Origin of the sequence: Micromonospora sp. NPDC049257 (assembly GCF_040678915.1) — a bacterium.
Lineage (GTDB): Bacteria > Actinomycetota > Actinomycetes > Mycobacteriales > Micromonosporaceae > Micromonospora > Micromonospora antibiotica.
In genome coordinates, this window is sequence record NZ_JBFAQU010000001.1 from 342,752 (window position 1) to 400,422 (window position 57,671).

Genomic DNA, 57,671 nt, shown 5'->3' on the forward strand with positions numbered 1-57,671 from the left:
CAGGCTGCGGTCGGCGGTGATCTTGACCAAGCCGTGGCGCTGTACGAGTGGAACGCCACCGTGAGCGGCGCTTTCTGGATCACGCTGGGCCACGTCGAGGTGCTGATCCGCAATGCCATGCACCAACAGTTGACCGACTGGTCCACCCGGGTCTACCGGGAGCCCCGCTGGTACCTCGATCCTGGTCGAGTCCTGGACGAGCGCCGCCATCAGCAGATCGCCAAGGCCCGCGAGCAGGCCACCCGCGACAGCCGGCAGGAAACCCCTGGACGGGTCGTCGCGGAACTCACCTTCGGGTTCTGGCCCTTCCTGCTCACCCGCACCTACGACCGGTCCCTCTGGCCGCACCTACGCGACGCCTGGCCGAGCCGACGGCTGCGTCGAGACGTCCACGGTCCCTTGGCCGACCTGCACGAGCTGCGCAACCGGATCGGGCATCACGAACCGATCTTCAACCGACCGCTGAAGGAGCTGCACGCCAGGGCGCTCGACCTGGCCTGCTGGACGTGTCCCGCCACCGGGGCCTGGATCGGATCGCGGTGCCAGGTGCTCAACGTCCTACAGACCCGGCCCTGGACCGTGCGTGCCACCCCCGCGCCGCCGCAACGGCGTGGGCAGCACCGCCCGGCCCGACGCTGACCCCACCGTTCACCGCCCCGCCACGAGCGGTGGGCAAAGGCACGCTGCAGGTGCCGCGACAGCGCGGCCGGCCAGCGACAATGGTGCGCCGGCAGCGGTGCAGAGCGGGTTAACGACACCGGCACGGCCGGTCAACGAGGCCGGCGGGGTCGGCGACGACGGCGGCGCAGCACTCCCGGCTCGGTCACGGCCGGCCATCCGTCCAGGTCGGACGGTGGTACACCGCGCCGGAGCAGGTCGTCGAGGATCTGGGCGAGGGTGTAGTCGGGGCGGAGGCTCAGCGCCCGTTCCAGCGCCACGGCGGCGAGCGCGCCCTGGCCGGCCCGCCAGGCGGCGAAGGCGAGCAGGCAGGCCGGGGCGGGGACCAACTCCTCCTCGGTGCGGCGCAGCACCTCGCTCCAGAAGGCGATGTCCTCCTCGCGCCCGTCGGTGCGTTCCCACGCGTGGTCGCGTACCGGCAGGTGGGTCAGGAGCAGGGTCAGCCAGGCCAGCTCGTCGTCGGTGAGCCGGTCGCCGCGCCGGTGCCGACGTTGGGCCTGCCGTACCGCTGCCACGCCGGCCCTGCGGATGGCCCGTTCGCCGAACTCGTCGGTGGCGGGGGCCGCCTCCAGCAGGCCCAGCAGGCGTCGTTCGGCGCGGTCTCCGGCTCGGCGCAGGGCGACCCGGTCGACGCCCTCGGCGGGGGCCACCTGCGCGGTGAGCGCCGCCCGGTCGGGGAGGGCCACCTGACCGGCGTAGACCGCGGCGGCGGCGACCTGGCTGGCCTCCGGGTCGTACGGGGTGCCGTCGGGTGGGCAGCAGTCCGGCGCCTCGCAGAGGTACGACCAGTAGCGGCGGTCGGTCACCCGCAGCGCGTCGAGCACGGGCAGCCCGATGTCGTCCAGCGCCGACCGAACGGCGTCCACCGCCGGGGTGACCCGTTCGGGCGGGCCGAAACCGATGACCGTGGTGGATTCGGCGTCCTGCCGGCCGATCACGTCGCCGAGATGTCGCGCCGGCAGGGCCGGGTCGGTGCCCGACTCGGGCAGGTCGGCGCGGGCGGCGAAGACGATCCGTCGGCCCCGCATCGCCACCACCACGATGCTGTCGACGGGGTGGAAGCCGATCAGGTAGGGCACGGCGGTGATCAGGTCGGCGGGCGAGCGGACGGTGAGCCGGGGGCGGTCGGTCGCGTTCATGTCCGGCAGCCTGCGGCGGGCGGGAACATCCTCGACAGGCCCTGTGGACGACACGCGGGTTATCCACAGATACGGACGGTAGTCGTGCAGGTCACCGCGATCCGGGAGGCGACGCGGCCCACCGGGGTCGGTCCGAGCGGCTACCTTGCGCTCATGGACCTGGCGTACCTACGGGCGCACCCGGAGCACCTGCCCACCTTCCTGACCCACCAGCGCATCCGGGAGACCCCGGTGGCCGGCGGGGACAGCTGCGCGGCCTCGCGGTTGACCCTGGACGACGGCCACTCGGTCTTCGCCAAGACCTGGCCGGAGCGGGCCGGTCGACCGGTGCCGGAAGGCTTCTTCGACACCGAGGCCGCCGGGTTGCGCTGGCTGCGCGAGGCCGGCGCGGTGGCCGTACCGGAGGTGGTGGTGGCGCTGCCGGAGCTGTTGGCGCTCGACTGGGTCGACCCCGGCGAGCCGACACCCGACGCGGCCGAGCGGTTCGGTCGGGAGCTGGCCGGCACGCACCGGGCCGGCGCCGACCGGTTCGGGGCGGCGTGGCCCGGGTTCATCGGCACCCTCGGGCAGGACAACACCCCTGACGACGGGCCGTGGCCGGACTGGTTCGCCCGGCGGCGGCTCCTGCCGTACCTGCGGATGTCGGTCGACGGCGGTGCGCTCGACGGCCCGGACGCCGCGCTGGTCGAGCAGGTGGTGGCGCGGGTCGGCGAGTTCGGCGGCGACGAGCCGCCGGCCCGGCTGCACGGCGACCTGTGGCCGGGCAACCTGCTCTGGGGCGCGGACGACCGGGTGTGGCTGGTCGACCCGGCGGCGCACGGCGGTAACCGGGAGACGGACCTGGCCCAGCTGGCGCTCTTCGGTGGTCCGCCGCACCTCGACCGGATCATGGCCGGCTACCGGGAGGCGTGGCCGCTGGCCGACGGGTGGCGGGAACGGGTGCCGCTGCACCAACTGCACCTGCTGCTCGTGCACACCGCGTTGTTCGGCGGGGCGTACCGCGATGCGGTCGTCGGTGCCGCCCGAGCGGCGCTGCGGGGCGTCGGCCGCGCTACGGTCGACGGGTGACCGCCGCCCCGACGACCGCCGGCGTCCTCGTCGACCGGTACGGCCGGATCGCCCGGGACCTGCGCGTGTCGCTGACCGACAAGTGCAACCTGCGCTGCACCTACTGCATGCCGGCCGAAGGGCTGCCCTGGCTGGCCGGGCCGCAGCTGCTCACCGACGCGGAGATCGTGCGGCTGGTCGGGGTCGCGGTGCAGCGGCTCGGGGTGACCGAGGTGCGGTTCACCGGGGGCGAGCCGCTGATCCGGCCGGGGCTGGTCGGCATCGTCGCCGCCGTGGCCGCGCTCACCCCCCGCCCCCGGATCTCGTTGACCACCAACGGTCTCGGCCTGGACCGGCTCGCCCCGGCGCTGCGCGACGCCGGGCTGGACCGGGTGAACGTGTCGTTGGACACCCTGGACGCGGCCCGGTTCGCCGCGTTGACCCGGCGGGACCGGCTGGCCGACGTGCTCGCCGGGCTGGCCGGGGCCGCCGCCGCCGGGCTCACCCCGGTGAAGATCAACGCGGTGCTGATGCGCGGGGTCAACGACGACGAGGCACCGGCGCTGCTGCGGTTCGCCCTCGACCACGGCTACGAGCTGCGGTTCATCGAGCAGATGCCGCTGGACGCCCAGCACGGCTGGGACCGGGCCACGATGGTCACCGCCGACGAGATCCTGGCGTCGCTGGCCGCCGACTTCGCCCTCACCCCCGACCCGGCGCACCGGGGCGCCGCCCCGGCCGAGACCTGGCTGGTCGGCGGCGGACCGGCCCGGGTCGGGGTGATCGGCACGGTGACCCGGCCGTTCTGCGGCGACTGCGACCGCACCCGGCTCACCGCCGACGGCCAGCTCCGCAACTGCCTGTTCGCCACCGAGGAGTCCGACCTGCGGGGCGCGCTGCGGGCCGGCGCGGACGACGCCGACCTCGCCCGCCGCTGGCAGGCCGCCACGGTGGTCAAGCGGGCCGGGCACGGCATCGACGACCCGACCTTCCTGCAACCCGTCCGGCCCATGTCGGCGATCGGAGGCTGAGGTGGACCTCACCGTCCGGTACTTCGCCGGGGCGCGGGCCGCCGCCGGCCGCAGCGAGGAGACCGCCTCCGCCGGCCGGCCGCTGGACGAACTCCTCGGTGAACTCGCCCACCGGCACGGCCCCCGGCTGGCCGCGGTGCTCCAGGTGGCGAGTTTCCTGGTCGACGGCGTCGCCTGCCATGATCGGCAGACGCCGTTGCCGGCCGGGGCCACGATCGACGTGCTGCCTCCCTTCGCGGGCGGCTGAGGAAGGGCTGCCGTGTTGGCGATTCTGGGGTTCGTGGGCACGCTCGCCCTGGTCACCGGCCTGATCCACTTCTACCTGTGGAAACGGCTGGTCAAGGACACCACCGGACCGGGCCGGTGGCGCCGGGTCGGCACGGTCGTCGCCCTACTCCTGGCGGTGCTCGTCCCGGCAACCATGGCCGGCACCCAGATCGCCGGGGCGTTCTGGCTGGCCTGGCCCGGTTACCTCTGGCTCGCGGTGATGTTCTACCTGCTGATCGTGCTGGTGGTGCTGGAAGTGCCGATGGCGGTGACCCGGCTGGTGCTGCGACGGCGCAGCACCGCCGCCGAGGCCACCACCGCCGCCCCGGAACCGGCGCTGGTCGGTGCGGCCGGCAGCGCCGACCCGCCGGCCGCCGAGGCCGTGGACCGGCCCGACCACGACGAGTCCCGCCGGTTGCTGCTCGCCCGGGGGGCCGCCATCTTCGCCGGGCTCACCGCCGCCGGCATCACCGGGTACGGGGTCCGCACCGCGCTGGGACCGCCACAGCTCGACCGGGTACGCATCCCGCTGGCGAAGCTCCCCCGCAGCATGGACGGGCTGCGCATCGCCACCGTGTCGGACATCCACCTCGGTCCGCTACGCGGTCGGGTGCACACCGAGCGGATCGTCGAGATGATCAACCGGTTGGACGCCGACCTGGTCGCGGTCGTCGGTGACCTGGTCGACGGCTCGGTCGCCGAGCTGGGCGAGGCCGCCGAGCCACTGCGTGACCTGCGTTCCCGCTACGGCAGTTTCTTCGTCACCGGCAACCACGAGTACTACTCCGGGGTCGAGGAATGGGTGGCCGAGGTCGACCGGCTCGGCCTGCGGGTGCTCCAGAACGAGCGACAGGAGATCCAGGCCCGGGGCGGGGTGCTCGACCTGGCCGGGATCAACGACGTCACCGCCGACGGCACCGGCGTCGCCGGCCCTGCCGACTTCACCGCCGCGCTCGGCGGCCGGGACGTCAACCGCCCCGTGGTGCTGCTCGCCCACCAGCCGATCGCCGTGCACGAGGCGGCGAAGTTCGGCGTCGACCTGCAACTGTCCGGGCACACCCACGGCGGTCAACTCGCCCCGTTCAACCTGGCCGTCAAGCTCCAACAGCCGGTGGTCTCCGGGCTCGGTGAAATCGACGGCACCAAGGTCTACGTCACCAACGGGGCCGGTTTCTGGGGTCCCCCGGTCCGGGTCGGCGCACCGCCGCAGGTGACCCTGGTCGAACTGCGCGCCCCGTGACCTGCCCGGATGGACGGAGAGCCCGGCTCATACCGCGTCCGGCCGCGGTAGTCCAGCACCGGATTGCCCTCCTCACGCGTACGCGTGGCGGCAGGCGGGTAGTGGACCGGCCGTGACAGGATGCGGCGTGCCTCCGTTCAGCGCCGCTCCCCCTGGTGGCGTCCCGCCGTTCGTCGCGGACCTGCACATCCACTCGAAGTACTCCCGCGCGTGCAGCCGCGATCTCACCCTGCCCAACCTCGGTTGGTGGGCCCGACGCAAGGGCATCGGGGTGCTCGGCACCGGCGACTTCACCCACCCCGCCTGGTACGACCACCTGCGGGAAACCCTGCAACCGGCCGAGCCTGGCCTGTACCGGCTCGGCCCGGAGGCCGAGGCGGACATCGCCCGGCGGCTGCCACCCCGGCTGGCCGACTCGGCGGAGGCCGACCCGGTCCGGTTCATGCTGAGCGTGGAGATCTCCACCATCTACAAGCGGGACGACCGGACCCGCAAGGTGCACCACCTGATCTACCTGCCCGACCTGGACGCGGTGGCCCGGTTCAACACGGCGCTGGGCCGGATCGGCAACCTCGGCTCGGACGGCCGGCCGATCCTCGGCCTGGACTCCCGGGACCTGCTGGAGATCACCCTCGACGCCAGTGAAGACGGCTACCTGGTGCCGGCGCACATCTGGACACCGTGGTTCTCCGCGCTCGGCTCGAAGTCCGGCTTCGACGCGATCGCCGACTGCTACGCCGACCTGGCCGAGCACGTCTTCGCGGTGGAGACCGGGCTCTCCTCCGACCCGGCGATGAACTGGCGGGTCGGCAGCCTGGACCGTTACCGGCTGGTCTCCAACTCCGACGCGCACTCCCCGCCCGCCCTGGCCCGGGAGGCCACCGTCTTCTCGTCGGCCCGCGACTACTTCGCCATCCGGGACGCGCTGCGGACCGGTGACGGGCTGGCCGGGACGATCGAGTTCTTCCCCGAGGAGGGCAAGTACCACGCCGACGGGCACCGGCTCTGCGGCGTCAACTGGTCGCCGGAGCGGACCAGGGCGGCCGGCGGGCGCTGCCCGGAGTGCGGCAAGCCGTTGACCGTGGGGGTGCTCAGCCGGATCGAGGAGCTGGCCGACCGGCCGGACGGGCACCGCCCCGAGCACGCCCGCGAAGTGACCCACCTGGTGCCGCTGGCCGAGATCCTCGGTGAGATCAACAAGGTGGGGCCCCGGTCCAAGAAGGTCGAAGGCAAGCTCAACGAGCTGGTCGCCGCGCTCGGCCCGGAGTTGGAGATCCTCACCCGTACCCCGGTCGACGAGATCGGCCGGGTCGGCGGGGAGTTGCTCGCCGAGGGCATCGGCCGGTTGCGTCGGGGCGACGTGCGCCGGGTCCCCGGCTACGACGGCGAGTACGGCGTGATCACCCTCTTCGACCCGGCCGAGTTGGGCGGGGCCGCCGGTTCGGGGCAGGAGACGCTCTTCGACGTACCGGTGCCGGCGCAGCGCAGGCCGACGGAGCCGGCGGCGAAACCGAAGGCCAAGCGGCCGACGGCGGCGAAGGCCGAGCCGAAGCCGAAGCCCGCGCCGACCCCGCCACCGCCACCGATCGCCTCGACACCCTCGCCGCACGAGCCGTTCGAGCCGATGCTCGCCGGGATGGAGGAGGTCGGTACCGGCCTGCTCGACCGGTTGGACGCGATGCAGCGGGTGGCCGCCTCCGCGCCCGGCGGCCCGCTGCTGATCGTGGCCGGGCCGGGCACCGGCAAGACCCGCACGCTGACCCACCGGATCGCCTACCTCTGCGCCGAGCTGAACGTCTTCCCCGAGCAGTGCCTGGCGATCACCTTCACCCGGCGGGCCGCCGAGGAGCTGCGGCACCGGCTCGACGGGCTGCTCGGCCCGGTCGCCGAGGACGTCACCGTCGGCACCTTCCACTCGCTCGGGCTGGCCATCCTGCGGGAGAACGCCGCCGCGGCCGGCCTGCCGGAGGGGTTCCGGATCGCCGACGACGCCGAGCGGTCGGCCGCCCGGACGGAGGCCGGCGACGACCCGGCCCGTTACACGGCGTTGCTGCGTAAGCAGGACCTGGTCGACCTGGACGAGTTGCTGACCCTGCCGGTCGCACTGCTCAAGGGCGACAAGAAGCTGGTCCGGGAATACCGGGAACGCTGGCGGTGGATCTTCGTCGACGAGTACCAGGACGTCGACCCCGTCCAGTACGACCTGCTGCGCCTGCTCAGCCCCGCCGACGGCAACATCTGCGCGATCGGCGACCCGGACCAGGCTATCTACTCGTTCCGGGGTGCCGACGTCGGCTACTTCCTGCGGTTCTCCGAGGACTTCACCGACGCCCGGCTGGTCCGGCTCAACCGCAACTACCGCTCGTCCGCGCCGATCCTCGCCGCCGCCGTCCAGGCCATCGCCCCGTCGTCGCTGGTCCGGGGCCGCCGGCTCGACCCGGCCCGGCTCGACCCGGAGGCCCCGCTGGTCGGCCGCTACCCGGCGGCGTCCGTCGCCGACGAGGCCGATTTCGTGGTACGCACCGTCGACGACCTGGTCGGCGGCCTCTCCCACCGGTCGTTGGACTCGGGGCGCATCGACGGCCGGTCCACCAGCCTGTCCTTCTCCGACATTGCGGTGCTCTACCGCACCGACGCGCAGGCCGCCCCGATCGTGGACGCGCTGGCCAGGGCCAACATCCCGGTGCAGAAGCGGTCCCACGACCGGCTCCGGGACCGGCCCGGTGTCCTCGCGATCGCCCGGGAACTGCGGCACGCCGACGGTCCCGCCGCCGGGCTGCCCGCCCGGGTCCGGCTCGCCGGCCAGGTGCTCGCCGAACGGTTCGCCGCCCCCACCCTGGACGCCGCCGGCACCGTCCGCCCCGAGGACGTCCGGACCGCCGTCGACCTGCTCACCCCGCTGGCCCGACGCTGCGGCGACGACCTGGAACTCTTCCTCTCCCAGCTCGCCACCGGGGCCGAGGTGGACGCACTGGACCCGCGCGCCGAAGCGGTCACCCTGCTCACCCTGCACGCCGCGAAGGGGCTGGAGTTCCCGGTGGTCTTCCTGGTCGGCGTGGAGGACGGTCTGCTGCCGCTGCGCTGGCCCGGCTCGACACCGGACGACGACGCGATCGCCGAGGAACGTCGGCTGTTCTTCGTCGGGTTGACCCGCGCCCAGGACCGGCTCTACGTCAGCCACGCCGCCCGCCGGGTCCGGCACGGCACCGAACGCGACTGCCGACCGTCGCCGTTCCTGGACGTCGTCGACCCGGGGCTGTTCGAACGGTTCGGCGAGGCCGAGCCACGCCGACCCAAGGACCGGCAGCTCCGCCTGATCTGACTGTCCGTCGACCGACCTACGGGGTCGCCGCAGCGGTATCCGCCCGCGCTGATACCGCTTGATGCGTGACGTTGCTGCCCGCCCGCCCCAGCCGGCCCGACAGGCCGGTCAGGCGAGCAGGACGGCCAGCCAGGCACCGGTGAGCAGGGCCGGGCCGAACGGCAGGGCGGTGTCCCGGCGTACCCGGCGGGCGGCCAGCAGCGCCAGCACCAGCAGCCCCTGGAGCAGGTGCGGCAGGAGCAGGCCGAGCCAGAGGGTAGGCCAGCCCAGCCAGCCCAGCGGCAGCCCGAGCACCGCCGCCAGCTTCACGTCACCGAAGCCGAGCCGGGAGCGGGGCAGCAGCGCCAGCACGACGTACAGCAGGAGGGAGAGGGCGGCCCCGGCGAGCGCGAGCGCCAGACGACCGGGCGTGCCGGTGACGACGGCCGCGACGGTCAACGCGGTGCCGCCGCCGAGCGCGGCCGCGCCGACCAGCGGGTCGGGCAGGCGGAGGCTGGTCAGGTCCGCCACCGCCAGCACCAGACCCACGGCGGCGACCAGCAGGAACGCCGGCAGTGCCGGCTCCGGCCACCGTGCGGCGGCCAACCCACCGAGGACCACCGCCCCCACCACCGCGATCCCCACCGGCGCTGGAACCGAGGCCACGGCCGGCGCTGGAGCCGGCGCGCAGTCGGGCGCTGGAGCCGGCGCCCCGACCGGCGCTGGAACCGAGGCCACGGCCGGCGCTGGAGTCGGGTGCATGGCCGGCGGGGTGCGGGGTGGGAAGGAGCGGGCGATCCGAGGTGCGGCGAGGCCGGCCAGGACGCCGAGCATCGCGGTTACGGTCACCGGGCCGACGGGCACGGCCCTCGACGTTACCGCCGGGACGGTACGGCGGCTGCCCCGTCACCCGCCGGCCGGCGGGCCCGCTCCGTGGTCACCACCAGCGCCACGCCGGCCACGATCACCGCACCGCCGAGCAGCACCTGACCGGTGATCGGCTCAGCCACCAGCAACGCGCCGAGCGCCACCGCCACCACCGGGTTCACGTAGGCGTAGGTGGAGACCAGCGAGATGGGCGCATGGGCCAGCAACCAGACGTACGCGGTGAAGGCGACCAACGACCCGGCCACCAGCAGGTACGCCAGGGCGAACCAGGAACGGGTCGTCACCTGCGCCGGGGAGAACCCGCGCAGTTCACCCCGGGTCACGGACAGCACGACGAGCGCCACCGCCCCGGCGACCATCTCGTAGACGGTGGCGACGAACGGGTCAGCGGGCATCCGCAACCGGTTGGACAGGAACGACCCCACCGACCAGCAGGTGGCCGCCGCGACCACGGTCAACGCACCGACCAGCGGCACCGTCCCCGTCCCGCCCCGGGGGAGCACCAGCAGCACCAGCCCGAGAAAGCCCACCGTCACCCCGGCGAACGTCCACCCCGGCGGGCGGTCCCCGGTGACCGTACGCAGCAGCACCACCAGCAGCGGGACGGTGGCCACCAGCAGCGCGGCGATGCCCGACGGCACCGCCACGCCGGCCGGGCCCGACTCGGCGAGCACCACCAGGCCGTTGCCGCCGGCCAGCAGCAGCACCCCGACCAGCGCGGCCGAGCCGAGTTGCCGCCGGTCGACCCGCAACGCACCCGCGCCCCGCCGCAGCCGCAGGACCACCGCCAGCACCAACGCGGCACCACCGAAGCGGGCGGCAGCCGAGCCGAGCGGCGGCATCGACTCCACCACGACCCGGATACCGAGGTAGGTGGAACCCCACAGCACGTAGACCAGGATGAGTGCGGTCCAGATCAGCGCTGGTCGGGCGGGTGTCGCGGCCGAGGAAGGTGAGGTCATCGCGGGACCACGCTACGGTGACCACGTCGGTGGCGTCCTTCCGGACGACCGGCATCTCGGCACGCGGGAGGGCGGGCATGGCGAACTACGGACCACCGGGCGGTTCCCCGGACCCGTGGGGTGGGCGACGCCCGGACGACCGTTGGGGCCAGCCCGCCCCGGAACAGCCCCACCCCGCAACCGTGCCGACCCAGCCGACGGGTGGACAGCAGCCCCACCATCCGGCGTACGACCAGTTCCAGTCGGAGGCGTACGGGCCGGCAGGGCAGTTTCCGGCGGGCGGACCGGTGGCCTACCCGGGCAACCCCGGGTCGGGGCGCGGCCGGGGTCCGCTGATCGCGGTGCTGGTTGTGCTCGCCGTGCTGACCGTCAGCGGTGGCACCCTGTGGTACCTGCTGAGCGACGACGAGCCGACGAACACCGGTGCGGCGCTGCCGACGGCACCGGTGGTGCCGGACGCGGCCACTGCCGAACCGGGCGGGTCGACCACCGCCACCCCCGCACCCGCCGCCTCGGCCGACCCGCGCTTCGTCAAGGCTGGGCAGTGCGTCCGCAACGAGGGTCCGGCCGGCGGCAAGCCCAAGCTACTGATCACCGAGTGCGCCCCGAGAACGTACGAGGTCTTACGTCGTTTCGACGGGGCGACCAGTGGTGAAAGGGACGCCGAGGCGAAGTGCGGCAAGGTGGAGGGCTACACCAACTGGTACTTCTTCGACAGCGAGCTGGACACCCTCGACTTCGTCCTCTGCCTGAAGCAGCGCTGAGCCCACCCCTGGGGGAGAGATTGTCAACCTTCGGCCCACCCGACTCCGGCCGCCCCGACGAGGAACAACGTCCCTCGAACAGCGACCCGGAGCCACCCACCGCGCCCCTCGCGCACCCCGACCCCGAACCAGCGACGAAGCCCATCTTCCGCGCCGAGCCGGAGCCACCCACCGTGAGAATTCCGTCGGAGGCGGAACCACCGACGGCACCGATCCCGGGCGGATCGGACGAGCAGCCGACGGCACCCCTCACCCGCAACCAGGACGAGCAGCCGACGGCACCGATCTCCCCGGCGGCTCCACACGCCGCCGAGGAACCGGTGACCGCCGTCAACTCGCCGGCTGCCCCGCATCCGGCTGACGAGACGCCGACCGCGCCGATCTCCGCGCCTGCCCCGGGCGCTGCCGAGGAACCGGTGACCGCACCCCTCCGGGGTGACGCGGACGACCAACCGACCGCCCCGCTCTCCGCCGGGCCGACCGGACCCGATACCGGCCCGGACGAGCCGCCGACCACACCGATCCGCCCGGAGGACGTCGAGCCACCGACCACACCGATCCGCCGGGAGGACGTCGAGCCACCGACCGTGCCGGTGTCACGGGAGGCGGGCGAGCCGGCCACGGCACCCATTCCGAGTGCGGAAGAACCGCCCACCGCACCAATGGCCGCGTCCTCGCCGGAGCCGCCGACGGCACCGATCTCGGCCGCCGCGCCGGAACCGCCGACCACACGACTCTCAGCCACCACGCCCGAACCCCCGACCACACCACTCTCGACCACCACGCCCGAACCGCCGACCGCACCACTCTCGGCCACCACGCCGGAACCGCCGACCGCACCCTTCGCCGCCGAACCGCCGACCGCCCCGATCTCCACGCCACCTGAGCCGCCGACCACCCGGCTGCCGGTGTCGGGAGCCGGGCAGCCGGCCACCACGCCGATGCCCGCAGCGGGCGGCGGATACTCGCCGACCACCCAGATGCCCGCAGCGGGCGGGTACTCGCCGACCACCCAGATGCCGGCAGCGGGGGCTGACTACCCGACGCCGTCTTCCGGAGCGGGCTACCCACCTCCGTCCTCGGGGGCGGGTTATCCTCCGCCGGACACCTATCTCCCGCCGACCGGCACGCCGGTGCCGTCCTCGGGGGCCGGCTACCCGCCGCCGGGGCCCTTCCCGCCCGCCGGGCCGACCGCCGCACCGGCGGCCGGCGCGTTCAGCGCACCGGCGTCACCACCACCGGCCAGCTACCCCGCCCAGTCCCCACCGCCCCCGGCACCCAGCTACCCGGGGCCGGCCGCACCGTCATCCGGCTTCCCGGGGGCAGCCGCACCATCGTCCGGCTTCCCAGGACCGGCCGCACCATCGTCCGGCTTCCCAGGACCGGCCGCACCATCGTCCGGCTTCCCAGGACCGGCCGCACCGCCGCCCGGCTTCCCGGGGCAGCCCACGCCACCGGGATATCCGGGGCAGGGTTTCCCGCCTCCGGCGGCACCGCCGGCAAAGGGTCGGGGCGGTCGGATCGCGCTCATCATCGGGCTGGTGGTGGTCCTGCTGCTGTGCCCGTGCCTCGTGGTGGGTGGCTGGTTCCTCCTGGCGTCGGGTGACAGCGACGATCCGGCTCCGGAGGCGGTCGCGTCCGCCTCGCCGACGGAGAACGGGCCGACCGGGAACGCACCGACGGAGCCGACCGTCGAGCCGACCACGGCCGAGCCGACCCCGACGCCGACCCGGGCGGAGCAGATCGTCCGGGGCGACTGCGTGGTCAACGACGGTACGGCCAGTGACGCCGACCTGCGCAAGGTGCCGTGCGGTCCGAACACCTACGAGGTGCTGCTGCGGATTCCGGCGTCCACCAACGGGGACCGGTGTAAGTCGCTGGCCCCGGAGTCGAACGCCAACTACGTGCACGACAACTCGGTGGACCTCTTCGATTATGTACTCTGCCTGCGCAAACGCAGCTGAACAGGGAAATATGGGGCTGTCTAGCATCAACGCTAGACAGCCCCATATTCGTGTCGAGAGGGTCGCCGGCACCCCCGTCGCCTCCACCACGGGACCTGCCCGGACCCGGTGGGCGACACGCCGGTAGCCCCGTCTACGCATCTCTAGTCCGCAGGCTAGACCGCCCGATACTGTGCGATGCGTGGATCCGGTCCGCAACCCGTACGCCCCGGGCGCCGGTCAGCGCCCGCCCGAGCTCGCCGGGCGGGGGCGGGAGCTGGACGTCTTCGACGTGGTGCTGGAACGGATCGCCCGGGGACGCCCCGAGCGCAGCCTGATGCTCACCGGCCTGCGCGGCGTCGGCAAGACCGTCCTGCTCAACACCCTGCGCTCCCAGGCGATCAACCAGCTCTGGGGCACCGGCAAGATCGAGGCCCGACCGGAGCAGTCGCTGCGTCGACCGATCGCCGCCGCGCTGCACATGGCGGTCCGCGAACTCGCCCCCCGGCACCGGGCACCGGAGCGGATCGACGCCTTCCTCGGCGTACTCAAGGCGTTTGCGCAGCGCAGCGCACCGACCACCGGGCGGGCCGGTGCGGCCCCCCGGTTGCGTGACCGGTGGCAGCCCGGCATCGACGTGCCGGCCAGCAGCGGCCGGGCCGACTCCGGGGACATCGAGATCGACCTGGTGGAGTTGCTCACCGACGCGGCGGCGGTCGCCGGGGACGTGGGCACCGGTATCGCCGTCTTCATCGACGAGATGCAGGATCTCGGTGCGGAGGACGTGTCGGCGCTCTGTGCGGCCTGCCACGAGTTGTCCCAGCTCGGCGCACCCTTGATCGTGGTCGGCGCGGGCCTGCCGCACCTGCCGGCGGTGCTCAGCGCCGCCAAGTCGTACTCGGAGCGGCTCTTCCGTTACCTGCGGATCGACCGGCTGGACCGGATCGCCGCCGACCAGGCACTGTGCGCGCCGGCCGGGCGGGAACAGGTGGAGTACGAGCAGAAGGCCCTCGACCTGCTCTACGAGTCGTCCGGCGGCTACCCGTACTTCGTCCAGGCGTACGGGAAGGCGACCTGGGACCATGCGCCCCGCTCCCCGATCACCGACGCGGACGTCCGGGTCGCCGCCCCGGAGGCGGAGGCGGAGCTGGCGGTCGGTTTCTTCGGTTCCCGGTTCGAGCGGGCCACCCCTGCCGAACGCGAGTACATGCGGGCGATGGCGACCCTGTCCCAGGTGGCGGGCGAGGCTGACGGCGGTGGTCGGGACGACATGGACGCCGCCGTGCCGACCGCCGAGATCGCCCGTGCGCTGGGCCGCAAGCCGGCGAGCCTCTCCCCGGCCCGGGACGCGCTGATCAAGAAGGGTCTGATCTATTCGGGGGAACGCGGCACGGTCGCCTTCACCGTCCCGCACTTCGGCCGCTACCTGCGTACCCAGCCGGCCTGATCGGCACCGGCCACGGGGCGACCGGACCCGCCGGACGGCCGGCACCGGCCACGGGGTCAGACCCGGGACCAGGGGGGTGGGAAGACCACCTCGCCGCGCGGGGGTGGTGGCGCGTCGCTGGTCTCCGGCGGCAGCACCAGCGCCTGCCACGGCTCTCCCAGCCCCGACCAGGGGCTGACCAGCCCCATCCGGTCGGCCCGGGTGAAGCCGAACCGCCGGTAGTACGCCGGGTCGCCGAGGACCACCACCAGCCGCTCGCCCAGCTCGGTGGCGGCCTCCAGCGCGGCCTGCACCACCGCCGTGCCGTGCCCGACCCGTTGCCGGTGCGGGGCCACCGCCACCGGCCCGAGTACCAGCGCCGGGGCGCGTTCCCGGTCGGCCTCGACCCGGACCCGGGTGAGCAGCGCGTACCCGACCACCTCGCCGCCGTACTCGGCGACCATCGCCAGTTCCGGCAGCCACGCCGCACTGCCGCGCAGCTCGTCGACGAGCGCGACCTCACCGGGGGTGGTGCGGTCGGGGCGGGCGAAGGCGGCAGCCAGCACCCGACGGATCGGGCCGGCGTCGGCCGGGCCCTCGGGACGCAACCGCAGGGTCGTCACCGGCGCGACGTTACCGGTCGTGGCAGGTCCATCAGCGACGGTCGCCCAGTTCGGCGTGGCGTGTCATCGCGCCGACCGGCACGGCGCGGTCCCGGGAGCAGCGGCGCGACCCGCTTCGGGCGACGGCACGCAGAGCGCTCCGGATCGGCCGTTGCCCGGATAGCAGGGGTCCAAACGGGGTATGACTGAGCAATGAAACCCGTGCGCTCCCTCGCCCGTGTCATGTTGAGCGGCATCTTCGTGGTCAGCGGCGCCCGCAACTTCCAACACCCCCAGCGGCTCGTGACGGCTGCCCGGCCGGTCACCGACCGGGTCGCTCCGCTGATCCAGCGGGCCGCGCCGCAGTTCCCCACGGACCCCGAGACGCTGATCCGCGCCAACGCCGCCGTGCAGCTCGCCGCCGGCCTGATGCTGGCCACCGGGAAGTTCACCCGGCCGGCCGCACTGGTCCTGGCCGGCACCCTGGTGCCCACCACCGCCGCCGGTCACCCGTTCTGGGACAACGACGATCCGACGACGCGGAGCAACAACCAGGTGCACTTCCTGAAGAACCTCGGGCTCTTCGGTGGTCTGCTGCTCGCCGCAGCCGACACCGAGGGCAGGCCGGGCCTGCGCTGGCGGGCCGGTCACCGCATCGGCCACTCTCGACGGTCGGTCGGTCGTGCGGTGCGCACCGCCCGGCGGGAGGCCCGGATCGCCGTCCGGTCGGCCGCCGCCGCCCGCCGGCTTCCCGGCTGACCTGCATCGATTCGGCCACCACCCCCCGTAAGGCCGCGAATTACCTGAACCACCCGACACCCGTTAACGCGGTGGAAATGTCAAAAACTGGTGTGGGATCGGACACGGTCGGATAACGCGGGAGGCAGCAACGTGAGGCGCCGTTCTAGGCTCCCTACCGGACCTGGACGGGTAGGACGACCTTGGTATGGGGGTGGCCACGCCATGCCGACGACCGTCGGTAGACGGGCGGACCGCCTCGCCCCAGTCCGTCGCGCAACGCGTGGGATCGATCGTAGGACAGTCGTACGGGTCGGCATCGTGGCCGCCGTCGCCTATGCCGCATGGCTCGCCATCGGTGCTTTCGGGCGGCCGTACAACTTCTTCGACATGAAGATCTACCACGGCGCGGTGGTGTGGTGGGCGAGCGGGCACGAGTTGTACGAGTTCATCGCGCCCACCACCACGCTGGGTTTCACCTACCCGCCCTTCGCCGCGCTGGCCATGCTGCCGATGGCGATGCTGCCGATCGAGGCGGCCGGCTGGATCAACGCGGCCGGCAGCATCGCCGCGCTGGCGGTGATCCTCGCCGCGCTGCTGCGCCCGATCGTCGACCGGCTCGGCTGGCCGCTCTGGTACTCCGTGGCCATCGCCACCCCGATGGCCACCGCCCTCGAACCGGTCCGGGAGACCCTGGGGTACGGGCAGGTCAACCTGCTCCTGTTCGCGTTGATCATGGCGGACCTGGTGGGTCTGCGCTGGCGTTCCCGACGGGGCACCCACGGACGCGGCACCGACGGCCCGTTCCTGCGGCTGCTCTACAGCGGGTCCTGGGCGGGCATGGGCATCGGCCTGGCCACCGCCGTCAAGCTCACCCCGGCGCTGTTCATCGTCTACCTGCTGGTCACCCGGCAGTGGCGGGTCGCCGCCACCGCCGTCGGCACCATCATCGGCGTCACCCTGGGCAGCTTCGCGCTGGTCGGCACCGAGTCGCGGGCCTACTTCGGCGGGGTGCTGTGGCAGACCGAGCGGGTCGGGGCCGCCGACATGACGCCCAACCAGTCGCTGGCCGGCCTGCTGGCCCGGCTCTACGACTCGATCGAGACGCCCGGTCTGCTCTGGTTGGCGTTCTCGGTGCTGATCCTGGCCGTCGGGTTGTCCCGGGCCGCCAACGCCCGCGCCGACGGCGACGAGCTGACCGCGTTCACCCTGGTCGGGCTGACCGCCAACGTGATCAGCCCGATCTCCTGGTCGCACCACCTGGTCTGGGTCATCCCGGCGATCGTCGTGCTCGCCGACGCCGCCGTACGCCGCCGTGAGGCGAGTCGGGGGCTGTCGGTGCGTACCGGCCCGCAGTCGTTCGGCGGGCCACCCGGGGTGAGTGGGCTGCGCCCGCCGATCTGGTACCCGACGCTGACCGGGTTGCGGCACGGGGTCGCGGCGCTCGGGTTGTACCTGCTCTTCGTGATCTCGCCGATCTGGCCGTACGAGCACAAGCTGCCCGAGGTGTCCCACTACCAGAACGGCCTGTTCGGCGCGCTTATGGAGAACTCGCTCGCGTTGGCGCTGATCGTGCTGGTCGCCGCCCTGCCGTGGCGGCCCGGTGCCGAGCCCGCTTTCTATCCCGACCGGTCGGCCCGTGTCACCACGGCCGGTCGCCGCTGACCCCGCCCGGCCCGCGCCACCACGGTCGGCCGACCCTGGCCGGCCCGGTGGGGCACGACGCCACGGTCAGGGGCAGTTGACCCACTCCTCGGTGCCGTCGGCGAAGACCTGCCGTTTCCAGATCGGCAGCCGCGCCTTCACCTCGTCGACCAGCCGGGCGCAGGCCGCGAAGGCCGCCGCCCGGTGTGCCGTGCTGACCGCCGCCACCAGCGCCACGTCCCCGATGTCGAGCCGACCGATGCGGTGCGACACGGCCACCGCGTAGACGTCGGGGTCGGCGGCGATCTCGGCGGCCACCGCGCGCAGCGTATCGACGGCGCTCGGGTGGCCCTCGTACTCCAGCAGGGTGACCGGTCGGCCGTGGTCGTGGTCGCGGACCACGCCCTGGAAGGAGACGACCGCGCCGGCCCGGCGGTCGGCGACCGCCGCCTCGTGCGCGGCCAGGTCCAGCGGCTGGTCGGTGACCGCGAGCAGGGCCGTGGTGGGGTCGGCCGTCACCACGTGCGCTCCCCGGGCAGCAACGGCAGCGGTACGACGGGCACCCGGGCCCCGACCTCGCCGGAGGTGCCCGGCCGGATCACCGCGAACCCGTCCGCGCCGGCCAGCCCTCGCAGCATCGCCGAGCCGACGTGCCGGACCGGGTGGGCGGTGCCGGCGGCCCGGTCCAGCCGGACCAGGGCCAGGTGGGTGTAGTCGCCCCGGCCGGGCACCGGCCCGGCGAGGGTGGCGTACGGCAGTGCCGGCAGCACCCGGCCCTGGAGCCCGGCGAGCAGCGGCGCGACCAGCGACACCAGGGCGACGATCGCGGACTGCGGATTGCCGGGCAACCCGGCCACGAAACGGACCCGTCCGTCGTCGTCGACCAGCCGGGCCAGCAGCATCGGGAAGCCGGGCCGGACGGCGACGGTGTTGACCACGTGGTCGGCGCCGAGCGCCTCCAACGTGGGGTGCAGGTGGTCGACCGGGCCGTGCATGGTGCCGCCGGTGGTGCAGACCAGGTCGGCCACGGCCAGCGCCCCGCGCAGGGCGGCCACGTGGGCGGGCAGGGTGTCCGCCACCGGACCGACCACGTCGGAGGGCCGCACCTGGCAGCCGTAGCGGCGCAACCAGGACGGCACGGCGGGACCGAGCGCGTCGCGGACCCGGCCCGACCCGGGCGGGCCGGCGGTGAGCAGTTCGTCGCCGAAGACGAGCAGCGCGGCCCGGGGCTGACGGCGGACCCGGAGCTGGTCGTGCCCGCAGGAGGCGGCCAGCCCGATCAGCGCGGGGTCGACCGGGGTGCCGGCCGGCAGCAGCTCCTCACCGGCCACCGCCTCCTCGCCCGGCTCCCGCCACTCCGGGTTCGGGCGCGGCGTGCCGGTCACCCGCCCGTCCGGGGTACGACCCGAGTCCTCGATGCGCAGGATGGCGGTCGTGCCGGCGGGGACCATCGCGCCGGTGGCGATCTCGACGGTGGTGCCGTCGGCGGTCAACCCGGCCGGGGTGTGTCCGGCGAGTACCCGCCCCACGACGTCCCACGGGCCGGTGCCGCGCACCGCCCAGCCGTCGACGCTGGAGGTGGGGAAGGCCGGCAGGTCGGTCCGGGTGGTCAACGGTTCGGCCAGGGTGTGCCCGTCGGCGTCGGCCAGCGCCCGGTTGACGGCGGGCAGGGCGGCGGCCAGGCCGACCGCGTAGACCCGGGAGCGGGCCTCCTCCCATCCGGCCGGCGGCGGCGCGGCGACCTGGGCCGCGGTGGCGGCGGTTTCCGTGCTCACCGGGGGCCTCCGTTCGGACGGGACGCGGGGCTCCGCGTTCACCCCCGCGAGCCTATCGCCGCCGGGGCGGCCGTGCGGTCAGTGGTCGCCGCCGCGCAACTGGTCGACCGCGTGGGCGAGGATCGGGCCCAGCACGGCCAGACCGTCCTTCGCACCGCCCCGCGAGCCGGGCAGGTTGACCACCAGCATCCGGCCCAGCACCCCGGCCAACCCCCGGGACAGCGCCGAGGTGGGCACCCGGTCCCGGCTGTACGCGCGGATCGCCTCGGCGATGCCGGGGATCTCGTGGTCGAGCAGCGCCCGGGTCACCTCCGGGGTCCGGTCGGTGGGGGTGATGCCGGTGCCGCCGCTGGTCAGCACCACGTCGATCCCGTCGGTGTGGGCGGCGCGCAGTGCCTCGCCGACCGGTTCACCGTCGGGCACCACCACCGGTTCGTCGACCTGGCAGCCCAGCTCGCGCAGGCCGGTGACGAGCAGCGGGCCGCTGGTGTCGGCGTACACCCCGGCGGCGGCCCGGTTGGACGCCACGATCACCCGGGCCCGGATCACGGCCGGTCCTGGGGGCGGACCCACTCGCCGGTCTTGCCGCCGGTCTTGCGCAGCACCCGGACGGCGTCCACGGTGGCGGCCGGGTCGACCGCCTTGACCATGTCGATCAGGGCCAGCCCGGCGACGGCGACCGCGGTCAGCGCCTCCATCTCCACCCCGGTCCGGTCGGCGGTGCGGGCGGTGGCGGTGATCTCGACGGTGTCGTCGGTGAGGCGCAGGTCGACGTCGACGCCGTGCAGGGCGATCGGGTGGCAGAGCGGGATCAGGTCGGGGGTGCGTTTGGCGCCCATGATGCCGGCGAGCCGGCCGACGGCCAGCGCGTCACCCTTGGGCAGCCCGTCGCGGCGCAGCAGGTCCACCACCTCGGCGGTGGTGTGCAGCCGGCCGGCGGCCACGGCGACCCGGCCGGACACCGGCTTGGCGGAGACGTCGACCATGCGGGCCGCGCCCGCGGCGTCGACGTGGCTGAGCTGCGCGGGATCGGTCACGTCCGCGAGCCTAGCGGCCGGGTCCGACCGGGGGGTACGTCCCATTCACCCCGGGCGGTGGGGATCAAGCGGGTCGACGCCGTACGGGATGATTCGTGATCGATAGTTCACCGTCGATTTCATCGGTCGCCACTAATACGTTCTCGGGTCGGCGGGAGAGCGGGAAACGTCATCGCCCGAGAGATCGGACACCTCGTCGTCACGGACGAGAAACCCAACGTCGCGTCGCGACCGCGAATCGCCACCGGGCCACTTCGTCGGCACTGGCACCAGCGCGCCCACACGACTACGCTGCGTTCCGCAATCGGGTGATCCGTCGCACTCACCCGCCGGTCACCGCACAGTTGCTCCAACCAGCGACCCTCACCCGATGTCGCAAACCCCGCCGCTGCACCATTATCTAGCGTTAACGAGAACGGTCGGGAGCACTCAGCACTCCGTTTCCCCGTGGAAACGGAAAGTCACCAACCTGCACTCAATTCTCACCTATCGCTCATAGTTACATTTATACCTCCAAAATCGTCCTAACCGCCCTTAGGCTGTCCCCTGTCAGATCCCGACCGGAAGGTCGGACACGGCGACCAGGGGAGGCGAAAGCGATGTCCGCACACGAGTGGCTCTGAACGATTGTGGTGGCGGCGTGACCCCACGTAGCCTTGGCCTCTGCTCAGCGACACGGAGTGGTTGTCGAGGACACGATGGCACGACCGGACGAAGGCAAGACGGAGGCCGAGCGGCAGCTGACGCTGCACGTCGGCCTCGTCTGCGTGGTGGCCACCGCAGCAGCGGCCGTCGCCCTGTACCAACTGGCCCACCTGCACCTCACCGGCGGCGACCTCACCCGATCCATCGCCCTGGCCTTCATGGCCGCACTCGGCGTCCGGATCAACTGGCGAATTCGAATTCGGGCAACGGTCCACGCAATATCGTGGAGCGAGACCGCGATCGTCCTCGGCCTGGCCGTCGCCCCCGCACCCCTGGTCGTGCTGACCACCGGCACGGGCGTCGCGATCGCCCTGCTCTCCATGAAGCCCTCACCCCTCAAGACCGCCTTCGGCATCGCCAAGAGCATGCTGCTGGCGGCCGGCGGTGGCATCGCCCTGCACACCCTCGGCTGGTCACCACAGGACACCGACCTCCGACACGTCATCGGCATGATCGGGCTCGCCTACCTCGTCGCGGTCGTCCTCGACGAACTGCTCACCCTGCCGGTCATCGCGATGGCCACCGGCACCGCGCTACGCAGACTGTTCTGGGACGACCTCGGGCTCCGCCTGACCAGCGTGCTGGCCCGGTTCGTCCTCATCGCCGTCACCCTGGTCATCCTCCAGGCCGACCCCCGGCTCCTGCTGGCCGTGCCGCCCCTGGTGCTCAGCCTCCACCTGCTCTACTCCAACCAGGTCAAGTCCCGCACCGAGCAGCAGGCCTGGCAGCGCCTCGCCCGCACCACCGACGCGCTCAACGTGGTCGACCTGGACAAGGTCCTCACCACCGCCGTCACCCAGGCCACCGAGCTCTTCTCCGCCGACGAGGTCGAGATCGAGCTGCGCGACGCCGGCCGCACCGTACGGGGGGCCAGCGGCACCATCACCTACGACGGCCCCGCCGGCACCCCCAGCGACATCGAGGGCACCGTCCTGCCCGCCCGGCTCGAAGGCCACGACCGGACGGCCGACGTCGGGATGCTCCGACTCCGGTTCCGTGGCCCGGTACGCCTCAACGAACGCGAGCAGTACACCCTGCGCACCTTCGCCTCCGCCCTGTGCACCGCCGTCCGCAACGCCCAGGCGTACGCCGAACTGGCCCGGGTCGCCGCCGAACACGCCCACGCCGCCAGCCACGACGCGCTCACCGGCCTGGCCAACCGCCGGCAACTGCTCGACCGGGGCACCGAGCAGCTCGGCACCCGGCACGCCGAGGGGGTGACCGCCCTCGTCCTGATCGACCTCAACCACTTCAAGGAGGTCAACGACACCCTCGGCCACGCCGCCGGTGACCAGGTGCTGATGCAGGTCGCCGACCGGCTGCGCGCCGCCGCCCGCGACGAGGACCTGGTCGCCCGCCTCGGTGGGGACGAGTTCGCCGTGCTGATGCGCAACCTGCCCGCCCCCGCCATCGCCGCCCACCGGGCCGAGACCCTGCTCGGTGCCCTGCACGAACCGCTCGACGTGGACGGCATGCGGATCAGCGTGGAGGCCAGCGGCGGCATCGCGGCGGCCCCCGCCACCGGCGGCATGCCGGAGCTGCTGCGCCGCGCCGACGTCGCCATGTACCAGGCCAAACGTGCCGGCCAGCGGATCGCCACGTACGCCCCGACCCGGGACACCGCCGACCTGCGCCGGCTCACCCTCGGCGGTGAACTGCCCCGCGCGGTGGCCGACCACGAGTTCACCGTCAACTTCCAACCGCTCGTCGACCTCGGCACCGGCGAGGTGACCGGAGCCGAGGCCCTCGCCCGCTGGCACCACCCCCGGCACGGGGTGATCGATCCGCTGCGCTTCATCGAGGCGGTGGAACGCTCCGGCATGCTCCCCGCGTTCGCCGAGGCCATCCTCGACCAGGCACTCGTCGCCGCCGTCACCTGGCGTACGGCCGGCTTCGACCTCCCGGTCTCGGTCAACGTCTCCCCCCGCAGCCTGCTCGACGCCCGATTCCCCAGCGCGGTGCTGGCCCGCCTCCAGGCCCACGACTTCCCCCCCGACCGGTTGGTCCTGGAGCTGACCGAGACGCTCACCCTCAGCCAACTCGACGTGGTCGACCGGGTGCTGAGCCGGCTGCGCGACTCCGGCATCCGGCTCGCCCTGGACGACTTCGGCACCGGTTACTCCTCCCTCTCCCTGCTCTCCCGCATCCCGGTCCACGAGCTGAAGATCGACCGCAGCTTCGTCACCGCGATGGAGAGTTCCGCGGAGGCGGCGGCCGTCATCCGCTCCACCCTCGACCTCGGCCGCAGCCTCGACCTCGCGGTCGTCGCCGAGGGCGTGGAGAGCGAACCGCAACGCCGCGCCCTGTGGTCACTCGGCTGCGCCGCCGGCCAGGGGCACCTGTTCGCCCGCCCACTGCCGGCCGGCGCGCTCCTCGCCGCCCTCCAACGCGGCTCCGGCGGCCGGCCCGGCACCCTCGCCACCCCGCTGCACGACACCGGCGCGGTCATCCGCCTCAGCACCCCCGGCCGCCGCCAGCCCGCCCGGAACCGCGCGACCGGTCTGCCACACTTGCCGGCGTGACCGTCGCCGACCGCGCCGCCCGCCGCTGGCGGACCGTCGACACCGCAGCCGACGGACTCGCCCTCGACCTCGGCCTCTACACCGTCTCCGCAGCCTTTGCCGCCGTCACCGCCGCCACCTCCACCCTGGCACCGCACCGGGCCTGGGGGAGCGTCGCCGCCGTCGGCTACCTCGCCGCGACCCTCCTGGTCGCCGCCCAGGTCCTGCTGCGACGCCACCGCCCCGGGCTGGCCGGCACCACCGCCCGCGCGATCGTCACCGGCCTCGCCTGGGTCGGCACCGCCCTGCTCCCGCTGCTCGTGCAGGCCGGGCAGCGGGCCGCCGGGCGGACCGACCGGGCCCAGGAGGAGGTGGTGGTCGTCGAACAGGCCGGCATCCGGCTCGCCGAGCACGGCACCCCCTACCTCGGGCCGGACGCCATCGCCGCGTTGCCCGCCGACGAACGGCTGCTCGGCTACACCCCGTACCAGCCGGGGATGGCGTTGTTCGGGCTGCCCCGGGCCGCAGCCGACGCCTGGTGGACCGACTCCCGCGTCTGGTTCGCGCTGGTCACCGCCGCCGCACTGGCGCTTGCCGTGGTCGCCCTGCGACGGTCCGCCAGACCCGGCGGAGGCTGGGCCGGCGGAGGCTGGGCCGGCGGAGGCTGGGCCGGCGGAGGCTGGGCCGGCGGAGGCTGGGCCGGGGCGGCGGCGGTGCTGCGCGGCGTGCAGGCGGCGACCGTCCTGCCGATCTGCGCGCTCACCCTGGCCACCGGCGGCGACGACCTGCCCGTACTCGCGCTCTGCCTGCTGGCCCTGGCCCTCGCCGCCGCCGGACGGCCCGGCGGGGCCGGAGTGGCGGTCGGGCTGGCCGGCGCATTGAAACTCTTCGCCTGGCCGGTCGCGCTGGTCCTGATCTTCTGGGGGACCACCCGGCGGGCCGGGCTGCGGGTCGCCGTCGGTGCGCTCGGCCTACCCGCCCTCGCCCTGCTCCCCGCCCTGCTGGTCGACCGGGACGCGCTGGTGGAGAACGTGTTCCGCTTCCCGCTGGGCCACGGCCAGGTCACCAGCCCCGCCCAGTCCCCCTTCCCCGGCCACTTGATCGCCACCGCCCTGCCCGGTGGTCGGCTCGTCGCCGCCGCGCTGCTCGTCGCCGCCGGTGCCGCCATCGCCGTCCGGCTCGTCCGCCGCCCACCGCGCAGCGCCGCCACCACCACGCTGATCTGCGGGTACGGCCTGCTCGCCGCCATCCTGCTGATGCCCACCACCCGCTTCGGCTACCTGCTCTACCCCATCGCCCTGCTGAGCTGGGCACCCGCCCTGACCACCCACCGGACCCCGGTTCCGCCGAGTCCCCGGCACGCCCCGCCCACAGGGCGTAAACCTGAGCACATGAGCAGCTACCACGATCGGGACGACGCCGGTCGGCAACTCGCCGCCCGACTCACCGCACTGGCCGGTCGACCCGACGTCGTCGTGCTGGGCCTGGTCCGCGGCGGGGTGCCGGTCGCCAGGGTGGTCGCCGACCGGCTCGGCGTACCGCTCGACGTGCTGGTGGTCCGCAAGCTCGGCCTGCCCTGGGCCCCCGAGGTGGCCTTCGGCGCGCTCGGCCCCGGTGGCGTGCGGGTCCTCAACGACCAGGTCGCCGCCCAACTCGATCCGACCGACAGCGCCGACGTGCAACGCCGCGAGCAGGCCGAACTCGACCGCCGGGAGGCCCGCTACCGGTCCGGTCGCCCACCGCTGGACCTGACCGGACGCACCGCCCTGATCGTCGACGACGGCCTGGCCACCGGTGCGACCGCCCGCGCCGCCGTACAGGTCGCCCGGCGACTCGGTGCCCACCGGGTCGTCGTCGCCGTGCCGGTCGGCGCGCAGCAGGCGTACGAGATGCTCACCGCCGAAGCGGACGAGGTGGTCTGCGCCCGGCGTCCCGCCGACTTCGGCGCGGTCAGTGCCTACTACGACGACTTCCACGAGGTCGACGACGACGAGGTGACCGGGGCGCTGATCGCCACCGCCTGAATACTGCGCCGACCGGGTACCGTCGAGCGATGCAGCTCACCTGTCCCAAGTGTCGCGGAGAAATGCGCCAGTACGAGCGCAGCGGAGTCGTCATCGACCAGTGCGGCGAGTGCCGGGGGATCTTCCTGGACCGTGGCGAACTCGAAAAGCTGTTCGAGGCCGAGGCGAACTGGAACCAGCAGCGCGGTGCGCCCGCGCCCGGTCAGCCGGGGCCCGTCCCCGGTCAGCAGCACGTCCAGACGCCCGGCGGATACCCACCGCCGCCTCCGCCACCGCCCGCCCCGAGCCACCAGCCGGGCTACGGTGCCGTGCCGCCGCCCCCGCCCCCGCCGGGCTACCCGCCGCAGCCCGCGTACGGCACCCACGGTGGTTACGGTCACCCGCAGCAGCACGGCTACCACGGCCACTACAAGCGCAAGAAGCACAAGGGTTTCCTCGACGAGATGTTCGGCTGAGCGATCCCGTCGACGACCGGGCCGGGACCTTCCGTGCCCGGCCCGGTCCCGCCGGGCGGCACTGCCGGGTGGCCACGGTAGGTGGCCCGTCAACCGTCGTGCCGGGGCACGCCGCTCGTGCGACGCTGCACGGCATGACGTTCGTCCGGCAGCACACCGCGTTGGCGCAGGTCTACGACGGGATCACCCGGGTGGTCACCGACCTCGACGACGCGGCGCTGCAACGATCCACCCGGTGTCGCGGCTGGGTCGTCGCCGACCTGCTCTTCCACCTGCTCGGCGACGCCCAACGCGCCCTGGTCGCCCTGGCCAGCCCCGCCGACGGGCCGGCAGACACCGACGACGTCAGCTACTGGCGGTCCTTCCCGGCGGGTGACGACCCCGACGCCGCAGCCCGGCACGCGTGGTGGGTCCGCCGCTCGGCCGCCGCCTTCGACCGGCCCACCGGTGTGGTCCGGATCTGGGCGGACACCGCACCGGCTGCCGTCCGCGCGGCGGGTGCCGCCGACCCGCAGGGGCACGTCACCACCCAGGGGCACGTGCTGCGGGTGCCCGACTTCCTGGCCACGCTGACCACCGAGGCCGTCGTACACCACCTCGATCTGGTGCACCACCTGCCCGAGGGGCCGCCGCCCGGTCCGCTGGCCGTCGAGGTCGCGGTCACCACCATGGACGGCCTGCTCAGCGACGACGCCGTCCGGCCCGCCGACTGGGACGACCTGACCTACCTGGGCAAGGCCACCGGTCGGGAGCCGTTGACCGACCGGGACCGGGTGGCGCTGGGCGAGGCAGCCGGCTGGTTTCCGCTGCTCGGCTGATCTCGACGGGCACGGAACTGATGTGCTACCGCTGGCGGACGATCATCTGTGCGGCAATCTCCGCCTTCCGGGCCAGCGCCGGTTCGGCATTGAGGTAGAGGAGGGAGGCTATCCTCTCGGCCGGCCCACAGGTGGTTCCGACAGTGCAGATACTCTTGTGTGGACGCACCGACAGACCACTGATGCCGCTACTTTCGAGGAAAGAAACGAATGCGGTCATGACATGTCGTCTTCCGACCACTCTGAACTGAGCAAAGGTTCGACCGCTCGGGGCTGCCCTCTTGTAGATCCCCAGCGAGCCGTCACCATCGACGACACCACGCCAGAAGTCGCGCGAGACGACCAACCGCTCGTCGATGGAATCATCGTATCTGCCCAATTCGATGAGCCGGTCCGCCAAGCTCCGCGAACGCACGGAGAACTGACACGATCCTTGGGTCGGATTTGTTTGGGAGATGCTGTTACCACAGCCCAGATAATCCCGCAGCGCGACCAACTGGCCTCGGTCTCGCTCAGCCAGCCCTATCGATATCTGCGGCAGGTGACCTGGCCGGTAGCTGACACATCCGTCAGCGAACAGGAACCCGATCCAGTAGCAGGCATCAGGCGTCAGACTGTCGAAGGCATCATGCCGCAAACCCTCCGAGACTGATGGGATATTGATTCCTCGGCGGGAGATCAGGCCGCGAACAGACGGAACCGTGACGCTGAACTCGGTGGCGATCTGCCCGAGGCTCACTCCGTTGAGAAATCGATTTATCACTTCCTCCCGCTGCGCATCCGTCAGCCTCCCGGTCCGACGCGCAGGTACGCCACAACGACGGAGCATCCCTCGGATCGCCTGCCTTGTCACCCCGTAACGCAGGGCGATACTCGTGATGCTCTCCCCGCTCTCCGCACGTACGACCACGTCTCGTCGCCGCTCACCGGCGAGTTACCTCCCGGCCCCGGTCATCCGATAGCCATATCGACGAATCGAGAGAGATGAAGCTGGGCCGCGACCGTTATACTATCGGTCGGACCATTCCTGTGCTTGGCGATTATGAAATCCGCCTCTCCGGCGCGCGGCGACTCCTTGTCGTAGTAGTCGTCGCGGTGCAACAGGATGACGACGTCAGCATCTTGTTCGATCGAGCCAGATTCGCGCAAATCGGACAATTGGGGTCGCTTGTCGGTGCGTTGCTCGGGGCCACGGTTGAGCTGGCTGACCGCGATCACCGGGCACTCGACCTCCTTGGCCAGCAGCTTGAGGCCACGGGACAGGTCCGCGACCTCCTGCTGACGGCTCTCGGTGCGCTTCGGTGAGGTCATCAGCTGGAGATAATCGACGACGATCATCTTGAGATCGTGCTTCTGCTTGAGCCGCCGCGCCTTCGCCCGGATCTCCATCAGGTTCATGCTCGGCGTGTCGTCCACGAACAGCGGCGCCTCGCTGATCTCACCCATGCAGCGGGCCAGCTTGGTCCAGTCGTCGTCGGAGAGCTGCCCGCTGCGCAGCACGTGCAGCGGGACCCGCGCCTCGGCCGAGAGCAGCCGCATGACGATCTCGACCTTGCTCATTTCCAGCGAGAAGATGGCGGCGGCCTGGTTGGCCCGGATCGCCGCGTTGCGGGCGAAGTCCATGCTGGCCGTGCTGTTGTGGGTGGGGATCATCGACCGGCCGGCCAGGTAGAGATGGTCCGGGTTGTCGACGGTCACGCACCGCACCGGCACGCTGGCCACCGGCCGCACGTCCACCACGTACCGGACACCCGGGTCGGTGCGTGGGCGGACGGCCTCGGCGGACGCCCTGGGCTCGCGGCGGAAGACGGCGTCCTGGGTGGCGAAGGCGACCGTGTACGTCGTCCCGGTCCGACCGGGTGCCGGCCGCTCGGTGACCGTGCAGCGGTACCCGAGACCCACCACGAGTTCCCGCACGTCACCGGTCAGCCGACGCGAGATCGAGGTGTACCGGAGGTCGCCGGTCGGGGTGAGGGTGCCGGCGGTGTCCATCAACCCGGCGAGCAGCGCCCGACGTTGCGCCTCGGAGCCGCGCAGGTAGTCCCGGGGGATGTGCTTGTCCGCGAGGACGCCGATCTCCCGCAGCGTCGCCAGGAAGGACCCGGCGAGATGACCCGGGTCGGCCCGGCCGTCGCCGAGCCAGCCACCCAGGCCGTACGGAGGGATGGGCACCGCCCGCTCGGGCAGTTGCAGGGGGGCGCAGGTGGCGACGGCGTGGCGGGGGCTTCCCTCCGGGCCGGTACGCAGCGTCGCCGCGATCTGCGCCGTGGTGACTACGCCGTAGCCGGCCTCGGCGGGGCCCTGAGCTGCGTCTGCCGGTATGCCGCCTGCCGGCGCGAGGGCCCACGTCCGGGTGCTGGTCTGCCACAGGTGCTCGGCGTCGGCGACGATCACGCTGCCGTCGGAGAACTCGACCTCGTAGCAGGGACGCCCGTGCATCACGGCGAACGCGGCGGTGACCGTGGTCGGCGTACCGTCGGCGGCGAGCAACCGGTCGCCGACCTCGACCTCACCCATCGTGGTCCAGCCGTCGGGGGTGGGCAGCGGCGTGTCCAGGGCGAGCGCCTTGCCGAGACCGGGCCGGCCGGCCACGATGATGAGCTGCCCCGGGTGCAGGCCGTTGAGCAGCCGGTCCAGGTCGGTGAAGCCGGTCGGCACCCCGGTCATCACGCCGCCCTGCGCGCCGACCGCCTCGATCTCGTCGAGGGTGGGCTGGAGCATGTCGGCGAGGATCGCGAAGTCCTCGCTGACCCGCCGTTCGGTGATCTCGTAGACCGCCTGCTGGGCCAGGTCGACGACGTCGTCGACGTCGCGGCTGCCCCCGGCGGCGGTGCCGTAGCCGAGCTGCACGATCCGGGTGCCCGCCTCGACCAGCCGGCGCAGCACCGCGCGTTCGCCGACGATCCGGGCGTAGTAGGAGGCGTTCGCCGCCGTCGGGACGGCCGCCATGCAGGTGTGCAGGTAGGGGGCGCCGCCGACCCGGGCGAGGTCCCCCGAGTCGGCGAGGGCCGCCGCGACGGTGATGCCGTCGGCCGGCTCACCGCGCCCGTAGATGTCGAGGATCGCGTCGAAGATGGTGGCGTGGACGGGCCGGTAGAAGTCGGTCGACTTGAGGATCTCGACGACGTCGGCGATCGCGTCCTTGGAGAGCAGCATGCCGCCGAGGACGCACTGCTCGGCGGCCACGTCCTGGGGTGGGGTCTTGTCGAACTGGCCGTCGCGGGGCGGCGGGGCGGACGACTGCCCCGCTGCCCGGGGCTCCGCCCGCATGTCGTCGGTGACCGACACGGTTCCCCCTCCACAGCGTCGAGCTGGCCCCAGCGGTACGCCGGTGGTGTGCCACCTGCCGGTCGGGTCGATCGGGGGGCCATCGCGCGACCGGTCGGTGCCCCACGATACGGACCCCGAGGTCAGACCCTCAACCGGCGCGGTGGATGAGCCTCGGGACAACCTGTGGACGCGAGTGGACAACCATGTGCGCAGCGTGTGCACAGCCTGTGGAAAACTGTGGAGGAAATCCGGGCTCCACGGCTCTGACCTGGTGTTTCTTTGTCCCCACCCTGTGGACGAATAATTTCTGGTAAGGCTCTTGGGTCGGTCTTCCCGTACTATCTCTGCGAAACGGCTACACCTGGACAGCGGATTGCACTTTCGGTTGAGAAGGGTCACGCTCCGGCCGTGAGTTACCGGGACTGGGAGCGCGGGGAGGGCAACCCGCGCGAGCGTCAGCCGATCGCCCCGTGGGACGACCTCGGCGACCCGGTCCTGTCAGCTTCACACTCCTCGACGGACCGCTACCGCACGCCGAGCCGCCGCCGGGCGGTCGAGCGTGGCCAGGAGGAGCCCGTCGACGCCTACCTGCCCCGGTGGGCGGTCGAGTCGGGGATCGCCCACGCCGACGGCCGTGGCCGGCATGCCGCCCCGGACGACGAGGACGACGACGCCCCTCCGGTCTCCGGGGTGGGTCGTCGTGCCGCCAGACGGCGGCGGGAGAGCGAACGGCGGGAAACCCGCGCCATCGCCGCCGCCCCCGAGTCCGACCACACCCGGGAGTGGACTTTCGACCGCCCGCAGGATCAGGGGTACGTCGGCAGCCGGCGGGCGGACACCGATGAGGGTGCGCCGGTCTCCGGGGCCGCCCCGACGGCTCGCCCGCGGCGGTCGCCGTCCCGCCGGCCCGAGGTGATCTGGTCCGGCGGTGACGACTCCGACCTGCCGGTGGAGGCCGTACCTGAGCAACCGCCCCGGCGACGGCGGCGCAACACCGACGATTCGTGGGCCCGGCCGTTGACCGACCCGGGAAGCCGTCCGGCGAGCGACCCGTGGAGCCGTTCCGCCGAGCCGGAGCCGGAGTACCGGCCTGCGGTGGACCCGTGGGACGCGTCCGGCGTGCACAGCTGGCAGAGTCCGGTGGCTGACGACCGCTGGGAGCGTCCCGGCGGGGCGTCGCGGTGGGAGCAGAGCGACGACACCGGCCAGTGGGACCGGTTCACCGACACCGCGCAGTGGGACCGGACGGACGTCGGCCGGTGGGGGTCGGTGACCGCAGATCGTGACGAGGTCGGCCGCCGGGACACGGGCGGTGTCGGCCGGTGGGGGTCGGTGACCGCGGATCGTGACGAGGTCGACCGCCGGGACACGGGCGGGATCGGCCGCCGGGACACCGGCGGTGACGGCCGCTGGGGCCGGGACGACGCCGACCGGTGGGACGCCGACGGTGACGGCCGCCGGGCCCGGGACGACGCCGACCGGTGGGAACGGTCGGTGCCTCCCCGGTCCTCGCAGCCGGTGACGGGTGGCGAGGGCTGGCCGTGGGGTGAGCAGCCGGAGGGGTTCTGGTCGGGCACCCGGCTGGCCGGCGACGATCCCCGGTGGATGGACCCACCGACCTCGGCACCCCGCTCTCCGGTGGTGGGTTACACGGCACCGAGGCCCCGGCCGGTGCCCCGGCGTCGGGCCGAGCCGGCGTCGGGCCGGTCGGTGGCGACGGCCGCACTGCGGGACCGGATCGGATCGGTGGGTGCCGGTTCGTGGAGCCGCCGCCTGGAGGACGACCTGCTCGACCCGGACCCGGGTGGCCCGCTGCGCCCGCTGGTCTACACCGCCGCCTGCTACCTGGTGCCGGCGGTGCTGGTGTTTCTGTGGCTGTTGACCCTGGACGGTCAGCCACCGGCCGGCTGTGTCACGGACATCAGCGGCGGCGGGTGTGAACCGCCCCGGGCGCACGCCTTCGGTTCCCTGGTCGCGGGGGCACCCCGGTTCGGGCTGTCGCTGCTGAGCAGTCTGGTGGTGGCGGTCCTGCTGCGCCGGGTGGGGACGACCTGGCGGCCGGCGACGGTGGCGTTGGCGGCGGCGGTGGTGGGTGGTGGCCTGTCCACCGTGTTGATCAGCGCGATCACCGGTCAGCCGATCGGCTGACCTGCGCGGAGCTTCCGGCGTCGGTGGCGCCGCGCGGTGCCGCCGAGCCTGGCTTGGGGTGGTGTGCGGTCGACAGTCCCAGGGGTGAAGGGACGCCGCCGCAGAGCCCCGGGCCGTCGGTGGACATGACTTGGCCCGCACCGGGTGCCGGTGCGGGCCATGTCGGGTGATGCTGTGCGGTGAGGTCAGCCCTGGACGACGTTGAGGTCGAACTTGGCGGACACCTCGGGGTGCAGCTTGACCCGCACCGGGTAGGCGCCGGTCGACTTGATGTGACCGGGCATCTCCAGCCGACGACGGTCGAGGACCGGGCCGCCGGCCGCCTTGACGGCGTCGACGACCTCGGCCGGGGTGACCGAGCCGAAGAGCCGGCCACCGTCGCCGGCGCGGACCTTCAGGTTGACCTTCAGGCCCTCAAGCTGGTCCTTGACCTCGGTGGCGTGGCCCAGGTCGCGGATCTCCCGGGCCGAGCGGGCCCGCTTGATGACCGTGACCTGTTTCTCCGCACCCTTGGTCCAGCTGATCGCGAAGCCCTGCGGCAGCAGGTAGTTACGGCCGTAGCCGTTCTTGACCTCGACGATGTCGCCGGGGGCACCGAGACCGGAAACTTCCTGGGTCAGGATGATCTTCATGTCGGTGCCTCCTCTCAGCGGGCCGTGGCGGTGTACGGCAGGAGCGCCATCTCACGGGCGTTCTTGACCGCACGGGCGATCTGCCGCTGCTGCTGGGAGGTGACCCCGGTCACCCGCCGAGCGCGGATCTTGCCGCGGTCGGAGATGAACTTACGCAGCAGCGCGGTGTCCTTGTAATCGATATAGGTGATCCCGTCCTTGTCGAGCGGGTTCACCTTCTTCTTCGGCTTGCGAAGTGCCGCAGCCTTGGCCATTGCACGTGCTCCTGGTTTACGATCGCGGGCGCTCGGCGCCATTAGAACGGTGGCTCCTCATCAAAATTGGCGCCCGAACCACCGCGCGAGGAGGGAGCCGGAGCAGCAGAGGCCCAGGGGTCGTCGAAGTTGCCTCCGCCGCCGCCCTGATTGCCACCGCCACCGGAACCGAAGCCACCGCCGCCACCACCGGAACGCGACATCTTCTGCACCTTCGCCGTGGCGTAGCGCAGCGACGGGCCGATCTCGTCGACCTCGAGCTCGATGACGGTGCGCTTCTCACCCTCGCGGGTCTCGTACGACCGCTGACGCAGCCGACCCGAGACGATCACGCGGGCGCCCCGCTGGAGCGACTCGGCGACGTGTTCCGCCGCCTGCCGCCACACGGTGCAGGCCAGGAAGAGCGGCTCGCCGTCCTTCCATTCGTTGGTGGTCTTGTCCATGAACCGGGGCGTCGAAGCGACCCGGAACTTGGCGACCGCCGCACCCGACGGGGTGAACCGCAACTCGGGGTCATCGGTCAGATTGCCGATGACCGTGATGGTGGTGTCTCCTGCCATGACCAACTCCTCGCGCACTCATCGTTGCGTCGTACAGACTCGCAGAGCCGTACGACATCACCGACGAGGCTGATCCGGGCGAACCGGGGTTGAATGCTTAGCGCATCTCCGGCCGGATGACCTTGGTGCGCAGCACGGACTCGTTGAGCCGCAGCTGGCGGTCGAGTTCGGCCACCGCCTCCGGCGTCGCCTGAAGGTCGATGACGGCGTAGATGCCCTCGGCCTTCTTGTTGATCTCGTACGCGAGGCGCCGGCGGCCCCACACGTCGGTCTTCTCGACCGAGCCACCCGCGGTCCGGATCACGTTCAGGTACGTGTCGAGCGAGGGTGCGACGGTGCGTTCCTCGAGGCTGGAGTCGAGGATCACCATTACTTCGTAATGACGCAAGACGTGCTCACCTCCTGTGGGCTAGGCGGCCACGGTCCTTCCGTGGCAGGAGGTCGTGCGTCGTGCCCGTCCCGGAGCGGGGGAACCCGACCGGACGCGGACAACCGGACCAGAATACCCGGCCCCGACGATCATGCCCGGGCAGGTCGACCCGACGGGGTGACCCGGCCGGGCAGGAAGGGCGACAGGGGCCCACCGCGACACCCGAAGGCCGGCGGTGGACCCCTGTCCACGGGGCCGCGGGGCGTCCCGTCCGCATTCCTTGGGTGGGACCTGGGGAGGAACGACCACACCGATGAGGTTGGATCGAGGACACCCCGCGGAGCTTCATCCTGTTGTTATCTGACGGTACAACGGCAATCGTCACGTGATAGCCGAATTGCAACTATTCGTCCCACTGCCCTACCTCGGTCAACGATCGCCGCGGTCACCGGGTGACGCCACGCACCCTGCGACGCGGCGGACCGGGGCGGCGGGACGGCGCGACTTGCCCGCGACCGTCACCAGCCGGCGTCGGGGACGGGACGTAGGCTCGCCTGCATGCGTATCGGAGCCCACGTCGACCAGGCCGACCCGCTGGCGGAGGCGGCCACCCGTACCGCCGAGGCGGTGCAGTTCTTCCTCTCCGACCCGCAGGGTTGGAAGGCCCCGAAACCCCGGGAGGACGCCGACCGGCTGCGCGCCGCCGACGTGGACCTCTGGGTGCACGCCCCGTACGTCATCAACGTGGCCACCCTCAACAACCGCATCCGCATCCCCAGCCGCAAGCTCCTGCTGGCCCACGCCACTGCGGCGGCGCAGCTCGACGCCCGGGGGCTGATCGTGCACGGCGGCCACGTCAATGCCGGTGACGACCTCGCCGTCGGCTTCGACAACTGGCGCAAGACCTTCGCCTACGCGGCCGACTCCGGTGGCTTCCCCGTGCCGGTCCTGATCGAGAACACCGCCGGCGGCGACAACGCCTGCGCCAGGCGGCTCGACGCGCTGGCCCGGCTCTGGGACGCCCTCGGTGACTACGAGGTGGGCTTCTGCCTCGACACCTGCCACGCGTACGCCGGTGGCGAGGAGCTACTCGACCTGGTCGACCGGGTGAAGGCGATCACCGGCCGGATCGACCTGGTGCACGCGAACAACTCCAAGGGCGGGTTCAACTCCGGGCAGGACCGGCACGACAACCTCGACGGCGGCACCATCGACCCGGAGCTGCTGGTGGCGGTGATCCGGGCGGCGGACGCCCCGGTCATCGTGGAGACCCCCGGCGGGGCGACCGGTCAGGGTGCCGACATCGCCTTCCTCCGTGGGCAGCTCGGCACGGGGGCCTGAGCGCCGATGACCACCAACGCGACGGGCGGCAGCCCACCCCCACGGCAGACCGGCGGCACGGACCCCACCCCCGGGTCGCCGCAGGACCGGCCGGCACCCGACGCGCGGGACAGCTCGGAGCCGGGCAGGAACGACCCGCCCCCGGCCACCGGACCCGACCCGCAGCCAGCCGGGTCGGGCGGTGAGCCGGCCGGGTCGGGCGGTGAGCCGGGCGGACCCGACTTGCAGGCCGACGGAGCCGGCGTGGAGCCCGCCGAGGGCGGCCCGGTAGCCGACGAGAGCCGGGCCGAGGGTGGGAGGGCCGGCGGCGGGAAGGCCGGGGCCGACCCCGGGCCGACCGGGGCGAAGGCCCAGCCGGCCGGGACGACCACGGAGAAGGCCGCAGCGCCGACCACGGTGGCGACCGACCGGGCCGGCACACCGACCGCAGTGGCAGCCGACCAGGGCGCGACGATCGCGGTGGCAGCCGACCAGGCCGGCACGACGATCGACCCGGCTGCGAAGCCCAGGACCTGGAAAGACCGGCTCAGGAGAAGCAGGGCCGGGAAAGACGAAGCCGGGAAGAGCCGGGGTGACGGGCCGGCCGGGGGCGAAGCGGAGCAGCAGGAGCCGGCGGCCGAGGCCGATCCGTGGACCTCGTTCGCGCCCGCGCCCGAACCGGTGCCCGGCCGCCCCGTCCGGGCAGCCCACGCCACCGGCCGGTTCCTGGTGCACGAGTGGACGCTCGCCGTCCTCGGCTCGCTCACGCTGGCCGTGGGGATGACCTGGCCGACCCTGCGCTACCCGCTCTACACGCTCCCCCAGGACTACTGGGACCCGAGCCTCCAGGCCTGGCAGATGGCCTGGTCCGGGCATGCCCTGCGGACCGACCCGGGGCAGCTGTTCCAGTCCAACACGTTCTTCCCGGAGCCGTGGAGCTTCGCCTTCTCCGACATGCTGCTCGGGTACGCCCCGGTCGGTCTGCTCGGCACCGGCCCGGACGCCGCCGTGCTCCGCTACAACATCATGTTCGTGCTGGCGCACGCGATGGCCACCTTCGGGGCGTACGTGCTGGCCCGGCAGTTGGGCGCGGGACGGATCGGGTCGGCCGTCGCCGGGGTCAGCTACACGTACGCGCCGTGGCTGCTCGCCCAGGCCGGTCACCTGCACATCGTCTCCAACGGCGGTATCCCGTTGGCGCTGGCCATGCTGGCCCGGGGGCACGGCTGGTCGCTGCGGCACGGCTACCGCCCCGAACGCCGCCGGGTCGGCTGGGCGTACGCCGGGTGGGCGGTCGCGGCCTGGCAGCTCAGCCTGGGCTTCGGCATCGGCCTGGTCTTCGCGTACGTCCTCGCGGTCATCCTGCTGGTCTCGGCGGTGGTGTGGTTCTGGCGGCGGCGGCAGGGGCGGCGGCCCTTCGGGCGGCGGCTGTTCGTGGCCGACCTGGTCGGCGGGCTCCTCTTCGCCGCCGTCGGCGCGCTGCTGGCGGTGCCGTACTTCAAGGTCGCCGAGCTGCACCCCAACGCGGAACGGACGATCGGCGACATCGGTGTCTACTCACCACCGGCGAGCGGCTTCTTCACCGCGCCCGGCGAGTCGTGGATCTGGGGTGGGTTGCACGAGGGGGCGCGGGCGGCGCTGCCCTGGCATCCGGAGATGACCCTGCTGCCGGGCTTCGTGCTGTACGCGCTGGCGGCCGGCGGGCTGTTCCTCTCGGTGTGGCGGCTGCGGCACCGGCTGTTCATGCTGGCCGGGGTGCTGGTCACCATGGTGCTGGCGATGGGCACCCGGTTCTTCGACGGCACCTTCACCTATGCGCCGCTCTTCGACCACCTGCCGGGCTTCAACGGTCTGCGTACGCCCGGTCGGATGATGCTCTGGACGACGCTGCTGCTCGGCCTGCTGGCCGCCGGTGCGGTGAGCGCCTTCGCCCAGCGGGTCCGCGAGCTGAGCACCGAGCGGGTGCCCTCCCGGCCGTCACCGTGGCTGCGCGTGGCCACCCTGCTGCCGCTGCTGCTGGTGGTCGTGGAGGGGTTGAACACCACACCGCACCCGGTGGTGCCGGAGCAGCCGGCGGCGATGCGCACGGTGGACGGTCCGCTGCTGGTGCTGCCCAGCAGCCAGAACCAGGACCAGCCGGTGATGCTCTGGTCGACCAGCCGCTTCCAGCAGGTGGTCAACGGCGGCAGCGGCTTCACCCCGAAGCAGCTCGACGACGTCCGTCGGGTGACGGCGGCCTTCCCCGACCAGACCAGCGTCGACTACCTGCGCACCCTCGGCGTACGCAACGTGGTGGTGCTGCGGGACCAGATCGTCGGTACGCCGTGGGAGGTGACGGTGGATGCGCCGGTCGAGCAGTTGGGCATCACCCGTCAGCAGGTCGGCAACGCCGTCGTGTTCCGTCTCTGAGCACCTGCTCCCGTCGGCACGGCACAGCGGAGGCTTCTAATCAGTGAGCTTCACGATTCGGCGGTCGGACCCGTCGGGGATCCCGGGGCAGGCGGTATCGGTCATCGTCACCTGAGGGTCCTTCTCGGCGACGCCGGCCAACCGCACACAGAGCCGGACGTGAACCTCGGCGGCGACGAATCCACCGCCGTTGGCGGTCCCGTCGTAGTAGACGTCCACTTCCAGCCGCTCATCAGGGGAGGACCGGCTGGCGAAGACCGTGCCGAAACGTTCTGTGGTGCCCACCGACCCGGCCAGAGCGGCCAGCTGGCCTGCCGGGTCACGCTCGGCAGTGTGCGGGTCGGCGAGGACTGCGACAGCGGTACGCCGGGCCAGTTCGGCGCGGGACCGCACCGAGTCGGTCGCCGTGTCGACCGCCCGCGCCTCGGAGTCGAGACCACAGCTGGTGAGGCAGAGCAGGGCGGTGCCGGCGAGGAGGAGCATCCTCCCCACCGGCACCGCTCGGAAAGCTCTGATCACAGGCCCATGAAATCGACGACGACGTGATTCATCACCGAAGCATAGCGGTTAGAGCCGCCTAGGTTGGGATGGAATGATTGCTGCGAAATGCCGTACTTGTTCCAGCTTTCCGGCAGCTCGTCCAGTAACTCCCCATTCTCGCCCGGAGTCAGGGTGTAAACCACCCTGTGGATTTCCTCCGTCTGAGCACAGACACCATGACCGGAGAACGCAAAGGTGGGATCACCGAAATAAGTGGGGATGCCCTCCGAGCTGGCTTCAGTCGTGGCGAGGCCCATTACCGAAGCCAGCAGCATGGCCGTGTTATTCAACCACTTCCGCTCCCCGTCGCTGATCTCGGGCATGCAGAGTGGCCCGGTGTCCTCGAACAGCTTCGGATAGCCCATTAGCATGATCTGCGCACTTGGCGCCTTCTTGTGGATCTCTCGTAATACTGTTTTGATGGACTGCTTCACTGGCCCCTCGATGTCTGCCTTGACCTGCGCAGCAAGCGGCTTGGTGTCACCGGGATAGGTGTCGGTGTCGCAGTTAAAGCTGTTCAGGAAACAGAACTGGAGCACATTGGCGAAGCGGGCATCATTACCGCCGATCGACAGTGTCACCAACGTGGTGTTCTCGTCCAGAAAACCTCGGTCGAGCTGCGACATCTCACCTGAATGGTATTCGGCCGCCTCGCCCCACGCATTCGTCGGCAACGGCTGCCCGGCTGGGACGGTGTAGCCGGGAAGCAGCTGCTCCGTCTGAGCACCGGAACAGGCGAGGAACTGATAATCCAGGTTCGGATCCCAACCGTCCGAACGGGAGCCGATGCTTGACGTACTGTCGGAGAATTTCGCCAACCGGGACCAGGCGGACCGGGACCGGTGGCAGACGTCCTGATAGCGAACCTCGTCGTTGACGATCTGCTTGTAGTCGGTCTCCCGGTAATAGTCGGACCCGTTCGAGCTTGAGACCCCCTCACCCGACGAGTACGAATCACCCAGAGAAACGACCTGGTGGCGGGGCTTGGCTGTCAACTTCTGGATCGCGATGGCATCCCACGCCACATCCTCGTCCCCGGTTCCGTCATACGCGTCGTTGGTCAGCCGCACCTTCGGCGTTCCGGTGAACTTGAACACCCCGAGCGACACCCATTGATTGCTCTGCACCCGTTGCAGGACGACCCGCTTCTTACCAGCCCCGAATCCCTGCCCGAGGTCGATCTCGTAGGTGGCTTGCCGGGTGTGCGCGCCGTGATCCGGAATATGCACCATCACCCGCGCCCAACCGGTGACCGCCTGGTTGAGGGTCCAGGTGCCAGCGACCTTCATCTTGCCGCCCAGATCACCTGGAGCCCAGGTATGGGCGAACCAGAAGTGTCCACCGAAGCCACCACCGATCTGATGGAAGTCGACCTTGGAGGGCAGATTTCCCACGGAGTCGGTAGCGAAGCTCAGCCCGAAGGTGCCGGAATTGGTCCAACTGTTCGTACAACCCGCACGGACGGGTGGAGTACCCCCGGGCACATCGTCGATCACCAGGCTGCCCGTCGGCAGGCCGGTCAGATCACACTTCGGCAGATAGGTTGTCGCGTCGTCCTGGTATGCGTAGCCGGGATCGAAGCGCAGCACCTCATTGCCGAGCTGACTGCTCCCCTTCCAGTTGACCGATTTGTGGAACCAGCACACCAGGTCGTACTTGCCTGCCGCGTTGCGATGCGCACACGGCCCGGCCGGCTCACCCACCACGTCCGGATCGTCCGGGGTGTGCAGCTCCCCAGGATGACAGTCGTTGGACGCGTCACAGAACAAGTTCACCGGCGGCTTGACCTTCTCCCGGTCCTCGACGGTGCTCCACCAGGCAGCCCGGAAGCCGGCCACGAAGGTATCCGGCCCCTCCAGCAGGTTCGGCGGATGCCCGGCGAATCCCAGCACCTTCTCCTGATAGGGCCAGAACTGCGGCTTGGCCGCGTCGGCGTAGCTGTCTTCAAGGAACGGTCGGCGGTCCGGCCGGTACCGCGGGTTCGCCGGATTGTTGCCCCAGCCGAGACCCCATGGCTCGCCGGTGCCGAGGTTGGGATGCAGGCCCGAGTTGTACGCCCAGAGGGCGTAGAACCAGTTCTCCAAGCCGGCGGGGTTCCCGTCGTTGATGATCAACGAGGCGCTCCGGGTCTGGTTCCACTTGTCCTGAAGCACACGCAGGCCCGCCGCTACATTCGCGGCGAAGTCGAGCGCCACCGCCCGCTGGGCATGTCCGGGAACTCCGCTAACAATGCCCTGATCTGCGGCTCGACGGCATCCACGATCGAGCCCTTCGCCGCCCGCCGATACCGCGGCGGCCCATCACTGGCCAGGGCCTTTCTTCACGGTGTTGCGAGACATCCTCAACCGCCGTGCGATGGCCTGGATCGCCATGCCCTCCGACCGCCGCAGCCGCCGGATCTCCGCCCAGTCCTCCACGTTCAGCACCTCCCGATGCTTCAGGAGGTGGTCCCGATTCAGCCGGAACCACGTGGTCAGTTTTCAGGCGGAGCCGACACTCGGACGCCGGAATGCAGATCGTTGGTCGTAAGCGCGGCATCATCGGGCGAAGGAATCACAGCGGATGCGGAGGCGGCGGAACCAGTGCAACAGTGCGGTGGCCTACTCGACGACTCATCGTCGTGCGCCGAGGCCGCAGCCGTGGCCGACGCGGCGTCGGGCGATGGCAGGTGGGAGATCCAGGCCGCCATCCACAAAGCCCTCCTCACGCTCGCCTGCGAGAAGCGTCTCTCAGGTAGGACACCGCTCCACTACCGATCCTGCACGACAGCCCGGAGTTCGGTTCTTCCCCGGAGCTTGGCCAGCCAGGGAGCGTCGGGGGCACCGTCGAACACGCCGCCGTCCGGGTCGTCGAGGTAGGTCTGGCGCACCGCATCCCGCTCCGGGTGCAGGATGTCCTTGACGATCAGGACGCAGAGCACCACCACCGTGCCGAGCCGCAGCGACGAGGCGAGCACGAAGACGCCCTCGGGGAAGACCGGCCGACTGGTGGCCGAGCCGAGCAGTTCGCCGTAGAAGGCGACGAAGTAGCACACCTCGGCGAACTGCCAGGCGAGGAAGGCCCCCCAGCGGGGTCGGGCGAGCACCGCCAGCGGCAGCAGCCAGAGCACGAACTGCTGCGACCAGACCTTGCTGAAGATCAGGAAGGCAGCCACCACGAGGAAGGCGAGCTGGGCCAGCCGGGGCCGGCGGGGTGCCCGCAGGGTCAGCACGGCCACGCCGATGCAGGCCAGCCCGAACAGGGCGTACGACAGGTTGTTGAGGGTGGGGATGTTGCCGTTCAGCCACTGGAACGGGCCCTGGTCGCCGGGAGCGCCGGTGTTCACCTTGCCGTCGAGGTACCGCCCGATGTACCACAGCGTGCCCCAGTCGATGGGCCGTGTGGTGTTCAGGTCGAAGAACCGCCCCCAGTTGTCCGGGTAGCGGATCGCCGTCGGCAGGTTCACCGCGACCAGCGCGACCAGGCCGGTGGCGACGGCGGTGAACGCGGCCCGCAGCCGATTCGCGCGCAGGCCGAGGATCAGGATCGGGCCGAGCAGGAACAGCGGCCACATCTTCGCCGCACCGCCCAGTCCGAGCAGGATGCCGGCCAGTACGGGTTGTCGTTTCGCCCAGGCGGCCAGCCCGAGAGCGGCCAGCCCGATGGCGAGGAAGTCCCAGTTGACGGTGGCGGTGAGGAACAGCGCCGGGGCCAGCGCGAAGAGTGCCGCGTCCCAGGGTCGTCGGCGGCGCAGGGCGAGGATCACCGCGGCGGTGGCGACAGCGAGCGCGCTGAGGGCCAACGCGTTGGCGTTGTAGAACCACCGGCCCTGGTTGATCGTCGGGTCGTCGACCCCGACGGCGTGCACCGGCAGGCCGAGGGCGCCCATCATGTAGCCGGTGAGCACCGGGTATTCCACCGGGTGGTCCCGGTAGGGGACCTTGCCCTCGTGCAGGCCCTCGGCGTAATAGAGGGCCAGCACGTCGGTGTAGCACATCCGGGTGTACTGGATGTTGTTCTGCCAGGCGCCGTTCTGGCAGGGCGCCTTCTGCACCCAGTGCAGGGCCAGGGTCAGGCAGGCCAGGGCCAGCACGATCCGGGCCGCCGTCCAGAACCGGCTCTCCCGACCGGCGGGCCGGTCGACGGCGACGGCGTGGTCGCCGAGCGGCCCGCCGATCGCCTCGGAGACGCCCCGGACGAAGCCGTCCGATCGGGACGGGTGGTCGCTGCTCCCGGCGTCGTCGATGCCGGTCGTCGGCTGGGTGCTCATGAGAATGCATCCTGCCCTATGAATGGCTCTCGGACGAGCAGCATGTTCCGCCGGCGGCCCGCTTAACCCCGCGCGGACCGCCCCGGTGGGGGCCTGCCGAAAGACGCCGCTGCCGGCGATCCGCAGGTCTGCGGGTCGCCGGCAGCGGCATAGACGCTCGTCGGTGTGCTGGTCAGCTCAGTCCCGGGTACGCGGGGTGGGCAGCAGTCCGCCGCCGTTCCCGCCGTTCTGGCCGGGGAGGTTCTGGTTGGGTGGGGTCGGCGGATCGCCGCCCTGGTTCCCTCCCTGGTTCCCTCCCTGGTTCCCGCCTTGGTTCCCGCCCTGGTTGTTGCCGCCCGGGTTGTTGCCGTTCTGGTTACCACCGCCGAGGAGGCACTGCAGGTCGGTCGGTGCGCAGTTCTGGCCGTTCGGGTTCGGCGGCGGCGGCGGGGGCGGGGGCGGGGTGCCGTTGCCGGACTCCGGGTCGCCGACCTTCGCCGCCGGTGGGAAGTCCAGCTTCTCCTCGCCCTTGAGGGCGCCGTTCATGACCCGTTCCCAGATCTCGCCGGGCATGGAGGAACCGGTCATGTTGGCGCCGTTGTTCAGCTTGATCGCTTCCCGCTTGCCCTTGTTGCCCACCCAGACGGCGGTGGCGAGCTGCGGGGTGTAGCCGACGGTCCAGGCGTCACCGTTCTGGGTGGTGCCCTCCTTGAGCTCCCAGGTGCCGGTCTTGGCGGTCGACTTCCGGCCATCGGCCAAGGTGTGGTTGATCCGGCCCGGGTAGGCCTCCAACACGTCGGTCACGTCGGCGACCACGTCCGGGTTGATCCGCTTCTGCGGCTTGAGCTGCTCGCCGCCGAGCTTCTCCCACTTGCCGGTCTCCTTGTTCTGCTTCTCGGCGGAGATCAGGAAGTGGGCCTTGTTGTAGATGCCCTTGTTGGCGAAGGTGGCGATGCCGTTGGCGTGGTCGAGCACGGTGATCGGGTACTGACCGTAGGCGACCACGTGGTAGAAGGGGTCGGGCGCAAGGTCGGCGGCCTTCTCCTTGGTCAGGTCGTGCCCCTTGGGCGGGCTCACGTTCGTCTGCCACATCATGCTGACGCCGGCCTTGGCCGCCATGTCAACGATCTTGTCAGGCCCGATATCGAGGCTGACGTGGTAGAACGGCACGTTCAACGACTGCAGCGTGGACTCCCGCAGCGTGCAGGAGTCCCCGCACTTGGGGTTGTCGGTGCCGGCGTTGCTGACCCGGAACTCCACGCCCTCCGGGGTGAACGCCCGGCCCTTCCAGCGCGAGTCGACGGACTTGCCCGCCTCCAGCGCCGCCGCCAGCGTGTAGATCTTGAAACTGGAGCCGGGCGAGTGCCCGCCGGTGATGTTGCCGTTGGTGTCGGTGTTCGTGCCGGCGTAGTCGGTGCCGGTGCCGTCGTCCCCGCCGTAGTAGCCGAGCACCCGGCCGTTACGCGGGTCGATGGAGACCACAGCGGCCATCAGGTTCTTGCGCGCGCCGTCCAACTCGGAGCCCTTGGTGCCGCGCTGGGCGGCGCTGGTGACGGCCTTCTGCACCTTGTTGTCGATGGTGGTCCGGATCCGGTAACCACCCTCGCGGAGCATCGCCGAGCAGCGCGGCTTGCGCTCGGTCACCTCGGCGTCGTTGTCGGTGCAGAGCTTCTTCTCCCGCATCTCCGCCGAGACGTAGTTGATGACGTTGCCGATCGGGGTGTTGACGCCGAACTTGACGCCCGACCGGGACTCCTTGGGGGTCTGCAGCGTCTTCGTCGGGTACTCCGTCGGATGCGCCGGCCGGCCGGGGGCATCGACCCAGCGCATCTCGATCATGTTCTTGATGACGTAGTCCCAGCGGTCCTTGGCCTCGGCGGGGTTGAGCGCCGGGTCGAAACCCTTGTGGGTGGCGCTCGGTTCCGGCTGCTTGATCAGGGCGGCGAGCACGGCGGCCTCGGCCACGTCGATCTTCGAGACCGACTTGCCGAAGTAGGTCTGCGCCGCCGCCTCGATGCCGTACGCGTTGCGGCCGAAGTAGATGGTGTTGAGGTAGTGCTCCATGATCTGTTCCTTGGTGAACTGATCGTTGAGCTTGGAGGCGACGATCGCCTCCTTCACCTTTCGCGCGTACGAGTCGTCCTGGAGGTTCTCGTAGGCGTTGCGGGCGTACTGCTGGGTGATCGTCGAGGCGCCCTGCTTGTCGCCGTTGGAGAGGTTGTTCCAGGCGGCGCGGGCGATGCCCTTGTAGTCGACACCGGCGTGCTCGTAGAAGTTCTTGTCCTCCGCCGCCGCCACCGCGTCGCGCATGTGCTGCGGGATCTGGTTGATCGAGACGAAGGTGCGGTTCTGCTCGCCCACCTTGGCGATGACCGTCTTGTTGTCGCTGGCGTAGATGGTCGTGGCGAGCGGCAGCTTGATCTGGTTGGGCAGCACCACGGTGGTGGAGTAGTAGGTGAAGCCGACCACGCCGAGGCCGGCGAGCATGATGAAGACCGCGAAGCCGGCGATCAGCAGGTTGATCCGCTTGCGCCGCTTGGCCTTCGCCATCGCGTCCGGGTCACCCGGGCCGCGTCCACGCCCACCGCCGGCACCACCTCCGTAGCCGCGACCCGGCCCGTTCGGGCCGCCCGGCCCACCCGGCCCGCCGCCGCCGACCGGCGCGACGCCGGCCCGCGCCACCGAGGCGCGACCCGCGGAGCCGACCGAGGCCGCGCCGACGCTGGCCCGGCCGGCGGAAGCCGTCCCGACGCTGGCCCGCCCGGCCGGTCCGCCCGCCGGGGAGACCGGCACCGAGGCCCGACCCCCGCCACCCCATCCCGGCGAGGCCGGGGAGACCGGCACGGAGGCCCGACCCGGCCCGGCCGGGGAGACCGGCACCGAGGCCCGGCCCGGGGTAGCCCGGCCGACCGGGGCCGCGCCACCTGTCGCGCGCGGCGGGGGCACCGCCGCCGAAGCCCGCCCGGTGGGCGCGGCACCGCCGACCGAGGCCCGGCCGGCCGGGGCGGCACCCCGGTCGTCACCGCCCCATCGGGGGTACGCGTCGTCCGCCCCCGGTCCGGGGCCGCCGTTCGAACCCGGTACCTGGGCCCGCGCGCGCGGGGAACTGGGATCGCCGTACGAGTTCATTCCTCACACCCTGCCGGTCGCGGTGGGACGCGGGGGCGCCACCACCGGGTTGCCGTGAGCTGACACACGCGCCATGAGGCCGGCGATGAGCCGGGTGCGCGCTGCAAATTCCACATCATTCGGGCCAATCGGGCCGATGGGCCGCCGGTCGCGGTGTCTGTGTCGTACGACACCCGAGTCGACCGGATCAGCCAGGTTCACCGTTGCGCCTCTCGCCTTCGCTCCTGCCGGGCGGCGGCGGCGGACTCCGCAGCGCCCTGTTCCGGACCGCCGTCGGCCAGCCCGTCCCCGCCGAGCAGGAACTGCTCGACGAGGTGGTTCCAGTCACAGCCGAGGCACACCTCCACCACGAAGACCTGAAACTCACGCAGCGTCATCGCCAGCGCGGGCAACTCGGCCAGCGTGCGCGCCTGGCCGGCGGACTGCCTGAGTTCGTCCCCGTAAATGTAGTGGACGTGGGTGAGGTTCTCGCTCCGACAGATCGGGCACCGCTGTTCGGTCGGTTCCCCGTGGAACCGGGCCGCGTTCTTCAGGTAGGGCGAGGCGTCGCACACGTCGTACGTGCCGATCCGCCCGGCGAGCACGTCACGCAGCACTGCTCGCTTCTGCAGCGAGTAGTCGACCACCTGACGAGACGTGCGCATGCGGCAAAGGGTACGCGTTCCGATCGGGTGGGGCGACCACCGTCACGATCCGTGCACGGGCTGGCGCAGAACGGGGGTTTGCCCTGACAGCGGGGGAGGTACTAACGTGCGATGTATCGGTCCGATACATCGAGGCGGTTAATCAGCCGCTCCGAGGGTAAGGAAAGGGTGGCCCGTGCTCGAGCTCGCCATCCTCGGCCTCCTGCAGGAGGCCCCGATGCACGGCTACGAACTCCGCAAGGAGCTCACCGCCAAGCTCGGCGCCATCCGGGCGGCGATCAGCTACGGCTCGCTCTACCCGACCCTGCGCAGGTTGCAGGCGGCGGGTTGGATCACCGAGGCCGCCGACGCACCGGCCACCGCCGAGGAGGTTCCCGCACTGACCAGCCGACGAGGTCGGGTGGTCTACAAGATCACTGCGGAGGGCAAGGAACGCTTCGCCCAACTGATCGCGCAGGCCGGGCCCGAGACGTACGACGACACGGGCTTCGGTGTGCACTTCGCGTTCTTCGCCCGCACCGACCAGGCGACCCGGCTGCGCATCCTGGAGGGTCGCCGCCGCACGATCGAGGAGCGTCGCGAAGGACTTCGGGACGTGCTGGGCCGGGCGGCCGAGCGTCTCGACGCGTACACCCTGGAACTGCAACGCCACGGCCTCGACGCCTGCGAGCGCGAGGTCCGCTGGCTGGAGGAGCTCATCGCCAACGAGCGCTCCGGCCGTGCCCCGACAGTCCCGCGACCCGGGACGGCCGGCGGTCCACGAGACAACAACAGCCCGCCTCCGCCTGGAGAGTCCAGGAATGAGCGGCCGTCATGAAGAAGGAGGCAGACGCTATGGGCTCCGTCCGCGTCGCCATCGTCGGTGTGGGTAACTGCGCCTCGTCCCTCGTGCAGGGCGTGGAGTACTACCGCAACGCCGACCCGAACGACCGCGTCCCGGGTCTCATGCACGTCACCTTCGGCGACTACCACGTATCGGACGTGGACTTTGTCGCGGCGTTCGACGTGGACGCCAAGAAGGTCGGCATGGACCTCGCGGAGGCGATCGTCGCCAGCGAGAACAACACCATCAAGCTCTGCGACGTGCCGCCCACCGGCGTCAGCGTCCAGCGCGGCCCGACCTTCGACGGCCTGGGCCAGTACTACCGCGAGATCATCGAGGAGTCCGACGCCGCGCCGGTCGACGTGACCAAGGCGCTGCGCGACGCCCAGGTCGACGTGGTCGTCTGCTACCTGCCGGTCGGCTCCGAGCAGGCCGCCAAGTTCTACGCCCAGGCCGCGATCGACGCCGGCTGCGCCTTCGTCAACGCGCTGCCGGTCTTCATCGCCTCCGACCCGGAGTGGGCGCAGAAGTTCACCGACGCCGGCCTGCCGATCGTCGGTGACGACATCAAGAGCCAGGTCGGCGCCACCATCGTGCACCGCGCGCTGGCGAAGCTGTTCGAGGACCGGGGCGTCGAGCTGCTGCGCACCTACCAGCTCAACTTCGGCGGCAACATGGACTTCATGAACATGCTGGAGCGCACCCGGCTGGTCTCGAAGAAGATCTCGAAGACCCAGTCGGTCACGTCCCAGATCCCGCACGAGATGGTCAAGAGCGACGTGCACATCGGCCCGTCGGACCACGTGCCGTGGCTGGACGACCGCAAGTGGGCGTACATCCGCCTGGAGGGCCGTTCCTTCGGTGACACCCCGCTCAACGCCGAGCTGAAGCTCGAGGTGTGGGACTCGCCGAACTCCGCCGGTGTCATCATCGACGCCGTCCGGGCCGCCAAGATCGCCCTGGACCGCAAGGTCGGTGGCCCGATCCTCTCGGCCTCCTCCTACTTCATGAAGTCCCCGCCGGAGCAGTACGCCGACCACGACGCGCACGCCGCCGTCGAGTCCTTCATCAAGGGCGACATCGAGCGCTGACGCGCCGACCACCGCACCGTCGAGGGCCGGGTCCGTGCGGACCCGGCCCTCACGCGTTCGGTCCACCATTTCCAGGTACGGCGACAGCCGCCGGCAGAAAGGTCCGCCCGGCAAGGTCGCGCCGGTTCCAGGATCGACCCGAAGGGCTGTCCGTGTTCAACAGGCCCGGTAGACCTTGTCCGCCCTGTTCTGCTTCGGATAGACATCGCTGATGGATCTCTTCGAGACGCTCACCGTGAAAAGCGGAGTTCCGTTGCTCTCGTAGAACGTCACCGAACCGCTTTTCAGGTTGTAGTAGACCGCTTCCGTGCGGTTCTGCCAGCCCCAGGTGGCCAGGTTCTGCCAGCCGCAGTCGGACAGCTTCCCGTAGGGGGTGCCGAATCGCACGTCGTCGTAGAAGCAGAACCACCCGTCCGGGCAACTGGGGGCGGCGAGCACACCTGGCGAGGTTCCCGATGCCGCAGCCGCAGGGGTCGCGGCCGAGAAGCTGCCGAATATGATCAGTAAATTGATCATCACGCCGGCCAACAGGCGGCGAACGGCACGGATCATGGTGGCTTCCCTCCCTCGGTCGAGCGACAGCAGGGCAGGCCAGGAGCAATCGATGAACGCTCTGAGATCGAGCGGCGACGCTCAGTGACGCCCGTTGGCTCAGGGTAGAGTCGCGCCACGAATGATCGCCAGACCGGAAGGGAATTCTGATCGGCCGTAGGACGGCTGCGATCATCGATTTCCGCTAAACTGTTTGCCGCCCCGGATCGGGCGGATCAGTTCCGTCGCCGGCGATCAAGGGCATGACCATGTGGGATCGACCCGTGGGCAGCAGATCATCGGCACCATCCGTGCCGGAAACCGTCACCGTCGGCGTCATTCTTCACATGGCGCATTCCCGGTTCGCCTTTTCGGGCCGCGTTTCTGACACCTCGGCTCGACGGTACTGCCGCCCGGGGGGGGTTCGCAGAAGACCCACCCTCCCCGGGCGGTTGCTCAGTCGCGCCCCTTCCTCAGCTCGCAGTCCACGAACGTGGTTCCGGATTCGACCACCGGCACCGGCGACTCGGGACGTACGGTCTGCTCGTGGAACAGAAGCGCACCGCGAGCAGGGTCGATGACGAGCGTGTCCCGGGTGCCCACAGCATTCTTCGCGGCTTCGCCGTCGATGCTGAACGCCAGTCCCTGCCGACCTGTCGCGTCTATCAACCAGTCACGGAACACCAGACCAGGCAGACCGGCCAGCACCCGCAGGAGCGCCGCTCGTTGTGCGGAGCCGAGGCAGTGCTCCTTGTTGAGGTTGGCTATCCCCCGGAGCACGGCCAGCGACTCGGCCGTTGATCCCGGCTCGGCTCCCTGATCGACCAGGAGCTGCCGGCTGAGTTCCCGGGGGTCCGTCGACGGGTTCGGGACCCGCAACCGGGTCAGCGCGGAGGCAGTGCACTGCGTCGGCTCAGGCTCCCTCCGGTGGTCCGCGTGGATCAGCGTGCTGGACTCGCAGTCCTGCCCGTCAATGACGGTCCTCCGGAACTCCCGTTCCTCGTAGGCGTCCACCTCGGACGAGGTGGTCGTCCGGGAGACGACCAGCCTGGTGAGCACCGCATCCTCCCGGGCGATCGCCGACTGCGGTGTGACCACAATCCGCTGGTCCAGCACGAAGACCTCGTACCGACCGTCCGGCGCCTCCTCCACCACCGGACCACCGGCCCGCTCGTTGTCCGGCGCGACCCGGTCGCGCCTGCGGTCGGCCGTCGCCATGCCCAGGAGAACCAGGGAAACGGCGGTCAGTGCCACCGCCGCCAGCATGTGCCACCGCCGCCGGGATGGTCGCACGATCGAGGGCCCAGGAGTCCCCTCGGCCGCCGCACCCGAGGCGATCACTGCGTCTGCCGCCCGGGTCGATGCGACGAGCGGATCAGGCAACGGGTCCCGCGGTTCCGTCTGCTGTTCGCCGAGGCGATCGGCCAGCGCACACCAGGCGCGGACCTGGCTCTCGTGTGCACCGAGGCAGAGGACGAGGTAACCCAGCGCATCCGGACCGGGGTCGACCTCACCGGCCAGGATGGCGTCAACCTGTGCTCTTCTCGGCACCGGACCCGACAACGCGCCCTTCAGTCGCTCCCCACTCACCGCGTCGAGCCGCCGTTCGAGTTCCTCGTCGGTCAGCCGCTGCTCCGCCCTGAGCCGACGCAGCGCGACGAGCAGGCCTGACGACGAGGCGATGCGGCCGTCCGGCTCGAACCGCTCGGCGGCCTCAACTGCCTCCTCGCGAAGTCGTCGCCAGTCGCGCGCGACCTCGTCGGTGACGCCGATACCGACGAGGAAGGCGTCCAACACACGCGACGTGGGGATCCTCCGACCACTGAGGTTCTCCGACAACGTACTCGTGCTCACGTCGCCCTTGCGCGCCACGCGTTTCATGGGCGGCTCACCAGCGGCCAGGTACGCGTCACGCAGCTTCTGAGCGAGTTGGGCGGCCGGGCCGAAGCCCACCACCGGGTTCAGCGGCCGGCCCGTCCTCTTGGTTGTCCCGTGTTCGGTCGGCGGTGCCGCCGGGCTCTGCACTCTCGTTCTGACCTTCCTGCGCGTGTAGGACGACCGTCACCGGCCTTCGGGAGTCTGTCCGTCGGATCGACCCGCCAGTTCTGCGACGTCCCGGCCTCCGGGTCCGGTCTCCGGGCCCAGAATGTCGAACAGCCGGCGCAGCGTCCGCCGGTGGCTGCGGCCCCAGGTCTGCGACGTCCAGCGGGCCATCTGGACCGCGACGATCCCGAGGATCGCCGGCATGGCGACCGCCACCCGCCAGGACCCGCCATCGCGCATCACCAGCGCCGAGTAGATCATCAGCATGGCCAGCAGAATGGCCACCAGGGCACCCCCGTCGGCCCCACGCCGCCGCGGACGGCCGCCATCCAGCTGGTGTTGAGAAGACATGTCGGAACTCCTTGCCGGCACGACGGTGTCACGTCGCGCGTTGTTCGTTGGAAGATTCGGCGCAGGGAGTCGGATCTAACGGAACACCGTCGTCGAACTCCCGCCCGCACCTCCGATCTTGCTCCCCCCACTCACCGAATCTCAATGCCGGACTGAGTCATCACGCAGCTCAGATAATTGCTTGCGGGAACAACATGATGATTGTTCGGAAGGCTGCGGAGGTGGGTTCCTGCTATTCGGGCAGGCCCCCCGAAAAACTCGCCATATATCTGTGAGCTGGGAATTCATCAACCACCGAGGGGCATGTGCCCGGCTGGCCGACCACCATCCGAGCCAGGGCCCAGGGTTGTCCGACGGAGATTGCCCAGGCGCCCCACGCCCGGCACACACTCGCGGCCCCGCAACTCGTCCCGCTGCCGCTGCCCACCCAGAAAAACCGAAAAACACCGGCGTCCACGCCCACCCGGTCCTGCCGCACTGATCGGCGATCTGATCGTCACGACCAGGCGCGGCGCAGCGCCACCCCCGCCTCCAACTCCAGCAGGGTCACCTTGCGGGGCAGGCCGCCGCCGAAGCCGACCAGTTTGCCGCCCGCGCCGACGATCCGGTGGCAGGGCACGATCACCGGGACCGGGTTGCGGTTGCAGGCCACCCCGACCGCCCGTGCCGCGCCCGGGTCGCCGACCAGCCGGGCCACCTCGCCGTAGGTGAGCGTCTCCCCGTACGGGATGCGGGTCATCTCCCGCCAGACGGCGCGCTCGAACTCGGACCCGCGCGGCACCGTCACCGGCACGGTGAACCCGGTCAGCTCACCGGCGAAGTACGCCCGCAATTCGGCGACCGCCCGGCCGGCCAGCCCGTTGGCGGGTTCGTCGTCGGCCGAGGCGACCCGGCCGAAGTGCGTGCCACAGACCGCCGTGTCGTCGGTGGCCACGGAGAATTCCCCGATCGGCGAGTGGAGCACGGTCCAGCGCATACCGCCATTCTTCCCGCCCCGACCGACACCGGGAGCGGGGGCCGGGCCCGGAGAGGGCGCGGGATCGGCCCACCACGTCGGACCAGCCGGACGTGCCGTCCGTCGTCTCCGGCCACCCCACGGAGCCGACGGCGACGAAACACCTGCGGACGGGGCAAGGTCTCCCCGCCGCCGAGCGTCTTCGGTACGGAGGTGAGCGGTGACCGAAGGCACCGACGGGGAGTTCACCGCGTTCGTCAACGAACGGGGGGACGCGCTGCTGCGCGTCGCGTACGCGCTGGCGGGCAGCCAGCACGCCGCTGAGGACCTGCTGCAGAACGCGCTGGCCAAGGCGTACGCCCGGTGGCCCCGGATCCGGGGTGACGCCGAGCCGTACGTGCGCCGCATTCTCTACCACGACCAGGTCTCCGGCTGGCGACGGCTGGCCCGGCGACGTGAGGTTCCGGTGGCGGTGCTGCCGGAACGGCCCGGCGAGCGCAACAGCAGCCACGACAGCGAGCTACGGATGCTGCTGCGCGACGCGCTCCGGACGCTGCCGCCCCGGCAACGGGCGGTGTTGACGCTGCGCTATCTGGAGGACCTCAGTGTCGAGCAGACCGCCGCGATCCTCGGCTGCCGGGCCGGCACGGTGGCCAGCCAGGCGTCCCGCGCGCTGGCCCGGCTGCGGGAGCTGGTGCCGTCCTTCGACGATCTCATCGGCAGTCCGGAGGTGAAGCGATGAGCCGACGGGCGGAGGACGCGCTGCGGGCCGCCGTACACGATCTCGCCGACGAGGCGCGGCCGTCGCCCCGGCTGGCCCTGGCGGCGCTGGCTCGGGGCCGTCGGCTGCGCACCCGACGCCGGGTCGCGGTGGTCGGCGCGGCGGTGGTGGTGGCGGTGGCCCTGGTGGTGCCGTTCGTGCTGATCCGGCCGGAGCACCCGGTCCAACCGGTGCGGCCCACGCCGAGCCCCACCCCCGGTACGACGCTGCTGCCCACCCCCGGTGCCGACTGGCCGGCCCGGCCGTTGGCGCTGCCCGGTGGCTGGGTGGTCACCGGCGGCGTGACCGGCGGGACCGGGTACGTGCTGGACCGCACCCGGTCCCGCTACGTCCGTGCCGGCGGATACGCCGAGGTGTGGCCGGCCCCCACGGGCACGGTCACCGCCGTGCGGGACGAGCAGCGCCCCGGCCAGCTCGGTCTCGCCGACGCGGCCACCGGGAAGCTGCGCTGGCAGCGGATCCGGGGTGCGCTGGACGTCCAGTGGTCGCCGGACGGCCGCCGGTTGGCGGTGACCGTCCTGCGGGGCGGGGTGCACCGTCTCGGCGTGCTGGAGGTCGGTGGACGGTACCGGGAGTACCGGATCGACCCGGTCAGGTACCTCTGCACCGACCACTGCGCCTTCACCTGGACCCGCGACGGCCGGGAGGTGGCGTTGCCGTTGACCGGCAGCTTCGCACCCCGGTCCGAGCAGCTCCGCCATCCGCGCTGGGGGGTGCAGTTCTTCTCCGCCGACGACGGGCGCCCGACCCGGTTCGTCAAGATCCCCGGCGACCCGGCCGGCCCGTGGTCCTGGTCGCCCGACGGGAACCGGGTGGTGGTCCAGGGGCAGCGGGAGCCGCTGCTGGTCGACGCGGTCACCGGCACGGTGCTCGGCCCGCTGCCGGTGGCCGAGGTCGCCTGGGTCGGCGACGACCGGCTGCTCTACCGGCGGCCGGGTGGCTACCGGGACGTCGTACTCGCCGACCCCGTCGGCCACGAGCTGCAACGGTTGCCGCTGCCGAGGGAGTTGGCCGAACGGACGGTGTCCGTCGCCCCCAAATGATCACGCGGAACGTTGCGTCGGGTCGCTACCGTGCAGGTCGTGGCCACGGGGACGCTCATCTTTCTGATCATCGGTGGGGCGGGCGTCGGTGTGCTGGCGCTCGCCCTGCTCGGCGGCGAAATCCTGCATTTCGGTCATCCCGACGTCGACGGTCCGGTCTCCGTCGAGGCCGTCGCCGGTTTCCTCGGCGCGTTCGGCTTCGGCGCGGCCATCGTCAACGAGCTGCTCGGTGGGCGTACCCCGGGGATGATCGCGGCGGCGGTCGGTGGCGGCGCGCTCGCCGCAGTGCCCACCGCGTGGCTGGCGGGTCGGCTGAGCCGGGCGGCGCGCGACATGCGCACCGACGCCACCCCCACCCGGGACGACCTGGTCGGCGCGCTCGGCCTGGTGGTCACCCCGATCCCGACCGGCGGCTACGGCGAGGTGCGGGTACGCGTCGCCGGCCAACCCGTGAAACTCAACGCCCGCGCCGACCGGCCCATCCCGCTCGGTGCGCAGATCTTCGTGGTGCAGACGCTGAGCGAGACCAGCGTGCACGTCGAGACCTACTGACCCCTCTTCTCGCAGAGACGGAACCCCCATGCCTCTCCTCATCGCCATCGGCGGCGCGGTCGTCCTCGCCCTCGTCCTCGTGTTGTTCGTGCTCTCCCGGATCAAGGTCGCCGGCCCGAACGAGGCGTTCATCGTCACCGGCCGCAAGGGTCGGACCACGCAGACCGCCGACGGCGGCCGGTCCACCGACAACTCCGGCCAGAAGGTCGTGCTCGGCGCGTCGGTCTTCGTCCTGCCTGTGGTGCAGAAGCTCCAGTCGCTCGACCTGTCCAGCCGTCGCATCGACGTCGGCATCCGGGGCGCGGTCAGCAAGCAGGGCATCCGGGCCGACCTGCACGGTGTGGCCATCGTCAAGGTCGGCGGCACCGAGGACGCGATCCGCGCCGCCGCCCAGCGGTTCCTGCACCAGCAGGACGAGATCGACAACTTCACCCGGGAGGTGCTGGCCGGCGCGCTGCGCTCGATCGTCGGCCGGCTCACCGTCGAGGAGGTCATCCGGGACCGGGCGGCGTTCGCCAACGCCGTCGCCGAGGAGGCCGAGCACTCGATGACCAACCAGGGGCTGGTGCTGGACACCTTCCAGCTCCAGGACATCCTGGCCGAGGGGTCGTACCTGCAGGACCTCGGTCGGCCGGAGGCGGCCCGGGTGCTCAAGGACGCCGCCATCGCCGAGGCCCGCGCCCGACAGCAGGCCGAGCAGGAGCGGCTGCTGGCCGAGGAGGCGATCGCCGAGGCGAACCGGAACCTGTCGCTGAAGCAGGCCGGTATCCAGGCCGAGATCGACGCGGCGAAGGCGAAGTCGGCGGCGGCCGGGCCGCTCGCCCAGGCCGAGCGGGACCAGGCGATCCTCTCCGAGCAGCAGAAGGTGGCCGAGCGCAACGCCGAGCTGAAGCAGCGTCAGCTCGACACCGAGGTGCGCAAGCCGGCCGACGCGGCCCGGTACAAGGTGGAGCAGGAGGCCGAGGCGGCCCGTAACGCGGCGGTGCTGAACGCCGACGCGCAGCGGCAGGCCACCATCGCCGCCGCCCAGGCCGCCGCCGAGCAGGCCCGGCTCACCGGTGAGGGCGAGCGGGCCCGCCGGGCGGCGCTGGCCGAGGCCAACGCGATCGAAGGCGCCAAGGAGGGTGAGGCCGAGCAGCGGCGGCGGTCCGCGATCGCCGAGGCGGTCGAGCGGGAGGGCCAGGCCGAGGCCACGGCCATCCTGGCCCGCGGTCAGGCCGAGGCCGACGCGATGGCCCGTAAGGCCGAGGCGTTCGCCGCGTACGGTGAGGCCGCCGTGCTCGACCTGCTGGTCAAGATGTTGCCGCAGGTGGTCGAGGCGGCCAGCGCCCCGATCGGCGCGATCGACAAGCTGACGGTGATCTCCACCGACGGGGCGTCCTCGTTGACCAAGTCGGTGGCCGGCAACGTGGCCCAAGGCCTCCAGCTCGGCTCCGACCTCACCGGCATCGACCTGTCGGCCCTGCTCGCCAAGCTCGGCGCGGCGTCGGCCGGGTCCCCGGCCAACGGCAAGCCGCCGGTCGAGGGCAGCGCGGTCGAGACCCGCTGACCGTACGACGGAAGGGGCCGTCCGGTGTGCCGGGCGGCCCCTTCCGTCGGTCAGCTCAGCGCAGGCCCTGCTCGTGGGCCCAGCGCAGCAGTTCCGCCTCGGCCTCGTCACGGTCGAGCGGGCCGCGTTCCAGGCGCAGCTCCTTGAGGTGCTGCCAGGCCCGGCCGACCAGCGGACCGGGTGGCACGCCGAGCAGCTCCATGATCGCGTTGCCGTCGAGGTCGGGCCGGACCCGGGCCAGGTCCTCCTCGGCGGCGATCCGGGTGATCCGCTCCTCCAACGCGTCGTAGTCGGCGGCCAACTGGGCGGCCTTGCGCCGGTTACGGGTGGTGCAGTCCGAGCGGGTCAGCTTGTGCAGCCGGTCCACCAGGTCACCGGCGTCGGTGACGTACCGGCGCACGGCCGAGTCGGTCCACTCGCCCCGGCCGTACCCGTAGAACCGCAGGTGCAGGCCGACCAGCTTGGTGACCTGGGAGGTGACGTCCTTCGGGTAGCGCAGGGCCTTCATCCGCGCCTTGGTCAACCGGGCACCGACCACCTCGTGGTGGTGGAAGCTGACCCGACCGTCCCCACCGACCGCCTTGGTGGCCGGCTTGCCCACGTCGTGCATGAGCGCGGCCATCCGGAGCACGAAGTCACAGCCGTCCGTCTCGTAGGACACCGCGTTGCTCACCACGGTCAACGTGTGCTCGTAGACGTCCTTGTGCTGGGCGTGCTCGTCGATGGTCAGCTTGAGGCCGGTCAGCTCGGGCAGGAACCGGTCGGCCAGCCCGGTGTCGACCAGCAGCCGCAGCCCGGTGATCGGATCGGTGCCGCAGAGCAGCTTGGTGAACTCGTCGCGGATCCGCTCGGCGGTGATCCGGTCCAGGTCGGCGGCCATCGAGGTCATCGCCGTCCGCACGTCGGGGTGGACGGCGAAGCAGAGCTGGGCGGCGAACCGGGCGGCCCGCAGCATCCGCAGCGGGTCGTCGCCGAACGACTCGGCCGGCGTGCCCGGGGTACGGATGATCTTCGCGGCCAGGTCGTCCAGCCCGCCGTACGGGTCGGTGAACCGGTGGTCGGGGAGGCTGACCGCCATCGCGTTGACGGTGAAGTCGCGCCGCCGCAGGTCGTCGGTGAGGTTGGTGCCGTACTCCACCACCGGGTTGCGGCTGACCTGGTCGTACGCCTCGGCGCGGAAGGTGGTGACCTCCAGCCGGAGGCCGTCGCGCTGGCAGCCGATGGTGCCGAACTCCCGACCGGTCTCCCAGATCGACTCGGCCCAGCCCTTGATGATCCGTAACGTCTGGTCGGGGTGGGCGTCGGTGCAGAAGTCCAGGTCGTCGCCGAGCCGCCCGAGCAGGGCGTCGCGCACCGAACCACCCACCAGGTGCAGCTCGTGCCCGGCACGGGCGAACCGGCGGCCCAGCTCGTCGGCGACCGGTGAGACGCGGAGCAGCTCGGCGACGGCGTTGCGCTGCGCG

Annotated in this window: 48 protein-coding genes and 2 pseudogenes (2 of these 50 running past the window's edge); 25 read left to right on the forward strand and 25 right to left on the reverse strand. The window is 71.7% G+C overall.

The annotated features are described in order from the left end of the window. Positions 1 to 639, forward strand: partial view of a hypothetical protein gene (locus AB0K25_RS01465; RefSeq protein WP_363817748.1) — the 3' portion only. 63 nt of this gene lie to the left of the window's left edge; only the last 639 of its 702 coding nucleotides appear in the window; its start codon lies beyond the left edge, outside the window; its stop codon occupies positions 637 to 639. Between the two features lie 131 nt (positions 640 to 770). Here the strand turns inward: AB0K25_RS01465 and AB0K25_RS01470 are convergent, their stop codons facing one another. Continuing rightward, positions 771 to 1,817 carry a DUF4192 domain-containing protein gene (locus AB0K25_RS01470; protein ID WP_357538141.1) on the reverse strand — a complete coding sequence of 349 codons (1,047 nt, stop codon included), beginning with the start codon at positions 1,815 to 1,817 and terminating at the stop codon, positions 771 to 773. A 153-nt stretch (positions 1,818 to 1,970) separates the two neighbouring features. On the opposite strand from AB0K25_RS01470, the gene AB0K25_RS01475 reads away from it, so the two are divergent. The 5 genes from AB0K25_RS01475 (at position 1,971) to AB0K25_RS01495 (ending at position 8,724) form a co-directional block, all read left to right on the forward strand. Further along, positions 1,971 to 2,885, forward strand: coding sequence for a fructosamine kinase family protein (locus AB0K25_RS01475; protein WP_357538139.1), 915 nt, complete (start codon positions 1,971 to 1,973; stop codon positions 2,883 to 2,885). Then, positions 2,882 to 3,895, forward strand: coding sequence for a GTP 3',8-cyclase MoaA (moaA, locus tag AB0K25_RS01480; RefSeq protein ID WP_357538137.1), 1,014 nt, complete (start codon positions 2,882 to 2,884; stop codon positions 3,893 to 3,895). The genes AB0K25_RS01475 and moaA overlap by 4 nt, the downstream gene beginning before the upstream one ends. A 1-nt stretch (position 3,896) precedes the next feature. Then, the gene (locus tag AB0K25_RS01485) at positions 3,897 to 4,142 is read left to right on the forward strand and encodes a MoaD/ThiS family protein (RefSeq protein WP_088643614.1); all 246 of its coding nucleotides are present in this window, start codon (positions 3,897 to 3,899) and stop codon (positions 4,140 to 4,142) included. A gap of 12 nt (positions 4,143 to 4,154) precedes the next feature. Beyond that, positions 4,155 to 5,402, forward strand: a complete 1,248-nt coding sequence (locus AB0K25_RS01490) for a metallophosphoesterase (protein ID WP_357538135.1) — start codon at positions 4,155 to 4,157, stop codon at positions 5,400 to 5,402. Positions 5,403 to 5,529: 127 nt separating this feature from the next. Further along, positions 5,530 to 8,724 (forward strand): UvrD-helicase domain-containing protein, encoded by a 3,195-nt coding sequence (locus AB0K25_RS01495; protein ID WP_363817753.1) that lies wholly within the window; start codon positions 5,530 to 5,532, stop codon positions 8,722 to 8,724. A gap of 108 nt (positions 8,725 to 8,832) precedes the next feature. Here the strand turns inward: AB0K25_RS01495 and AB0K25_RS01500 are convergent, their stop codons facing one another. Then, the gene (locus AB0K25_RS01500; RefSeq protein ID WP_357532649.1) at positions 8,833 to 9,369 is read right to left on the reverse strand and encodes a prepilin peptidase; all 537 of its coding nucleotides are present in this window, start codon (positions 9,367 to 9,369) and stop codon (positions 8,833 to 8,835) included. Positions 9,370 to 9,578: 209 nt separating this feature from the next. Continuing rightward, positions 9,579 to 10,553 carry an EamA family transporter gene (locus AB0K25_RS01505; protein WP_208565132.1) on the reverse strand — a complete coding sequence of 325 codons (975 nt, stop codon included), beginning with the start codon at positions 10,551 to 10,553 and terminating at the stop codon, positions 9,579 to 9,581. Between the two features lie 287 nt (positions 10,554 to 10,840). On the opposite strand from AB0K25_RS01505, the gene AB0K25_RS01510 reads away from it, so the two are divergent. The 3 genes from AB0K25_RS01510 (at position 10,841) to AB0K25_RS01520 (ending at position 14,707) form a co-directional block, all read left to right on the forward strand. Beyond that, positions 10,841 to 11,317 carry a hypothetical protein gene (locus AB0K25_RS01510; protein WP_219470480.1) on the forward strand — a complete coding sequence of 159 codons (477 nt, stop codon included), beginning with the start codon at positions 10,841 to 10,843 and terminating at the stop codon, positions 11,315 to 11,317. Positions 11,318 to 12,858: 1,541 nt separating this feature from the next. Beyond that, complete coding sequence (locus AB0K25_RS01515) at positions 12,859 to 13,281, forward strand: hypothetical protein (RefSeq protein ID WP_308290954.1); 423 nt, start codon at positions 12,859 to 12,861, stop codon at positions 13,279 to 13,281. A gap of 181 nt (positions 13,282 to 13,462) precedes the next feature. Further along, a complete protein-coding gene (locus AB0K25_RS01520; protein ID WP_219465342.1) occupies positions 13,463 to 14,707 on the forward strand; it encodes an ATP-binding protein in 1,245 nt (414 codons plus the stop codon). 56 nt (positions 14,708 to 14,763) lie between these two features. Here AB0K25_RS01520 and AB0K25_RS01525 read toward each other — a convergent pair whose 3' ends face one another. Beyond that, positions 14,764 to 15,309: an N-acetyltransferase gene (locus AB0K25_RS01525; protein ID WP_208565135.1), complete on the reverse strand. Its 546-nt coding sequence runs from the start codon at positions 15,307 to 15,309 to the stop codon at positions 14,764 to 14,766. A 192-nt stretch (positions 15,310 to 15,501) separates the two neighbouring features. On the opposite strand from AB0K25_RS01525, the gene AB0K25_RS01530 reads away from it, so the two are divergent. Together AB0K25_RS01530 and AB0K25_RS01535 are read left to right on the forward strand one after the other, a co-directional pair. After that, positions 15,502 to 16,047 carry a DoxX family protein gene (locus AB0K25_RS01530; RefSeq protein WP_363817759.1) on the forward strand — a complete coding sequence of 182 codons (546 nt, stop codon included), beginning with the start codon at positions 15,502 to 15,504 and terminating at the stop codon, positions 16,045 to 16,047. Positions 16,048 to 16,251: 204 nt separating this feature from the next. Beyond that, positions 16,252 to 17,691 (forward strand): glycosyltransferase 87 family protein, encoded by a 1,440-nt coding sequence (locus tag AB0K25_RS01535; protein WP_219465345.1) that lies wholly within the window; start codon positions 16,252 to 16,254, stop codon positions 17,689 to 17,691. Positions 17,692 to 17,757: 66 nt separating this feature from the next. Here the strand turns inward: AB0K25_RS01535 and AB0K25_RS01540 are convergent, their stop codons facing one another. The 4 genes from AB0K25_RS01540 to moaC form a co-directional block, all read right to left on the reverse strand. Then, positions 17,758 to 18,189 carry a molybdenum cofactor biosynthesis protein MoaE gene (locus AB0K25_RS01540; RefSeq protein ID WP_219465347.1) on the reverse strand — a complete coding sequence of 144 codons (432 nt, stop codon included), beginning with the start codon at positions 18,187 to 18,189 and terminating at the stop codon, positions 17,758 to 17,760. Next, entirely contained in the window at positions 18,186 to 19,445 is a 1,260-nt protein-coding gene (locus tag AB0K25_RS01545; protein ID WP_208565138.1) for a molybdopterin molybdotransferase MoeA, read from the reverse strand. Before AB0K25_RS01545 ends, AB0K25_RS01540 begins: the two co-directional genes overlap by 4 nt. A 78-nt stretch (positions 19,446 to 19,523) precedes the next feature. Beyond that, positions 19,524 to 19,994 carry a MogA/MoaB family molybdenum cofactor biosynthesis protein gene (locus AB0K25_RS01550; RefSeq protein ID WP_219465348.1) on the reverse strand — a complete coding sequence of 157 codons (471 nt, stop codon included), beginning with the start codon at positions 19,992 to 19,994 and terminating at the stop codon, positions 19,524 to 19,526. Further along, positions 19,991 to 20,482, reverse strand: coding sequence for a cyclic pyranopterin monophosphate synthase MoaC (moaC, locus tag AB0K25_RS01555; RefSeq protein ID WP_208565140.1), 492 nt, complete (start codon positions 20,480 to 20,482; stop codon positions 19,991 to 19,993). Before moaC ends, AB0K25_RS01550 begins: the two co-directional genes overlap by 4 nt. Positions 20,483 to 21,180: 698 nt before the next feature. Between moaC and AB0K25_RS01560 the strand changes: the two genes are divergently transcribed. The 5 genes and pseudogenes from AB0K25_RS01560 to AB0K25_RS01580 all read left to right on the forward strand — a co-directional run bounded on the left by AB0K25_RS01560 (position 21,181) and on the right by AB0K25_RS01580 (position 26,985). Next, the gene (locus tag AB0K25_RS01560) at positions 21,181 to 23,709 is read left to right on the forward strand and encodes a bifunctional diguanylate cyclase/phosphodiesterase (RefSeq protein ID WP_219465350.1); all 2,529 of its coding nucleotides are present in this window, start codon (positions 21,181 to 21,183) and stop codon (positions 23,707 to 23,709) included. Next, positions 23,706 to 25,010, forward strand: a pseudogene (locus tag AB0K25_RS01565) (glycosyltransferase 87 family protein); the annotation flags it as partial. The gene AB0K25_RS01560 and the pseudogene AB0K25_RS01565, both read left to right, overlap by 4 nt. A 69-nt stretch (positions 25,011 to 25,079) precedes the next feature. Beyond that, positions 25,080 to 25,712, forward strand: a complete 633-nt coding sequence (locus tag AB0K25_RS01570; protein WP_208565794.1) for a phosphoribosyltransferase family protein — start codon at positions 25,080 to 25,082, stop codon at positions 25,710 to 25,712. 29 nt (positions 25,713 to 25,741) lie between these two features. Continuing rightward, on the forward strand, positions 25,742 to 26,167 hold the full coding sequence (locus tag AB0K25_RS01575) for a zf-TFIIB domain-containing protein (protein ID WP_363817764.1): 426 nt from the start codon (positions 25,742 to 25,744) through the stop codon (positions 26,165 to 26,167). 134 nt (positions 26,168 to 26,301) lie between these two features. Beyond that, positions 26,302 to 26,985 (forward strand): maleylpyruvate isomerase N-terminal domain-containing protein, encoded by a 684-nt coding sequence (locus AB0K25_RS01580; RefSeq protein ID WP_363817767.1) that lies wholly within the window; start codon positions 26,302 to 26,304, stop codon positions 26,983 to 26,985. Between the two features lie 25 nt (positions 26,986 to 27,010). Here the strand turns inward: AB0K25_RS01580 and AB0K25_RS01585 are convergent, their stop codons facing one another. Both AB0K25_RS01585 and dnaB read right to left on the reverse strand, forming a co-directional pair. Next, a complete protein-coding gene (locus tag AB0K25_RS01585) occupies positions 27,011 to 27,724 on the reverse strand; it encodes a hypothetical protein (RefSeq protein WP_363817770.1) in 714 nt (237 codons plus the stop codon). A 212-nt stretch (positions 27,725 to 27,936) separates the two neighbouring features. Continuing rightward, on the reverse strand, positions 27,937 to 30,255 hold the full coding sequence (gene dnaB, locus AB0K25_RS01590) for a replicative DNA helicase (RefSeq protein ID WP_357533318.1): 2,319 nt from the start codon (positions 30,253 to 30,255) through the stop codon (positions 27,937 to 27,939). A 408-nt stretch (positions 30,256 to 30,663) separates the two neighbouring features. Between dnaB and AB0K25_RS01595 the strand changes: the two genes are divergently transcribed. Then, positions 30,664 to 32,403, forward strand: coding sequence for a hypothetical protein (locus tag AB0K25_RS01595; RefSeq protein WP_363817773.1), 1,740 nt, complete (start codon positions 30,664 to 30,666; stop codon positions 32,401 to 32,403). Positions 32,404 to 32,588: 185 nt separating this feature from the next. Here the strand turns inward: AB0K25_RS01595 and rplI are convergent, their stop codons facing one another. The 4 genes from rplI to rpsF form a co-directional block, all read right to left on the reverse strand. Beyond that, positions 32,589 to 33,035 carry a 50S ribosomal protein L9 gene (rplI, locus tag AB0K25_RS01600; RefSeq protein WP_208565147.1) on the reverse strand — a complete coding sequence of 149 codons (447 nt, stop codon included), beginning with the start codon at positions 33,033 to 33,035 and terminating at the stop codon, positions 32,589 to 32,591. Positions 33,036 to 33,049: 14 nt separating this feature from the next. Next, positions 33,050 to 33,289 (reverse strand): 30S ribosomal protein S18, encoded by a 240-nt coding sequence (gene rpsR, locus AB0K25_RS01605; protein WP_007073789.1) that lies wholly within the window; start codon positions 33,287 to 33,289, stop codon positions 33,050 to 33,052. Between the two features lie 41 nt (positions 33,290 to 33,330). After that, entirely contained in the window at positions 33,331 to 33,867 is a 537-nt protein-coding gene (locus AB0K25_RS01610) for a single-stranded DNA-binding protein (RefSeq protein ID WP_208565148.1), read from the reverse strand. A gap of 79 nt (positions 33,868 to 33,946) precedes the next feature. Next, positions 33,947 to 34,237, reverse strand: coding sequence for a 30S ribosomal protein S6 (gene rpsF, locus AB0K25_RS01615; protein WP_067301247.1), 291 nt, complete (start codon positions 34,235 to 34,237; stop codon positions 33,947 to 33,949). Between the two features lie 540 nt (positions 34,238 to 34,777). Here rpsF and AB0K25_RS01620 point away from each other — a divergent pair. Then, on the forward strand, positions 34,778 to 35,560 hold the full coding sequence (locus AB0K25_RS01620; RefSeq protein WP_208565149.1) for a deoxyribonuclease IV: 783 nt from the start codon (positions 34,778 to 34,780) through the stop codon (positions 35,558 to 35,560). Between the two features lie 243 nt (positions 35,561 to 35,803). Further along, on the forward strand, positions 35,804 to 37,948 hold the full coding sequence (locus tag AB0K25_RS01625) for a hypothetical protein (RefSeq protein ID WP_308290955.1): 2,145 nt from the start codon (positions 35,804 to 35,806) through the stop codon (positions 37,946 to 37,948). A gap of 36 nt (positions 37,949 to 37,984) precedes the next feature. Here the strand turns inward: AB0K25_RS01625 and AB0K25_RS01630 are convergent, their stop codons facing one another. The 6 genes and pseudogenes from AB0K25_RS01630 to AB0K25_RS01655 form a co-directional block, all read right to left on the reverse strand. Next, a complete protein-coding gene (locus AB0K25_RS01630) occupies positions 37,985 to 38,431 on the reverse strand; it encodes a hypothetical protein (protein WP_219465362.1) in 447 nt (148 codons plus the stop codon). Between the two features lie 32 nt (positions 38,432 to 38,463). After that, positions 38,464 to 40,683, reverse strand: coding sequence for a GDSL-type esterase/lipase family protein (locus tag AB0K25_RS01635; protein ID WP_219465363.1), 2,220 nt, complete (start codon positions 40,681 to 40,683; stop codon positions 38,464 to 38,466). 5 nt (positions 40,684 to 40,688) lie between these two features. Then, a pseudogene (locus AB0K25_RS01640) lies at positions 40,689 to 40,914 on the reverse strand (helix-turn-helix domain-containing protein); the annotation flags it as partial. A gap of 323 nt (positions 40,915 to 41,237) precedes the next feature. Next, positions 41,238 to 42,737, reverse strand: coding sequence for a glycosyltransferase 87 family protein (locus AB0K25_RS01645; protein WP_219465365.1), 1,500 nt, complete (start codon positions 42,735 to 42,737; stop codon positions 41,238 to 41,240). Between the two features lie 177 nt (positions 42,738 to 42,914). Further along, positions 42,915 to 45,845 (reverse strand): transglycosylase domain-containing protein, encoded by a 2,931-nt coding sequence (locus AB0K25_RS01650; RefSeq protein ID WP_363817780.1) that lies wholly within the window; start codon positions 45,843 to 45,845, stop codon positions 42,915 to 42,917. 197 nt (positions 45,846 to 46,042) lie between these two features. Beyond that, entirely contained in the window at positions 46,043 to 46,489 is a 447-nt protein-coding gene (locus AB0K25_RS01655) for a DUF5318 domain-containing protein (RefSeq protein WP_219465368.1), read from the reverse strand. A 175-nt stretch (positions 46,490 to 46,664) separates the two neighbouring features. Between AB0K25_RS01655 and AB0K25_RS01660 the strand changes: the two genes are divergently transcribed. Beyond that, positions 46,665 to 47,306, forward strand: a complete 642-nt coding sequence (locus tag AB0K25_RS01660) for a PadR family transcriptional regulator (RefSeq protein WP_208565153.1) — start codon at positions 46,665 to 46,667, stop codon at positions 47,304 to 47,306. A 17-nt stretch (positions 47,307 to 47,323) separates the two neighbouring features. Further along, a complete protein-coding gene (locus tag AB0K25_RS01665; protein WP_208565154.1) occupies positions 47,324 to 48,403 on the forward strand; it encodes an inositol-3-phosphate synthase in 1,080 nt (359 codons plus the stop codon). Between the two features lie 156 nt (positions 48,404 to 48,559). On the opposite strand, the gene AB0K25_RS01670 is transcribed toward AB0K25_RS01665, so the two are convergent. The 4 genes from AB0K25_RS01670 to AB0K25_RS01685 form a co-directional block, all read right to left on the reverse strand. After that, positions 48,560 to 48,955, reverse strand: coding sequence for a peptidase inhibitor family I36 protein (locus tag AB0K25_RS01670; RefSeq protein WP_219465371.1), 396 nt, complete (start codon positions 48,953 to 48,955; stop codon positions 48,560 to 48,562). 435 nt (positions 48,956 to 49,390) lie between these two features. Next, a complete protein-coding gene (locus AB0K25_RS01675; protein ID WP_219465372.1) occupies positions 49,391 to 50,959 on the reverse strand; it encodes a hypothetical protein in 1,569 nt (522 codons plus the stop codon). A gap of 36 nt (positions 50,960 to 50,995) precedes the next feature. Then, on the reverse strand, positions 50,996 to 51,262 hold the full coding sequence (locus tag AB0K25_RS01680; RefSeq protein WP_363817784.1) for a hypothetical protein: 267 nt from the start codon (positions 51,260 to 51,262) through the stop codon (positions 50,996 to 50,998). 562 nt (positions 51,263 to 51,824) lie between these two features. Continuing rightward, complete coding sequence (locus AB0K25_RS01685; protein ID WP_219465377.1) at positions 51,825 to 52,304, reverse strand: methylated-DNA--[protein]-cysteine S-methyltransferase; 480 nt, start codon at positions 52,302 to 52,304, stop codon at positions 51,825 to 51,827. A 199-nt stretch (positions 52,305 to 52,503) separates the two neighbouring features. Between AB0K25_RS01685 and AB0K25_RS01690 the strand changes: the two genes are divergently transcribed. The 4 genes from AB0K25_RS01690 to AB0K25_RS01705 are packed head-to-tail and all read left to right on the forward strand — an operon-like array spanning position 52,504 to position 56,208. Next, on the forward strand, positions 52,504 to 53,025 hold the full coding sequence (locus tag AB0K25_RS01690; RefSeq protein ID WP_204925506.1) for a SigE family RNA polymerase sigma factor: 522 nt from the start codon (positions 52,504 to 52,506) through the stop codon (positions 53,023 to 53,025). After that, on the forward strand, positions 53,022 to 54,107 hold the full coding sequence (locus AB0K25_RS01695; RefSeq protein ID WP_363817787.1) for a hypothetical protein: 1,086 nt from the start codon (positions 53,022 to 53,024) through the stop codon (positions 54,105 to 54,107). Before AB0K25_RS01690 ends, AB0K25_RS01695 begins: the two co-directional genes overlap by 4 nt. Before the next feature lie 30 nt (positions 54,108 to 54,137). After that, positions 54,138 to 54,659 carry a hypothetical protein gene (locus tag AB0K25_RS01700; RefSeq protein ID WP_308290956.1) on the forward strand — a complete coding sequence of 174 codons (522 nt, stop codon included), beginning with the start codon at positions 54,138 to 54,140 and terminating at the stop codon, positions 54,657 to 54,659. 28 nt (positions 54,660 to 54,687) lie between these two features. Then, positions 54,688 to 56,208, forward strand: a complete 1,521-nt coding sequence (locus AB0K25_RS01705) for a flotillin family protein (protein ID WP_208565160.1) — start codon at positions 54,688 to 54,690, stop codon at positions 56,206 to 56,208. Between the two features lie 55 nt (positions 56,209 to 56,263). On the opposite strand, the gene AB0K25_RS01710 is transcribed toward AB0K25_RS01705, so the two are convergent. Beyond that, positions 56,264 to 57,671: the 3' portion of a CCA tRNA nucleotidyltransferase gene (locus AB0K25_RS01710; protein ID WP_208565161.1), read on the reverse strand. 50 nt of this gene lie beyond the right edge of the window; the window shows 1,408 of its 1,458 coding nt (coding positions 51-1,458); its start codon lies beyond the right edge, outside the window — the gene reads right to left on this strand; the stop codon is at positions 56,264 to 56,266.

What these genes read in the sequence shown, in the direction of transcription:
- AB0K25_RS01470 (WP_357538141.1), bottom strand. Translation starts at nt 1,817, where the DNA reads ATGAACGCGACCGACCGCCCCCGGCTCACCGTCCGCTCGCCCGCCGAC.
- AB0K25_RS01475 (WP_357538139.1), top strand. Translation starts at nt 1,971, where the DNA reads ATGGACCTGGCGTACCTACGGGCGCACCCGGAGCACCTGCCCACCTTC.
- AB0K25_RS01505 (WP_208565132.1), bottom strand. Translation starts at nt 10,553, where the DNA reads ATGACCTCACCTTCCTCGGCCGCGACACCCGCCCGACCAGCGCTGATC.
- AB0K25_RS01530 (WP_363817759.1), top strand. Translation starts at nt 15,502, where the DNA reads ATGAAACCCGTGCGCTCCCTCGCCCGTGTCATGTTGAGCGGCATCTTC.
- AB0K25_RS01535 (WP_219465345.1), top strand. Translation starts at nt 16,252, where the DNA reads ATGCCGACGACCGTCGGTAGACGGGCGGACCGCCTCGCCCCAGTCCGT.
- AB0K25_RS01560 (WP_219465350.1), top strand. Translation starts at nt 21,181, where the DNA reads ATGGCACGACCGGACGAAGGCAAGACGGAGGCCGAGCGGCAGCTGACG.
- AB0K25_RS01570 (WP_208565794.1), top strand. Translation starts at nt 25,080, where the DNA reads ATGAGCAGCTACCACGATCGGGACGACGCCGGTCGGCAACTCGCCGCC.
- AB0K25_RS01575 (WP_363817764.1), top strand. Translation starts at nt 25,742, where the DNA reads ATGCAGCTCACCTGTCCCAAGTGTCGCGGAGAAATGCGCCAGTACGAG.
- AB0K25_RS01580 (WP_363817767.1), top strand. Translation starts at nt 26,302, where the DNA reads ATGACGTTCGTCCGGCAGCACACCGCGTTGGCGCAGGTCTACGACGGG.
- dnaB (WP_357533318.1), bottom strand. Translation starts at nt 30,255, where the DNA reads ATGCGGGCGGAGCCCCGGGCAGCGGGGCAGTCGTCCGCCCCGCCGCCC.
- rplI (WP_208565147.1), bottom strand. Translation starts at nt 33,035, where the DNA reads ATGAAGATCATCCTGACCCAGGAAGTTTCCGGTCTCGGTGCCCCCGGC.
- rpsR (WP_007073789.1), bottom strand. Translation starts at nt 33,289, where the DNA reads ATGGCCAAGGCTGCGGCACTTCGCAAGCCGAAGAAGAAGGTGAACCCG.
- AB0K25_RS01620 (WP_208565149.1), top strand. Translation starts at nt 34,778, where the DNA reads ATGCGTATCGGAGCCCACGTCGACCAGGCCGACCCGCTGGCGGAGGCG.
- AB0K25_RS01630 (WP_219465362.1), bottom strand. Translation starts at nt 38,431, where the DNA reads ATGCTCCTCCTCGCCGGCACCGCCCTGCTCTGCCTCACCAGCTGTGGT.
- AB0K25_RS01645 (WP_219465365.1), bottom strand. Translation starts at nt 42,737, where the DNA reads ATGAGCACCCAGCCGACGACCGGCATCGACGACGCCGGGAGCAGCGAC.
- AB0K25_RS01650 (WP_363817780.1), bottom strand. Translation starts at nt 45,845, where the DNA reads ATGAACTCGTACGGCGATCCCAGTTCCCCGCGCGCGCGGGCCCAGGTA.
- AB0K25_RS01655 (WP_219465368.1), bottom strand. Translation starts at nt 46,489, where the DNA reads ATGCGCACGTCTCGTCAGGTGGTCGACTACTCGCTGCAGAAGCGAGCA.
- AB0K25_RS01665 (WP_208565154.1), top strand. Translation starts at nt 47,324, where the DNA reads ATGGGCTCCGTCCGCGTCGCCATCGTCGGTGTGGGTAACTGCGCCTCG.
- AB0K25_RS01670 (WP_219465371.1), bottom strand. Translation starts at nt 48,955, where the DNA reads ATGATCCGTGCCGTTCGCCGCCTGTTGGCCGGCGTGATGATCAATTTA.
- AB0K25_RS01685 (WP_219465377.1), bottom strand. Translation starts at nt 52,304, where the DNA reads ATGCGCTGGACCGTGCTCCACTCGCCGATCGGGGAATTCTCCGTGGCC.
- AB0K25_RS01695 (WP_363817787.1), top strand. Translation starts at nt 53,022, where the DNA reads ATGAGCCGACGGGCGGAGGACGCGCTGCGGGCCGCCGTACACGATCTC.
- AB0K25_RS01705 (WP_208565160.1), top strand. Translation starts at nt 54,688, where the DNA reads ATGCCTCTCCTCATCGCCATCGGCGGCGCGGTCGTCCTCGCCCTCGTC.